This window comes from Paenibacillus sp. PL91 (assembly GCF_012935325.2).
In the GTDB taxonomy this organism is placed as follows: domain Bacteria; phylum Bacillota; class Bacilli; order Paenibacillales; family Paenibacillaceae; genus Pristimantibacillus.
The window spans coordinates 57,672-115,342 of the sequence record NZ_JABBYG020000020.1; the positions used below are offsets into that span (position 1 = coordinate 57,672).

Consider the following 57,671-nt stretch of genomic DNA (forward strand, 5'->3'; position numbering starts at 1 on the left):
ACGTACCAAATTGCCATTCACCCATACCCGGGCAAAGTTGTAAGCAGCTTCAAACCGTAGAAATATTCGTTTCCCTGCAAATTCGGACGGGATGGCTATTTGCTTCTTGTATGGAAACTCTTTATCTTTATCTGTTAGACAGTTATCTTTTCCACAGTGTGTCCAAAACCCTTTGATCGACAAATCGCTTGGAATTTGAACGTCGTTAACATTTGGCCACGTCGCTGGATCGGACGAGTTATCCCAGAAATTGGTCGGCGGCGTTTTTGTAAATTTCCAGGTGCCATTCAAACTAACCTTAGGCGTCGTAACATTCGTAACGCTATCTGGCAACGGCGGGACAATCGGTCTCGGCCAAACAGAGTTAGCACTTACAACGCTGCTTATCATGAGCAACGAGGCAAATAGAACAATGGTCAAGAAAGGTACAGAGATTATCATTTTTTTCATTGTTACCTCCGTTAAAAGTAATTAGAATCTGGGAATTAATATATTAAATATAAACAAATACATCTACATGAGTTATGATTCCAGTACTATACAACCTCCTAACCTCCCTATGAATTTAAGACCAATGAATTCATTCATGTTTCCTTTTTCTTCATTCAATCCCCCCTTTCACCTAGGTTTTGCAATGTTGTCAAGCCACAACAAAGAAAACGCTTACAAAACTTTTCGCCCCGTATGTTGCCTCAAATCTGAATTTAGCGTAATCGGTTCCTCGACCGGCTTTAGATTATAATCAAACGCCCCCAGCTTGACCGCCTTCTGAGCGTAGGTGAAATCGCCGAAGCCGCTAATAAAAATAACCTTCTTATCGATTCTGCGCTTCTTTATTTCGTCAATTAATTCAATACCGTCCATAGTGGGCATCTTGATATCTGAAATAATGATTTCCGGAACATGGGATTCGATTAACTCCAACGCCTTATAACCGTCCTCGGCAACACCAATGAATTGGGTTCCGTACGGGCTCCAATCAATGGTCCGTTTCAATTCCTCCCGAATCCAATGCTCGTCATCAACTACCATAGGTTTTATCATTGAGTATTCCATCCTTATTCAATAGTTAAATCATTAACCAGACTGTGTTACACCCATGTTACAGAAATGGCGGAAGTTATATAAATCTTTATAGATTCGCGGTTGCCCTTTGTGGTTTGACATGCGGACCTGACAACGAGTGTGGAAGATCCGACAATTGCTTCAGCTGCTTTTCATTCACGAGGAACGCATCCGGAATTTCTATGCTCGCGATGGATACATAAGCAATACTGCAGTCCTGAACTTCATTTCGTATCCCCATTGAATCGAATTTTCTTTACACTTCGAGTATATAGCACTTTTTCCCAAGAGTGAGAGTGAAAATGGTCGGCAGCAGGCTGAGTTTGATCCGCTGTTTTCAATAGCTTGTCCGGCCTCCGACTGATTTCATACCGTCGCCGACGGAATTCCCGCCGAGGCATCGCCGTCCGGCTCCCCAGTCGGAATCTTCATCATCATCGAGGTCCCTTCTCCGATTCGACTTTCAATCCGGAACCGTTAAGGTCTCCGTAGTGAACGCGGATCATTCGCAACACGTAACTAAGCTCGATGTCAAGCCCCATCCAGTACCGCGCAGGTACCGGGTTTGTTGTATACTAAGCGCTCAAGACCGCTGCCGTTCAGAACATGAAAAAGATTGCCCTTCACATAGAAAGGAGGGCAATCTAGGAGAAATCCCTTTAAGCTCTCTTCAAACCATGTCTCAGAACAAAAAGAGAAACCCATCGCTTCGGAAAAAGCGTGGGTTTCTCTACAATCTGAGGGACAAACGGTTAGTTTATTACTTTTTATATCAAATCTCTTGTAAGACAAAGAGGATACTTCTGAAATCCCCCTCTAACTGTGGAATAGCGAGTCCGAAGTACATCAATTCATCGCCTCTGTACTCCTTGCCGTTATGCTGCAGACGATACGACTTATTCGGATCGAGTCCTGTCAGACGTAATCTACAGAGTGGTGCATTCGGCTCGGCAAGAACCTTAAAGTAAGCAGCAAAGGCTTCTTTTCTATCCTCCGATACAAACATCCACGCTGTCTCATTCCCTTCAAAAGGACTGAGCAGCCGATAGAAGTCTCCATACTGGATTAGCTTTCGAAGTTCTTTGTACTGGCCAACCTGCTGCCGGATATCTTCGCACTCCGATTCGCTTAACTTGGTCAGATCCAGCTCGTATCCAAAATTCCCGGACATTGCGACATGCCCGCGTGTTTCCAAAGGTGTATTGCGTTGTACCTGGTGATTTGGAATGGCTGAAACATGGGCCCCCATGGAACTTGCAGGATACACCATACTTGTTCCATATTGAATCTTCAATCTTTCAACCGCATCGGTGTCGTCGCTAGTCCAGGTCTGAGGCATATAGTACAGCATTCCTGGATCAAATCGTCCGCCACCTCCGGAACAACTCTCGAATAAAATATGTGGGAAACTAGAGACGATTCGCTCCATCACCTCATAAAGTCCAAGGATGTAACGGTGCCCTGTTTCGCGTTGACGTTCTGGAGGGAGCTGGGCGGAACCAATCTCCGTCATATTCCGGTTCATATCCCATTTTACATAAGTGATTGGCGCCGATGAGAGCACGGAACTGAGCGAATCCACAATATAATCCTGTACATCCTGGCGCGATAAATCGAGAATCAACTGATTCCTAGCTAATGTTCGTGTATGTCTTGGCACATGCAAACACCAGTCCGGATGCACCCGGTACAGATTACTGTTTGGAGATACCATTTCCGGCTCGAACCATAGACCAAATTGCATCCCCATTGCCGTGATATCTTCTCCCAGCTTACCGAGTCCTTCTGGAAGCTTGCGCCGATCCTCAACCCAATCTCCCAATGAGCTGTCGTCATTGTCACGCTTCCCAAACCAGCCATCATCCAGGACAAATAACTCCAAACCAAGTTCTTTGCCTGCATGAGCAATTTCTTTTATTCTATCTGCGTCGAAATTAAAGTAAGTCGCTTCCCAGTTATTAATGAGAATCGGTCTTTGCTGATCACGGAATTTACCTCTGCATAAACGGGTTTGATAGAGCTTGTGATAGGTTCGTGACATTCCACCTAATCCTTCAGCCGACCGTACAAGTACGGCTTCAGGAGCCTGAAATGTATCTCCAGGCTCTAACAACCACTGAAAATTAAATGGCTGAATACCCATGCCAACTCTGGTCATCCCATATTGATCCACTTCCGCCTGCGCTAGAAAACTACCACTGTATACAAGACTAAACCCGTATACTTCACCATGATTCTCCGTCGCATCTTTAGCCAGCAAGGCAATAAACGGATTTTGCTGATGACTGCTGGAGCCGCGTTTACTGTCAATCCGATGAATTCCAGGTACTAGCGGCCTCTTGTGCACATGGCGTTCTCTGGTCCATGTACCGGACAATTGCAACATATCAAAGTTGGAATGATGGAAATCAACATTAGCGCTTAATACTCGGTTCAGTACAATCTTGCCCTGTCCTAAGTTCTCGATACGTACGGAACGTGTAATTGCGTCAATATGGTTAAATACGGTGTACACAAGAGTCGCCTTTAGTCCACTTTTTGCATCTCGCAGAACCATTTCCAGCGTATCTGCTTCATCATCACTCTCAACATATGTGGAGGGTAGGCCCTGCAAACGCGGCTTACCTTTGCTTAACGTATAACCTTCATAACGGAAATCAGTAACTGTTGTACCATCCTGCAAGTGGACCTCGAGCGCTGGCTCCCTGAAATCACCATTGCCGTACGACGGAAATTCGTTTGGTAGAGTATCTAGAGAGTAGGCTTTATCCTCTAGCAGAAAACTTGGATTGAATGAGCATCTTTCTACTAAATCTAATGAAGGCTGGAATTGGATTGCTCCCAGTTTTGGACCCCAATAGAGATGGGCTGGAACTTCACCCTTAACGATTTGAATAATATAGCTGGAGTTATTGGATCGTAAATGAAACACTCGATTGCTGTTATCATAATAAATGGACATGATATTCTCCTAATCTATTACTTTATTATTTGTTAGACCTGAACTGTAATCGGAAACGATATTTCATATCTTCCTCGAACCACATCCGGAAATTCGTTCCCCAAGAATTATTGTGCAGATTAAAATGAAAGCCACCCGCGAGTGGAGCAAACGTATTGTCAAATTGCAGCAATCGTCTTTCACCCGGACAAACTACAGGAGCATCCAGTGTCTCAATCACGACACGTCCATCCGCACCTTCATAATAAAGTCCTGTATTCACAGCGTGCATATTCCGGTTGCCATTCTTTACTACCGATAACGGCGATATCCGTGTACCCAATTTGTCCATCGTCCACATGTTCGGACTGTCAACGCAAGGGACAAACGAGAACCAGCTCGCTTCCGGCAAACGGCATGCCGATTTATCCGTCCAGTTTAACTCCACATCGATGTTAAAATCGTTATGATAGAACGTGTATACGATCTCGAGCTGATGAGGTGCGCCATAATGCATGCAAGCATCGAAAGGCATCTCTAAATGAGCCCATACTTTGTCGGCGTCCGCTCGCCTTTCCAATTGAAGATTTCTTAGAATCGGACGGTACTGCTTATGTTCCGGAGCAGGCTCTGCATATTCAATTCCGGGCTTTCCGTGATCGGGTATCGCCCAAATATAATTCTTTTTCATGTCAACCGTATATTCCTTGAAATAGCGGTCGTAGTTTTCTTGGCCAAACGTTTCATATCGGTAGGCAGCCAACCTATTTCCATCATTTGCCCATACTTTCCTATTTGTATCAACCAGTTGATTGATAGAACCGTCAGAAGCGAAGCTAACTAGAAATTCTCCTAACGTATAGCATCGGTTCATTTCAAGATTTTCAATGTTTTCAGCGTCATTTGTATGATATGAACTGACAGGGTTCAGGCTGTCTAACCCTTTCTTTGCTTCGATTTGCAATTCCGAACTTAGCGCTGACACCGCCTGATCCAGATATGCGCGCTGCTCCTCCCACGAGCTTTCAAAGTGTCGATAGCTGCGCTCCTCCTTTCGTCCAAGTCGATTAAACGTATCATAATACGGACCTTGAACCACTTCATCCCTAAACTGATCCTTCGATCTCGCCGCCGAAAAATCAGCTGCAGAGTAATTTACGTAATCTGCCAAATATGTTTTCTCATCCAACCCCCAAGTATGCTCTGTGATCAACATGAGACGATTGCAAAACCTGCTGTAACTTTCGCCATTTGGATCTAGAGAACCCGTACTCACCCATTTGTCCCTTAATCGAAGCAGTTCCCGGTAGCGTGCCACTTTGAGCGGATCGGAAGCCGTGCCCTGGATCCACGAATCACCTATTTCCTCGCTAACGACCGGAAGCACATGCTTACATTCCAGCAGCTTTTCGGCGAATGCGTCCAGTGTTGACGCGGCAATTTCCGCACCGGGGTATTCCGTTTGCAATCGACTGTACAGCCACTCTATATCTTCTAAGGAAGAAGGACCGTTATTATCGCCTGTGTGGGCAAAATAGAGCGCATCCTCAAGTCCCTCCACTTCCAGAGCTTGACCATAATCACCGGCATAGTTAACGATCAGCTCGGAGCCATCGCTCGCCCTCCAAACAAACGCTTGCGGGACACACGGAGGCTTGCTGGAAGGATTTACTCCTATATGCAAATAACGAATTCCGTAACTAGCCAATATAGGTACGATGCCGATCGTATGTCCCGGAACATCCGTCATTTTCGCGGCAATGGTATTTTTCCCGAAACGTTGATCCAACTTCTTGGAAATCGACAAGCCATATTCAAGCAGTGTTTTATCCATCAATTCCGTATGGGTCGTAAAAGGAAGACCGTGCCATGCAATTTCGCCTCTGCTAATCGCATTCTCCATTTGGATCCGCTGCTCCTCAGGCGCAGATTGCAAATATTCGTCGATCAGCCAAGACCCAACTGTCCAAATAAATTTCGACCGTCCGTCATCGTTTTGCATACGTTCAGACAATGATAAGGCTTGCGGAATAAACGTATTCATGTACTTGTCAACCACATTAGCCGCAAGATCGGTAAACCCAATATCCAAATGCGTTTTAAAAATAACATGTACTTTTTTAACTGTTGTCATACATTTGGCCTTCTTTCCTTGATTTTCCTCTTAATTCTTCCCTTAATTCCTTCATTAACGATCCTATGACTCCGCTATTCTTTAACCGATCCCAGTACGATGCCATGAACGAAATAGCGCTGCAAGAACGGATAAATTAACAAAATCGGAATCATGGCGACCATCAGCTTTGCCGCGTTTAAAGTTTTGTCCGATGCTTTCATCAGTTGGATCAGCTGATCTGAGGTTAAGTTACTCATCGCTTCCGGCGATATAGAGACGACCAGCTGCTGGATATACGTCTGAAGCGGATAGTTTTCTGGCTTGCTCATATAAATCAGTCCGTCGAAGAACGAATTCCAATGCCCGACAATACTGAACAGCGTCACCGTTGCCATCGCTGGTAATGAAAGCGGAATATAGATGCGCATCAGCGTATACCATGGTCCCGCTCCATCGACGACCGCCGCTTCGTTCAATTCCTTCGGTAAACTTCGAAAAAAATTCATAATCAGAATGACATTGAAAATGGGAACCGCCCCTGGAATGACCAATGACCAAATCGTATTTTGCATGCCGAGTGTCGTTATGGTCATGTATAGGGGAATCATTCCTCCGGAAAACAGCATACAAAAGACGAGATACCACATGTACAGATTTCTTCCGCGGAACTGCTTGTTTTCCAGGGACAAAGGATACGCCATAATAACTGTCAGGATGAAATTAAGCGCTCCTCCCAAAACCACTCGTTTGACAGAGACGCCAAACGCCCTGAAAAACTTATCATCTTCAAGAATAATTTGATACGACGTCAGGTTGAACCCGACCGGCCATACAGTCACCTTTCCGGCGTTCGCGGCTGCTTGGTCACTGACGGAGAGAGCGATTGTGTACCAGAGTGGGTAAAGCGAAATCAGCGCCGTAAGGACTAACGCCAGTAAAATAACTAGATCAACGGTACGATTGGATAACGATTGCGATCTAACCATGATGTCCTCCTTTCTTACTTAAAAAATCCTATAGTTTGCGAATTTATAAGCCAATCGATACGAAATCGCAATCAGAACAATCGCTACGACCGATTTCAACAAACCGACGGCCGTGGCCAATCCATACTGCATTTGCACTATGCCAATCCGGTATACGTAAGTGTCGATAATATCCCCGGAAGAGTAGACGAGCGGATTATACAGGTTGAATATTTGATCGAATCCCGCGTTAAGCACGTTACCGAGACTCAGGGTGGTCAAGAGCACAATCGTCGGCATAATGCCGGGAAGCGTAATGTACTTCAGCTTATGAAAGCGGCTCGCACCATCTATTTCCGCCGCCTCGTATAACGCAGGATTGATGCCAGTCAAAGCAGCCAAGTACACGATAGCGCCGAATCCGAATTCCTTCCATACGTCGCTCCACACGATGATATGTCGAAACCAGGAATTGCTGGCTAAAAACATGATCGGATCAACACCAAAAAGAGAAAGTAATTGATTTAGAATACCTTCCAGCGACAAAATATTAATCATGATGCCCGCCAAAATGACCCACGACATGAAGTGCGGCAAATAAACGATCGTTTGTACCAAGCGTTTGAACTTTTGCAATCGGACTTCATTCAAAAGAAGCGCGAACGTGACCGGTACAATAATGCCTGCAATGATTTTCATCGAGGCGATGATGATTGTATTGAACAGCACTTGCTTACTATCTGGAATTTGCAGCATGAAGGTAAAGTTCTCAAGGCCGTTCCATTCCTGTTTCCAAATCTGCTTGCCCGGCACAAACCGCTGAAACGCCATGATGATTCCTAACATCGGAATGATGCTGAACACGAATAACAGCAAGGCGCCGGGAAACATCATAAGATGATAGTGAAATAACGTTTTTTTGTCCCTCATTCTCGCTCACCTTCCCAGAAGCATGGAAGGCGCTAAGTCGACAACTCAGCGCCCTCCGCTTCTTTCCTATCCTTTTATTTTTTTTTGACTTCCTCTTCCACTTCTTTGGTGATTTGATCGCCGCCAAGTCGCTTCCATTCCGCAACGAACGAATCGAACTTGTCGACAGGCTCTTCACCCATTACGATTTTCAAAAACGTTTCATTTTCCAACTTCTGTAAAATAGCCCATTTCTGATCCATCGTTTTCGTCTGTCCGAAAAAGACGTTGCGCGCGATAACGTAATTGGCTGGATTGACTTCCTTCGAGCCCTCCAATCTCGCCAGCGTTTCAGCCCATGCAACTAAATCCTTTTTCGGATTCTCATCATTTTTCACAAAGGATTCATACCAAATTTTTTCTTGCGAGTTAAGTTTGGACGGATCTTTCGCATCCCATGCGCTCTTCAGATTGAGATAGGTATTGTATACGGCAGGTTCATCACCGATTAGGAGGGCAAACGGCCATATCCACCAGCCGACGTTTAGCCCCTTGTAAATGTCTTTCGATTCCGGATCGTAACTACTGTTGAACTGGACATTCAGCACTTTCATAACCGCATCGGGATGTTCGTACCCCTTCCTGACAACCAGGTACGCACCGGCCGGATCCTTATCAAACGTATTGAATTTTCCGTCTTCATCGACAGGAACGGAATAGGCCTTCCACTCCGCTTTCGGATCGTTCTTGACAGAATCGGGTATCGGACTGCCATACGGACTCCACCATGGTTCGAGTACGATGCCTAATTTCCCTGCCGCACCAAGCTCGTTAATATCTTTGCGGATGGCAAATTGCTTGTCGATGATACCGGCCGCATACAAGTCGTGAAGCTTGGCTAACGCCGTTTTCATTTCCGGCAAGATGGAGCTGTAGGAGACGTTGCCCGACTTGTCTCTCATCCACTGGCCTTTATATGCATGAAGCGAACCGAATATCGGACTAAAGTTATTCTTCCCTTCATACGCGGACAAGTCCGGTATTGACGTTAAGCCGACCGTATCCTTCTGACCGTTGCCATCCGGATCGTTCTCGATAAACGCTTTCGCCACAGCAATCAGATCATCGAGCGTCTTCGGCACTTCCATCCCGACTTTCTCGAGCCAATCCTGCCTGATCCAGGTCAAGCTATGCTGTCCCCCCATGTTCGTACTCGGAAGACCCATCAGTTTGCCGTTTATAGTGGCCCTTTTCAAGACACGATCCCCAAAGGAATCGTAAGTTTTTTTAAGCCGCGGGTCTCCCAGCTTCTGATAAACGTCCGTCAGATCGGCAATCAGATCGGCTTCCGCCAATTGCTTCAGTTGCTTTTCATTCACGATGAATGCATCCGGAATATCTCTGCTCGCGATGGCAACAGACAGTTTTTGCTGGTAAGCTTCATCCGTTTCCGTCTGGAAAGCAAACTTTACTTTGACATTCAGTTTTTTCTCGACGAACCGGAAGTACTCGTTGTTATCGACCGTGTCCCCATTTGGCAGATTCGTGTCTTTCGTGCTGATGCCTTTCCCGATGGTTAGCGTAATCGGCTGACTAAACTTACCATATGGATCATTTGTGGCGGCTTCTTGCGTTTCATTCGTTTGGCTCGGCTCGGTACTTGGCGCCGCTTCTTTGTTACCCGTAGTACAAGCCGCCATCAGGATCGTAAGTGACATGAGCATTGCTGCGGTTGTCTTGAACTTCACTCTGTACCTCCCCTTAGATCGTATGTTTAGCTTACAAAGCGATTGTACTATGCTTCTTGTCCTAGACAGGAGCGAAAACAGTCGATAGCAGGTAGAATTTGATCCTCCGTTTCTTATGTTTGTGTGTTCGCCGACCATTTTCATACCTCCTCCGACTGAATTCCTACTCTAGCGTACCTCTCCGCTTCGTCAACGGAATATTCATCGTCATTGTAGTACCATACCCAATGCGACTTTCAACCTGAAATCGGCCGTTATCTATGTAATGGACGTTGATCATCCGAATAAGTGAGAACTATTATCATTTTTATTCACCGTGAAAGAATAATCTAACTTTCAGTTACTATCCTAATGTCTGCTCCCATCATTTAAACGTGAATAATATACTTCTATCCATGCATTTCCCAACAACGGTCCGAGTCTGAGATAAAAGTGCAGCAGTAACACCAAAGATTTCGTCCACATTTCCGTCCCCAAGATTATCAATGTGGGATCGTAAGTTATTGAAATCTAAATACAGCAAACAAAAAAGCCTTGCTACGCAAGGGCTTGAGTCGTTTTATGGTTGGTGGAGCCTAGGGAACCACTGACCTCATAGCTGCCAGTAATGAGGAAATTATTTCATGTCATCTTTTACTCATGTTTAAGGAATTAATGTGAGTTTCCCTCCTAAATTGCAACGAAATGAGCATGCTAGATTGCTATACCAATAATAAAACCTATTAAACAAATTCATCCTTTGTTATGATTTGCTATTTCTTTCAACCAAAATATTTGAAAAAAATCACATAAAAAAGCCACGCTGCTGGCCATTAAGTCTATGACAATATTAACAATGACACGTCATCTCTTCGCCTTATGCTGAAGTGCTTTTTAGTTTTGAACTTTGGCCAACTAGCCCACCATTTCTTTCATATACTGCTTTTATAATGTTTATATAATCACTTACTTTAACTAATGTTGCTTGAGATTCACTCAAACTTTTATTTTTTGCAGTTGCTGAATAACACCACCTTTGTATATTTCGCTCATTGGATGTTCAGGCCCAAACAAGCTGATTAACATTTCCTCCTATAACTATGTTGAGATCAAACCTTATCTTTAGCGTATCAAAAACTACACCTTATACATCTCAACCATAGAACTTAGCCCATGGCATGATTTACCTGTAGTTTAATTGTATATTTAGTGTAGATTTGTATTATTCATAAGTAAACCACCACCACCGACAATCCCTCGTAGGGATAGTTTGTGGTGGTTTTTTTTTCAAAATTTTATACGACAAAAACATTTGTAGTTCCAATGGAAGCCCTTTATAAAGATACGCGAATGCATTTTTAGCAATACATCCTTTAACCATAAGTTCAATTGAAATCGCCAGGTTTGCTATTACAGCTTGAAATTTAGTATTTGGATAATCTCTCTCTTCTGAAAAAAACAAATCTAATCCTACTATGAGAAAATCATGAGCACTCTTTTCAAGACCTGAAGCTATCTCGTTTTTTAAAGCTATGACTACATCGGCTCTTCTTTCGGTGGTGGTGCAAGAATTAAAAAAGAGAGCAATTTCCTAATAAATTGAAATTACCTATGCCATAATACCAAATATTTTATTAAGCCATTCAACTGCAGAGAGGACAGACGAATTATTTTCGGCCTGCCCTTTCCTAATCATATGCATAGCCTCGATTCCCTTTAACGTCTGTTCTGCAGTTAGAAATGATTTGAAACCAAGCATCGGTTTTGTGATTTTCTTAATAAATCGGTGATCTTGCTCCACAATGTTGTTTAGATATTTTGTCTGTCTAATCAAGATTTCTTTTGATAGGGAATTCCGCTTTATTATTTCTTGTATTGCTGGTGGATATGCTGGATTTTTATCCAAGGTGATTACACGTGGGATTTGATTATGTGGAGAGGACAAGGCCTTTGTAAAGAAACGCTTAGCTGCCCGCATGTCCCGATTTTCAGATAACATGAAATCAATAGTTTTCCCCACAGAATCAACTGCCCGATATAGATACTTCCACTGACCTTTGACTTTGATATAGGTTTCGTCAGTCCTCCAAGAATCGTTTGTAGGTTTTAAAAAGGGACGGATTCGTTTGTCAATTTCAGGTCCAAATTCATGGACCCATCTCATAATCGTCGTATGGGAAATTTTTAATCCTCGCTCGCTCATCATTTCGACTAAATCTCGATAGCTTAAATTATATTTCAAATACCATCTCACCGTTAGTAAAATGATCGCTGATTCATATTGCTTCCATTTAAATAAATCCATTTTCGTTTCCAAAATAAGCTGCTCCATCCCATGACTTCATTATCAATTACGTTATCATGAATTAGAGCTTTGCACCACAACCATGGCGGTAACGTTCAGCTGTTTAATGAACTTCCTCCACAAACCGATTCGTGAGCGAACCAAGCTTCTCGATTTCGATCGTAACCGTATCGCCTGGCTTCAGCCACACCCGCTTCTCCTCCGGGTAACCGAGTACGACTCCCTCGGGCGTTCCAGTAAGAATGATATCGCCGGGGTATAAGGTCATATGCTGTGACACGTAGCTAACGATTTCATCGCAGCGGAATACCATATCCGATGTATTCGACTGCTGGCGTACTTCACCATTGAGCGTGGTGCTAATTGACAGATTGTTAGGATCATCAATCTCGTCCCCAGTGACCAGATAAGGGCCGAGCGGACTGAACTTGTCCAGGGATTTGCCGAGCAGCCACTGCGGCGTGCGCATCTGCAGGTCCCGCGCAGACAAGTCGTTGACGCAGCAATAACCGAACACATGCTCAAGCGCCCGCTCTCTCTCTACGTACTTTGTTTCCTTGCCTATGACGATAACCAACTCGGCCTCGTAATCGACTTGGCCCGTTACCTTTGCCGGGAGAGGTATAGCTTCTCCATGGGCAGCTAGGGTGTTATCAAATTTGTTGAACAGAATGGGATACTCTGGAATTGGTGCATTCGTTTCTAGCGCATGCTTGCGGTAGTTCAGCCCGACACAAATGATTTTTCGCGGAGCGGCAACGCACGGACCGAATGAAATATCTTCTTCACGATACAGGGCAGCGGAGAACTTTTCCGGCGAAGCAGCAGCTTCCTCAACGAACCGTCTCAACGCGAGCAATGCATTCGCTCCTCCCTCGATGACTTCCATGACCTGTGTCGGTACGCGGGGCTCATCCTTAATTTTCAGAGCCTCTAGGACATCCAGCACGCCTGTATCCAATTTGATTCCTAAACGATCGCCATCTTCTCTTTGAATCACCAAAAGCTTCATATATAACTTCCTTTCGTATATGGATTATCCAAACGGCCGGCGGGCTAGGCGTTCTTGCCGAAAACGACGCCTCCGTCGACATAAAGCGGTGAGCCCATCATGAAGCTCGACTCTTCCGATGCAAGGAACAGCGCCGCCTTTGCCACATCTTCGGGTCGGCCCAATTCATTGCTGAGCTGCCGTGTTTTTAGAGACGCGATTGCAGCCTCAGGATCTCCATACGATGTGCGGAGATAGTTTTCTACGAACGGCGTCAGAATGGTTCCAGGCAGAAGTGCGTTTACGCGGATATTGTACGGCGCATAATCGACCTGCATCGATTTGGTAAGCGCCAATACCGCTCCCTTTGTAGCCGAGTAGGAAGCACGTTTCGCAAGTCCAATTTCCGCAATGCAGGAAGACATGTTAATAATCGATCCGCTCGTGTGTTCCATCATGTGGGGAAGCACATATTTGCTAGTCAGATATACCCCGCGAATATTGACCCGAATGACACGGTCCCAGTCTTCCGGCTCCACCTCGTGGAGCGCCCCCACGCCGCTGATGCCGGCATTATTGAATAGTACGTCGATACGGCTGTATGCCGCCAAAGTCTCGTTCACCATGGAGCGCACGGAATCCGGATCTGTAACGTCCGCATGCACAAACCAGGCCCGCCCCCCTTGCGACATGATTTCTTCGACCGTTTCCCGGCCTTTGTCCGCATCCAGATCGTTGACGACGACAAACGCGCCTTCCCGCGCGAACAGCAGTGCCGAGCTCCTACCGATGCCCGATCCGGAACCGGTTATGAGCGCCACTTTATTCGCTAACCTCATGTTTAAACGTCCTTTCTCCGATTGGATTCTATACTCCCAGCTGCCGTGAAGACGAATCGGCCATTTCTAAAGGCTGGGGCCGATACGATTAATACTGAATTCTTGATGACCCAACGTTTCCGATTTCGTCCATTTCCCATCCGCTACTTCCACAATCTCGCGCCATATCCGTTCGCCCGCAGTCTCCAAGCTTATCGTGCCGTCCAGCATCGCGCTGACGTCGACGTCCATGTTGTCTTCCATACGTTCGAACATCCGCTTGTTGCCCGTTATTTTGATGACCGGCACGACAGCCGCTCCCGTAGGCGTTCCCCTGCCTGTCGTGAAGCAAACGATGTGGACGCCTCCCGCCGCCATTCCCGAAACGCATTCGATATCGTTGCCCGGCGAGTCCATGAAGTAAAGACCTCCCTCCGGTATCTGTTCCGCGTATTCGATAACTCCTTTGATTGGGGCTTTACCGCATTTGCTGATGCAACCGAGCGATTTCTCTTCGATGGTGGATAGTCCGCCTTGGATATTGCCGGGACTCGGATTGCCGCCTCGCATGTCAGTGCCCATCCTCTCCACCTCTCGTTCGAAACGGCTGACAATGTGGTAAAGCATCTCTGCTGTATCCGGTGTTGCACAGCGCTGTGCAAGCACATGCTCGGCACCGATGATCTCCGTCGTCTCGCCGATGACGACCGTTCCACCCGTTGCGATTAGCGAGTCAGCAGCTGCGCCAAGCGCCGGATTCGACGCCAAGCCGGAAGTCGCGTCAGAGCCGCCGCATTTCACGGCTACTTTCAGTTTGGAGAGCGGAATTGGTACTTTTGGTTGGCGTTCAAGCTCCCCCATCATTCGTTTTGCTATTTCAGTTCCTTGCTGAATCGCTTTAACCGAGCCGCCGACCGATTGAATATCAATCACTTCTACGGGCTTGCCGGTCTTTCGGATCTCGTCCGCAAGCGCATAAGGATCAACTACTTCGCAGCCCAGACTGATGACGATAACCCCGCCTACGTTCGGGTTTTTGCCCGTCCCTGCAAGCACCTCGAAAGTACGTTCTTTATCTGCACCGATTTGGCTGCATCCATGCTGATGCGGAATCGCCACGGTACCAGGAACAAGCTGCATGATCCGGCTGCAAACCTGATTGGAACAAATGACCGTTGGAATGATGAGCAAATGATTGCGGATCCCGATATCCCCGTTCAGCCTTTCATACCCCATAAATGTATTCATGCCCCCGCCTTTCCGGCCTTATCGCCTCTGCCCCGTATTCCTTCAATATTATGGACATGAACATGCTGCCCGACCATGATTGCGGAGCTGGAACGACCAATGATTTCCCCGTATTTCCGCACGTCCTGTCCTGCGTCAATCGCATCAATCGCCAGCTTATGGCCAAACGGGATCGCATCAATCGCCGTTATTTCATGAATGCCTTGATCATCTCTGTAGCGGACCGTTTCTCCTGACGTGATATCACGCAGCAGCGTAGCAACATGATCCCGCTTATCCATGATCAATGCGTCGACGCCTTTTGCTATTTCTTGCATCATACAGCATCCCCTTTGCTTTTATGATCGTTGACGATAAATCGCCTTATAAACAAGGTTTACAACAGTTAGGTTCATAATAATCGAGCTTCGAGGATATGAAAATAGCGAAAATACGCTTATGTGTACCTTATTTTGACTATTACTCTCCTAGCATTTACACTATAACCAAACACGATATGTTTTCTCAGCTTGTCAATCAGGGAGGGCCGCCATTTGAAACCTATTCGTAAGCAATTCGATGCTTCCGCTCCTTTCCCGCTCGAATTCAACTACCTTGCATTAAAGGATTCGCAAAACGAGCTACCCAATCACTTACACGATTGGCATGAAATCGTCTATGTCCATGCGGGAAAGGGGGTTTTTTTTATTGACGGGTCTTTCTATGCCATGGAGCGCGGCGATTTATTCCTTCTGCCCGGCAACACCGTCCATCGCGCATTGCCGGAGGAAGAAGCTCCTTTGACGGTGAGCGCCATTTATTTTCATGGTCGTATCGCGCAGTGGAACTCGTTCGGCGATACCTTTTCTTACGTCCAATGCTTCGAGCAGGCAAACAAATGGAAGTGTCATAAACTGAGTGTGGACACTGCCGACCGTGACTTTATTGAGACCATTCTGGTTAATATCAACAGAGAGCTGTCAGTCGATAGACCGGGGCATCGACATGCCGTCGTGCTCCACCTGCTCCAGTTGCTGCTTCTGCTTAATCGGCAAATCCCCGTTCCAACGGCAGAAGGGAAAAATACGGGAGCTCCGGAGTGGATGAGGACGACATTGCGTACAATCGACGAGCACCCATTCGACGACATCGGCTTGTCCACTCTGTCCGCCAAAGCGGCAGTGAATCCTTCCCATTTTACACGTGTCTTCAAATTACTTACGGGAATGACATTAACCGAATATGTCACGGCCAAACGGATTAGCCGCGCCAAGGAGCTTCTCCTATCTTCGGATGCACCAGTCTACGCAATCGCGAATGAGTGCGGCTTCGAGAGTCTGCCGCATTTTCATCGCACATTCAAAAAACTAACAGGCAAGACGCCTGCCGGCTATAAACGAAGAAGCCAGGCGCCTGACATTCCTCTCTTGTAATAAAAAGTTTTTTCAGCGCGAGCCCACGTATGTTAGTTTTATGCAAGTTTCGCTTAGTTTCGTGTATGTCGTATTGGCTACGCATCTCCTATAATCGGTGTAGAAATTCAAATCACCATTTTCCAGGAGGTTACCGATTATATGAGCAGCTCACCCATTTTACTGAATGACGAACAAATGAGACGATTTATTACGGAAGGTTTTCTAATTTTAAACACTGATTTCCCAGAAGCCTTTCACCGTGAATTGACCGATGAGCTCAATCGCGTATACAAGGAAGAGGGAAACCCGGGCAACAATTTACTGCCGCGCTTCCGCGAAATTCAACAAGTATTCGATCATCCCGTTATTACGGGCGCATTGACTAGCGTTCTTGGCCCGGACTATATGCTGCATGCTCACCGTCATGGTCATTACAATGCCCTGCCCTCTGCCGGCGGTTGGCATAAGGACAGCTACTGGGGCTATTCGAAAATGCGCAATCATCATCCATGGTGGGCGATGGTCATGTATTTTCCGCAGGATACCCCGCTTGAGCTAGGACCGACGGGCTTGATGCCTGGCACGCAAAATTATCAAACACGCACCTTTGCTGCAGACGAAACGCCAGGAGAAGCTTACGCTAGCGGGAAAGCCGGCACGTTCGCGCTCATCCATTACGATATTTGGCATCGCTCCACGCCTAATGTACTCGGGAGTGCCCGCTACATGCTGAAATTCGAGTTTATGCGTACTGCAGCTCCCACCGCGCCTTCTTGGAATAATCAAACTGCGGAATGGACGGAGCCAGCCGGTCTCAAGCTTCCTATCGGCCGTCACGAGACGATGTGGGAGGAAACGTGGAACTGGCTCTCCGGCAGCATCGGCAGCCTGGCCCATACGGCAGCTTCGGATGAAGAGCAAATCAGTCAGCTTGCCAAGGCATTAGAGGATACGTACGAGCCTAACGCGCTGAATGCGGTCTATGAACTAGCGAGGTATGGCGAGAAAGGGATCGAAGTGCTGTTGAAAGGACTCCATCATGAGCGTGTAGACGTATCAAGCTTGTCCGCTTACGGCCTGGCTGCTGCGGGTGCCTCAGCAATTGATGGATTAAATGATGCGCTATTAAGCGAACGCGAGGAAACCGTCAAACATGCGGCGTTTGCGATCGGGGAGCTGCGCCACTTGGCTGAAAATTCGCTTCCGGCGCTTGGCCGTCTCTTATCTCACCCCTCCGCTTCGGTGCGAAGCACGGTGGCTGAAGCGTTTGGTATGATTGGCGGTTCCAGCCAAGCAAGCGTCGATGGGTTGATTCGATGCTTGCAGGATGAGGATACTCAGGTTCGTTTTACAGCAGGCCTTTCATTATCACTCTTACGCTCCGCTGCCGCATCGGCCGTTCCCGCTCTAGCAGCTGCGCTTGATGATGAGAATCGCTATGTTAGGGCGCATGCGCTCGAAGCCCTCCGTTACATTGGCACGGAAGAAGCCAAGGACATTTTGATCAAGTCGTTGTTTAATGCCCGCTGGTGTACGACCACCACGCCGGCTAACGCTTTCTATCCTTAAAGCTAAGAGGTAATAGGCTATCCCACTTTTGGGATAGCCTATATTTTGTTAACGGCTGCTTCTTTTATAAGTTTAGGAGAGCCGCTTTTTCCGTGTATAATGTCGTTCATAGGCGGCGAGGGTATTCGTTCAAATACGCTTGCTCACCTCTTTCGCTGACTTTTGGCCGCTCATGAATGATTCGAATTCCTCACTGGCGATCGAGACGACCTTGAAATCGCTGTTCAGCTTTTTTCCAGCCCCGTCCAGAAGCTTTTGAATAGCCTGGGGGCTTTCTTCCACTGACTTAGCATCCGTCTTTCCTTTCGGCACCGGAAGCAAACCTTCGTTATTTTTTGACCGACTTCCTTGAGATTTTTCTCTGTGATGCCTTTGTTTATTGGGAAGCATAGCAATTCCGGGGAACTTTGCATGTCCACGGACAACAAAAACTTAACGAACTCCCAAGCTTCCCGCTGTGCCTTGGACTTGCTGTTTATTCCGAGTATGAAAGGGGATATGAACTGGCCGCCAAGAAGATATCCACTGACTCAACTCAACCCCAAAGAGCTCCTGTAAGAAATCACCAATTACAACCTCCTTCTCACGGTCAACACATATATCTAGGTATAAATTTTCGATTTTCTCAATCTTTAGCTTCAATTTATCGACGTAATGATCTATGAACTTTGCATAAATCACCTAACTAGGAATAACATCAAGTCTACTCATTCAGCATTGTATCTAATAACCATCTGGAACTGTTCCCAACTGGACCAAGGAGCACCATGGGTCGTTGAAACGAGCACAATAGATTGAATTCTAGTCGTTAGCCAGCCCCGTACCCCAGGTTTACGGATGCATCGAGAGTTCCCCACTCCCCCCTCATGGTCGTTCCCCTAAAAAATTAAATAGGACAATGAAAATCCCAATTTTCGTTGTCCTAAGATATTTCCAAACTCATGAACCAGTCTAATTTCTCAACCTCTCACTTACTAATACTACTTTTCTAAAAGTCTTTGTCCTTTCTTATCAAACGTTCCTTCAAGTGTCCAATATAAATCTGATCTGGATCATCTGGATTGTATTTCTTGAGGACGGCCTTATTAACCGAATCAATTTCTCTAGCAAAATCATAAGCATTTAAATAAAATCCAAAAGTACGTTTCACAGCCGGTAATATCGCAGCAATATTCCTTTAGCATCGGCATAGCCTAAAGACTCCAATTCCTTTAATACTTCCTGAATATATGGCTTATCCATCATATGTTTAACCATTTAGCTACCTCTATCTCAAAAGTGAATGTCCCAATAAAAACAAATCAAACAGCTTATCTCTTCGCCTTATAAAACTCATGATACAGCTTCATTAGTGCCCGCTTCTCTATCCGCGACACATAACTCCGCGAGATCCCTAATTCCTTAGCAATCTCCCGCTGCGTCCGCTCATCCCCGCCATGCTCCAACCCAAATCGACCGATAACGACTTACTTCTCCCGATCATCGAGTATATCCAGATTCTTATAAATTTTCGATTTTTCAATCTTCAACTGAACCTTATCCACGATATCATCAGCCTCAGTACCGAGGATATCAATCAACGTAATCTCGTTGCCTTCCTTGTCCGTGCCAATCGGATCATGCAAAGAAACGTCCTTCCGCGTCTTCCTTAAAGACCGAAGGTGCATAAGTATTTCATTCTCAATACAACGAGCCGCAAATGTCGCTAGCTTCGTTCCTTTTCCGGTTTGGAACTTTCGATAGCCTTGATGAGTCCAATCGTGCCGATCGAAATTAGATCCTCAAGATCCTCACCTGTATTGTCGAATTTTTTGACGTTGTGGACACAACCCGATGTAGAAGTCCTTATTCGGTCCATATTTGGAAAAGTTGCGGGATGAAACTCATTTCACCGTACATCTATGCACCTATGATAATGGGGAGTCGATCTGCCTTGAAAAGATCGAAGGTTTTGGCTCCGTCCGGTTTCTATCCTATGTTGGCGAACGGAAACCTCTGAATGTGTCGGCCTGCGGCAAAGCAATCGCAGCCTTCTTGCCTGAACATGAATTGCAAAAGTTGTTTGCCAAGGGACTGGTCTCCTTGACAGACAACTCGATTTCCTCGGAATCCGCGTTCCGTGAACATCTGAAGCAAATTCGGGAATACGGGTACTCTATTGACGACGAAGAGGGAGAATTGGGCGTCAGATGCGTGGGCACTCCTATCTTCAGAGATAACCAGCAAATATTCGGGGCTATCAGCATATCTACCCTGAAAGGAAATTTGCCAATGCAGAAAGTGGCTGAATATGGCGATAAATTGATGGGAACGGCCAAAATTTTATCCGGTTTTCTCGGATCGAAAACCTGATTAATCCGTTTTAGGCGCACAAAAAAGCTCTAAATCCACATCAAAAATGGATTTAGAGCTTCTTTCATGTTCATGCAAGCGGTCATTAACTATTTACTGCACTGGCAACTTGACTATTCTCACTTTGATGACCAAGATTCCAGCAACTGGTTTGCCAAGGATTCCAGCTTCTGCTTCGCTTCCTCCGTCACATGCCTCTGCATCGACCGATTATTCAAGTGCTTCAGGAAGTCTGCCAGATGTTTAGCTGCCTGTGAGTGTCGTCCACCTGACAAGTGATGTTCCACCTGATTCAGCCGGTTCGTCAATTGCTTAACTAGCGGTCCGCTCACATCGCCTGAGATGACGTACGCTTGCAACTGATTGCTCAACGTATCTACAGTGGGTGTTGGAATCGGCGAGTCGGATACTGTAATGATGCTAGTCGCCTGGTAACCGCTATCGACTGTTGTTACTGTAATTATAGCGGTACCTTGAGCAATCGCCGTAACAACCCCATTCTCATCCACCGCAGCTACATCGGGATTTGAACTGCTCCACTTCACGCTCTTGTCAGTCGCATCGGCAGGTTCCACGGTTGCGATAAGCTGGACGGTAGAGCTTTCGGAATCGGTATACAACTGCACACTGGTCTTGTCCAGACTCACGCCAGTGACTTGACGCTGCGGTTGGTAGCCCGCAACAGTCAGCTCCACATGAGGACTCGCCTTATGCGTATCCGTCGCGGAGTATCGGACCCAATACGTGCCAGGCGCCAAATTCGCAATGTCATCGCCCTCTACGCGAGACCATAAGCCCCCATTATCGGAAGACCATTCCATGGCGGCGTTCACGCCGGTGATCCGACCGTCATTGGCACCTTCGGCTGTTTCATCGACTGTTCCAAGCCCCTCAGGTGCAATCTTCGCTCCTCCGATAACCATGACTTTGAAATCATCGAAATCAATGGAAGCGTTGGCGTAACCGTCGACGCCAAAGAGCTGTCCGGTCAGCTTATTGCCGCCTGTATGACGGAAGACGTAGTTCTCGGCTATCGGAGTAGGATCATCGTTTAAATAGACGGTATACGTTTTGGCATCCCAGTTGGCTTCCATCCTGAACTTATACCATGTGCCATTGTAATTAAAGTCTTTGACTTTATGCTTGGTAGGTCCGGATTGCACGATAATTTTCCCCAGATCAAAGGCCGTGACCATAGAATAATTATCCGTTCCGCTGTCGTTTCTCACCATTGCGCCATTCGCGTACTGGAAGCTGCTGTTCAATCTGGCGCGATATTCGATGATGATGCGCTGATCTCCTGTAGCCGTCACCTCGTCCAGATAAAGAAGGAACAAGTTGGCTTTGCCCGGAGTAGCAGCGGTGGTCAATCGAAGGAATTTATTCCCGTCTTCCTCTAACACAGTGGCGGTAGCGCCATTCGTCAGCTCTCTGACCATAATCCCGAAAGGAAACTTGCCCGTCTCATCGCCGGAGAAATCCCGGTAAGCGTTGTAGAACACGCCATCCTGCGTACTGTTGAGCGAACCTAACAAAGCGGCTTCCGCTTCGGCAAGTGAAGTTCGCATCTGGTTAAATTGCTCTTCCGTCAGATTGCCGTCTGCAGACAACGCCTCTGCCTGAAGCAGCGCAGCCAAGAGCGTATTGTATGCGGCAAGACTATAAGTACCGAGGCTTTCGCCCAGAGGGTATGAGAAACTGTCCAGCCTACCGCGAATTTCATTCACAATACCATCAAGACCCCAGTCTGGAACAACTTCTACGGAAGCGCTCGCAGGAAAATCCTCGCCATTCAGAGTCAATAGGACTGGTATCTGTACGATGCCAAGCGAGTTGAAATGAATACCTTCCAGCTTCCAGCTGATCCCGGCTGTGTACTCCTCCCCATTATAGATGACGTTAACAACGCCGGGCAGTCTAGGTATCACTCCCGAAGGGGTCTTGACTTGAGAAACAACTTGCGGAACCTGGGATGGTTCAGGCGTTACCGTCAAGTTGAATGCGGATTCCTTGCCGCCGTATACAGCTTTAATCACCGTATCCCCGGGCTTGGTGTCATATACCTGACCGGTGGTCGTAACCTTAGCCACGTCGGGGTTGCTGCTGAAGTACTCAACGACAGCATCAGCCGTCACATCCTGTTCCTCATAGGTGTTGTAACGTGCCGTGATCTGCAGTTGTCCTGTCAGTCCGCTGGTCAGGACGTCGTTCAATCCGCTAATCGCAACGGACTGCACGGACCTGGGTTCAGCGGCAACATAAACAGCGGCCGTAGCCATTTGCCCGTTATAGGTTGCGGTTATCGTGGCACTGCCCGCCTTAAGCCCCTTGATCACCGTTCCCTCAATCGTTTCTTCAACAATGGCGACCTCTGTATTGGAGGAACTGAAGGAAACTCCACTGCCTGCAAGAGAATGGGTCGTACCTGTGATCGTATACACGGGCAAGCTGCGACTCTCCCCCAGTCCCAGCGTGTACCCCGGAGAATCGAATAATAGTTCGGAGCCTGCTTCAAGCCTGAACAGATCCAGACTGTCCATCTCGACAAGACCGCCGCCGCCCGAGAAGCGGATCGTATTGTCATCTTGTTCAAGATAGATTTTCGCCGTAGAGACTCCCCAGCGATTCCAGCCGGAATAGACGGTGTTCAGTCTAGCTCCGGGACTGCCGTTGACCGACATGATTTGGGAAGCGTCCCCCCCGCTCGATGAACCATTGGCACTGCGAACGGACATCATATAGAATCCTGCATCCGGCACGTTAACCGTATACTGGATATGATCGCCGGCATTTTGGATATTAGCGATCTTCATCCCGCCCGATGCGCTGCTTTCCCGCCGTACGGCAGGGCCGATTGCACTGGCGGGTTCTTTCCCCAGCACGGCAGTCTCCGCCTCATAGCGTTGACGTACCGGCTCTCCCGAAGGTATCGCAATCGGTATGTTCGGGTCGACGGGTTCTCCCAAGTTCGGTGTTCCGTCAGCGTTCCAGGAAAATTTCTGTGCGCGAACATTGCGAGTCCACCCTGATCCCGGCCAGCGGGCGGCATGGTAGATAATCCAGTCCTCGCTGCCGTCGGGCGAGGTCACCAGACTGTGGTGACCCGGACCATAAACGCCGTTAGCGCTAGAGAAGATTGGCTCGTCATGCTTAACCCAAGACTCGGGATCCATCAGATCGGCGCCAATATGTGCCGTAATCAACCCGAGACAATAACTGTCTGTCCAGCTTCCGTTGGCGGAATAGACCAGATTGATGATGTCGCCCTTTATCGTCACTTGCGGTCCCTCATTGATCCTGCCCGGGGACGATTCCCAATCATATTCAGGCGTCGAGAGCAATACCCGTTCCGAGCTGATCGTCCATGGATTGCTCATCTTCGCAATATATAAATTTTGAAAGCTTCCGTCCGTATCCTCCCAACCTGACCAGATGAAATAGTGTTCATCATTTACAGTCAGCACAGTTCCGTCAATAGCCCAGCGGTCGCTGGAATCGGTAATTTTACCTTTGAACTCCCAAGTTCCGGTCATCGGGTTCTCATTGGCGTTTTCCAGCACGTACATGCGGTGGTTAGCATTGGTTCCGTTATCGGCCGCGAAGTAAATATACCATTTGTAAGCGCCATCTGTATCTTTGAGATAATGCATCTCCGGCGCCCAGATATTAGAGCTGTACATGGTATCCTTGACCGGCGACCAGGTCAGTCTCCTCTCGCCCGCTTCAAGGCCGCTGATGGTCTTCGCTCTGCGGATCATGACACCACTGGCGTTGACAAAGGAGTTGTAGTAATAGCCGTCCGTGTGCTTGTACACCCAAGGGTCGGCGCCTACCTGCATAATAACATTGTAGAAATTAGACACTTCCAATCCCCCTTCGGTCGATGCCGGTATCGACACTGGCGAATCCGGCATGGATGCCTCAGCCGCAACCGCTCCAATTCCTTGTGGCAGCATCAATAACACCGCAAGGCAAAGCAAAAGATGCCTGAAACTGTTTTTGAACATTTATAATCCTCCTCGCACTATAATAGATTTGGACACTATAATAGATTTGGAGTCCATATAAGAGTCACGGGCCAACCATCTGCTTGCGGTATTCTTTGGGGGAGACTCCTGCTATCCTGTTGAACATATGCGTGAAGTAATTGGAGTCGTTGAAGCCGGTAGCCTCGGCAATTTCGAATATTTTCATATCTGTGCTTTTCAATAGAAGCTTCGCCTTCTGTACGCGCAGCTTCTGAATATAGCCGATTACACCTTCCCCGGTTTCCTTTTTAAACAGTTTGCTGAAGTAGCTGGGGTTGAGATGGACATGAGCCGCCACCTCAGCCAAGCCGCATACCCCCATGTATGATTCTTCAATAAACCGGATGGCCTGCTTGACCGGATTATCATTCTTGCTGGCAAGCCAGGTATTGTGAGACTGCAGAAATTCATCGATATATCCCTGCAGCCATGTCGCTATATCCTCCGACGTCACACATTGGTAGACAACATCCCACTCTATGGAACGCACGGTCATTTGCCATTCGGGGAACTGAACCTGCACCAGCCGGAGAATAGCGGCAACCAGCAGCAGCGCTTCGATCTTGGCGGCTTGCGGGGGCAACCGGCTGATCCGAACGGCTTGTTCCTGCAGTTCCTGACCCAGGCGGCTGTTATCCTCCGACATCAGCCAGGTTATAATTTCCCTCTCCTTCTCGTAAAGCGCCGTCTGGTTGAGCAATGATTCACCGGCGGAACTGTGATCACGCCTCCCCTCGTTGCAATATCGTCTGTAGCCCTGGTACAATTCCTTCGTGGTAGCACATAGCCCTTGTTCGCTGCATTCAAGAGTCAGTCCCAAATAATGATGAACCGAATCGGCGAGTATCTGCTGCCATGAGGGGAACATATCCGATCGGGAAGAACTCCGATCCACCAATAAGGCCCACTCCGATGCGTTCAAGGGAAACAGGCGAAAACTGCCGGGAAACCATCTAATCAAGTGCTCACCGGCAATATTGGCGAAAGCGAACTGCAACAGCGGTACATCTTGGTCGGAATAATGCTTCTCCGTGGGGAAAAAGGTAGGAATACGGAGAATGTGCAGTTCGCATTGCTTCATCCGCTTCAGCAAAGCCTCCACCTCTTCGCCGTTGCAGGGCAAGCCCATAATAGCCGAGCGCAGCTCGCTGTCTTCATGCTGACTTCTCCAGCCTTCCACCGAGAGCTGGGTCTGGCTTTCTTGAATCAACTGTACATAAATCCGATCAAGTACGCTTAATATATCCGATTCTACACAAGGCTTGGTGATAAAGTCCTGCACGCCGAACTTGACGGCGGACTGGGCATACGAGAAATCCTTGAATCCGGTTACAATTACAATCTTCGTCATCCAGCCGCGGCTTCTGATTTCTTCTGTCAGCTGCAATCCATCTATATGGGGCATCCGAATATCGGTCAGCAAGAGATCCGGGACACTTTGCTCCATCATGTACAAGGCGTCCCGACCATTAGTCGCTTCTCCCGTCACTACCCAGTCGGCAGGTCGCTTCCCCGCCAGCTTCAGCAGTCCCTTGCGGAAGTTGGGCTGATCCTCGGCAATAAACAGCTTGCCCTTCATCTATCCCCCTCCTCATGACTCCCCGGTGTCCCGGATTTAATAGGAAGCGTCATGTGAATAACTGTTCCGTTCCCTTTACTGCTGGTAATCTTCACTCCATATGCGGAGCCGTATACCAGCTGAATGCGCCGAAGCACGCTTTTGTAGCCGATCCCTAGTTTATTGCCGTCCTGCAGCACATCCTCCACCTCTGTCAAGGTTCTCAAGGTTTCTTTATCCATACCGCATCCGTTATCAGCCACCTCGATATGAAGCGCCTCATCTAATAGAAACGCTTTGATCCGCAGCACCCGGTCTTGATCCATATCACGGAAAGCGTGTACAAACACATTCTCCACCACCGGCAGCAGAAGGGATCGCATCATCCTCAGATTCAGCAAGGACTCATCAGCTTGAATAATCGTTTCAATCTCGCCGGTGAATAGTTCCGTCTGGATCTTGATGTAATTGCGGATCTGATTCAACTCTTCGCCAAGAGTCGTATCCGTCTGGACAGGTTTAAGGGAATACTTCAACATCTCCGAGATGGCGTGGATCAGAAGCGCCGTCTCCTCCTGATCGTTGCTGTACAGCTTCCAATACAGCTCATTGAACAGGTTGTGCAGATAATGAGGGTTCAGCTGTGCCTGGATGGCCTTCAGTTCCGATTCCGTCTGGCTGATCTGAGCCAGATATACCTTGTTGATCAGTTCGCTCACTTGCTCCGCCATGTTGTTGAAGCTATCTCCGATGTACCCCAGCTCGTCGCCGGAATTCACCTTGACACGAACCGTGAAATCGCCGGAACGCAACATCCGCAACCCCTGCATCAGATGGCCTAGAGGAGACAGAAACGTCCGGGTCGAAATCGTAATCAGCAGTGCACTGAGCAGGATGATACCGATTCCAGCGAATACCAATATTCGGATAATGTCTTTATTTCTCCTCTGTATCTCCTGCAAGGAAGCTCCTCCGTATAAGGTAAAGCCTGCCGGTATCAACTCGTGTCGGACGAACAGATAGGTGATGCCATCCATTTCGACATGCTGGGGATAACTTTCCTGTGACAGTTGCAAGAGCTGCTCCGCCTCGCTCTGGTCGGTATTGGAGTAGAGCATGCCGCCCATAGGTTCCAGCAGCAATAACTTGCCTCTGCCGTTATGCATAAGTTCCCGCAGCACCTTGGATACCAGATTTTCCTCTATCACCATCACCATAGTGCCGTACGGGATCAGCTTCTCATTGAGCATCCGTCTGGCAGCAATCAGAACGGTTCTGCGTCCGTTCGGATCAATGGCGCTGACCGCCTCGGCCCGGCTCCAAACCATATTCCCTCTATGAGGCTCAAGCTTTTCCATCAGTCTGGTCAAGTCATTCGTTCCCGGTTCTCCCGACGCACCGGTTTTGGAGAGAACCGTCAGTTCCCCCTTCTCATTGTACAGAAACACGGAACTGATGGACGGGGCATCCACCAGCAGCATATTCAACTGTTCTTCCACGTATTTGCGGTTCTTGAATTGAGTGTAGGAATCGCTTTCATAAACAATGTTCTCTTTAAGAAAGCGTTCAATGGACGGATTCAGGGTAATAGATAGGGATACCCGGTTGATTTCCTGGAAGGACATCTCCAGTCTGTTCAATGCCTGTTCGGTGGCGATGGAGAACTGCTTGCTAATTTCGTCCTCCATTAATTGGATATTCGATTGATAAACCATCCAACCTGCCAAGGCAAAGGAAAGTGTTACCATACACGAGAGCAGGACGATCAGCTTGATCTTGAAGCTGCCCTTTATTTTTCCGGCTATATACCCCAGACAGCTCTTCGGATGCAGTCGGCTCCCTCCTCGAGTTTCATATTATATTTATATTATTTTAAAGCCTCATACAAGGCAATAAGAGCAAGGGATTGTCCGTATGCCATCGGCATGATCGTGATGTTCTTATAATGGTCGCTATCCATTCCCATACCGGTTCCAGCCGACACATTCAGCACGGTTCCATCCTCGCTAATATTTTGACATACCGCCTGGATAGCCTTGTTCGCAACAGCCTCATAGGAGGAATCCAGAATACCGATTTTCATGCCTTTCAGGATACCCGCGCCAATGGCAGCCGACCCGGATACCTCTTCATAGCTGGCGGGGTCGCGCAGTACGGTGTGCCAGAGACCGGAAGCCGCTTGAAGCGGAACCATGGCATTGACCTGCGCCTTGTACGTATCAATCAGAAATTCCCGAACGCCCGGATTAATCGTATTCTGGCAAGTTTCCAGGTAATCGACGAGACCGTAGGTGAACCAAGAATTGCCACGACACCAGAAGATGCTGCCGAAATTATCATTACGCTCGAAACTCCAGCCGTGGAAGAACAGTCCGCTATGTTTGTCGTACAAGTACTTGATATGAAGCAGAATCTGATGAACGGCTTCCTGTTCCCATTCCGGTCGATTGAATTTGCGCCCGGCTTGGTTCAGGAACAGAACCGCCATAAAGAGCGTATCAATCCATAACTGCCCATTGTGCAAGTGAACTCCATCCCGATTGCCAATGGCCGTGACTGTATGCTGAAAGCCGCCTTCTTTCGTTTTGGGCAGCTCATGAATAAGCCAGTTCGCATGATCTTGGCATAACTGTTCCAGTTGGTTGGATGTCTCCAGTCGATCCAGAAGATGAACCAAAGCCAGATAGGGAGCTGTCGTATTAATATTTTTGGACGGCAGACCCACCTCCAGATTGCGGGAATACCATCCTTGAAAAAACTCTATATAACGGCTATCACGGTAATATTCTTGCAGCTTGTATAAACCATAAAGACCGACACCCTGAGGCCAGTCCCATTCTTCTATTCCGAAATCTCGTTGGACGATCCCTTTTCTTGTATCGGCTTGATCCACGGTTTTATCCTTTTCATAATCGCTGCCGCCCAGATTCATAAGCCTGTCCACTACCCGCGATATTTTTTGAAGCAGTATTTCATTGGTCACTATTCATCTACTCCTTCTCATATACAACGTGCCGAAAGCAAACCTAGCTCGATCATGTCCGAACTAGGCTCGCATTCATCCTATATTCCAGATCCCGCACCCCTTGCTAGTGCTGGGAGCGAACCAGCTCCAGGATATCCTTGCCAAGGAAAGCGATCTCCATGTTTTCCTTATACCAATTGTTCATAAATTCCTCAATCTGCTTGCCGCCGCCTTTCTCCCAGGCAGCTTTCGCATCTGCAATCGCCTGCTCAGCTGTATATTGAGCACCTCCAATAATGCCTTTGGTATAGATGTCCTGGATTTCTTTGTCGATATTGGTGTTGATCACCACCAGCTCGCTCGGCAGAGAAGGCATATGCTCATAGTGGCTTAACGCAGGATATTGAGCTTCGGGATTAAGCAGAAACTCGTCTGCTTTATTCAACATCTCCAGTCCGGCCTTCTGGTCAGGATCGTTCACGTCGAACGCAGTGGTGGAAATCAGAAGCGGATTCTCAGGGATCGAATAGAACATGGAATAGTCCATGGCCCAGTCCAGTTCCTTGACGTTCTTCTCAGGATCGATAACCTTTGGAAAACCGTCCTCGCCTTCTCTCCAATGCTCTCCCTCAATTCCTTTCTTCAGAATCAGAGCGTTCTCCGGCTTGATGATGAAATTAATATATTCCATGGCGGCCTTGGGGTCTTTGGCCGCAGCATTGATCACCGTGGTCATTTGAACCGGATTAACCACATGATGAACGAATTGCCCCATGGAAGATCTGGGCTGCTCCATCGGCGCTATCTCCGCCTCCGGAACAACCTTGCGGAGCGTTTGAATGTCCGTTACCGTATTCTCAAACCAGTTAGTGATAGCAGGGGGAAGGAACACGCCTATTTTACCGTTCAGATAATCCTGCTTGGCTTTAGCTCCATTCTTATCCGCGAGATAATCCTTATCGATAAGTCCTTCTTCAAATAATGTCTTCTTAAATTTAAGGGACTCCAGTGTGTTATCCCAGGTTCTAACAATTTTATCATCATCGGAGATTTTCCATCCATACGAGCCAAACATCGAATCCACCATGCCGCCCGAGGTGTAGCTCATATTGGTTCCATAAGTATCCTTCTTCCCATTACCGTCAGGATCCTGCTCCACGAATGCTCTCAGAACATCAAGCAATTCGTCGGTCGTTCTCGGAACCTCCAGATTGAGCTTTTTCAGCCAATCCATTCGGATAAAGGCTACACTCTGCAGATGAGGCTCATTAATTTTACCGATTTCGTACAGCTTGCCGTCCGGCTTAGTGCCTACTTTGCGAAGCTGGGGGTACTTCTCCAACAACTTCTGGTATTCAGGCGCATATTGCAAATAATCGTCCAGAGGCAATAATTGCTTCTGCTGATACAGGGAATTCCGGAACCCCGTATCGAAATCATTGACAATATCCGGCGCACTGCCCGATGCGAACATCACATTCAGCTTTCTAACCGACTCTGCCCGTGCCACCGGCACAAACTTGACCGTAACAGGAGAACGCTCATTAATCCACTTGGTCCAACGGTTCTCCTCAACCGTTCCCTCCGCTGCGGGAATATTTCCCCTGTCATAGTTGGAGACGGTAATTGTAGCTTTTTTTTCGCTCTTCCCCTTTGAACCTGTTTCCGCTTGGCTGCAACCGACTGCCCCTGCTGCCATAACTGCGGACAGCCCCAGTGCCAACGCGAACTTCATTCTTGGTGTGAATGTTTGTCCAAACATGTGGAATCCCCCTCAATTTATAATGAATTTCCTTGTTGCCGCTAACCCTTAATAGAGCCAAGCATAATGCCTTTGACAAAATATTTTTGCAGGAAGGGGTATACCGCCAGCATGGGCACGACCATCACCACAACCCCTACCGCTTTCAGTTTTTCGGATACCATTTCCTGCTGCTGCATCATATCCATGGCCGCCATGTTGAAGTTTCCCTGAATTTGCAGCATCCCCTGAACGACAACGGTTAGATTCTGCAAACTCGTCTCATTAATGTAAAGAATGACGCTCATAAACATATTCCAGTAGCCAACCCCGTAAAATAACGTCAGCGTAGCCAGCATAGGAAGAGACAAGGGGAGTATAATGCGCATGAGCAGTCGAACCTCGCCGCAGCCATCAATCTGGGCGGATTCGGCCACTTCTCCCGGAACGCTCTCAAAATAGCTTTTCATAATTAACATATTATAGGTGCTGACTAGCCCGGCAAACCAAAGGGCCCAATACGTATTGATTAAATGCAGGCTATTCATGACCAGGTATGTCGGGATCATGCCTCCGCCGAAGAGCATGGTGAATAATGCAGCCATTGTGATCGGCTTGCGGGCGTAGAGGTACCGTCGGGATAAAGGATAGGCCGTCAGCACCGTGGCCAACATGCTCAAGATCGTTCCTCCCAAGGTAATGATCACGCTGTTGGTAAAGGCGCGCAAGGCTGGCGTATTCTCGAAAAAGTAGTTGTAAACGGTGAAATCAAGTCCCACCGGCCAGAACAAGACCTGTCCCAGATCAACCGCATGCCCTGAGCTTACGGACAACGCAAGCAGATGCAAAAAAGGCAAGATGCAGGTGAGCGATATGAGAATCAAAATGATATGAATAAAGGTTACAAATGATTTACCGCCTATGGATTCCCTCAAGCGCAGCCTCCTTTCTTCAGAATAATCCCTGATCGAATTTACGGGCCAATACATTGGCCGACAAAACTAGCACCAGTCCAACAAAAGACTCAAACAACCCCATAGCTGTGGTCAGACTAAATTGAGCCTGTTGCAGCCCCACCTTATATACATAGGTGCTGATAACCTCCGCCTTCTCCAATACAGTAGGATTTTGTAAATTGTAAACTTGATCGAATCCTACTTCCATCAGACGACCTACTCCCAGAATCAGCAGAAGAATAATCGTAGGGCGGATGCCCGGCAGGGTAATATGCCAAATCTGTCTCAGCTTCCCTGCTCCATCCATCCCCGCGGATTCGTACAAACTGGGGTCAATGCTGGAGAGAGCGGCGAGGTAAATAATAGCACTGAAGCCCATCTCCTTCCACATGCCGGAGCCGATAAAGATGGCGATCCATGAGTCCGCTCGGTACAGGAAAGGCACCGGCTCCCATCCCCATTGACCCAGCAGCTTGTTAACGGTACCGCCTTCGATGGAGAACAGGGTCAGGACAATGCCTGCAACGATAACCCAGGACAAAAAATGAGGCAAATAAATAACCGTTTGAATCCAGCGCTTTAGCCAAGTCTTCCGCACCTCATTCAAGGCAATCGCGATAATAATCGGCGCAGGAAACCCGAACACCAGATTCAGAACACTTAAGGTAAGGGTGTTCCAGATAATCTGCAATGTAACGTTAGACTGAAATAAAACCTCAAAATATTTCCACCCCACCCACGGACTTGACCATATGCCATCGTGAAAATTGTAGTCCTTGAAGGCAATCACAAGACCGCCCATAGGCGCATAGCGGAAGATCAGATAATAAAGCACCCCCGGTATAAGCATGGCAAACAACGGAATATTTTGCCGAAACCGCTTTGTCTGGTAGAAAGCCTCTTTGGCTGCAGGCGCTTGATCCGTTCCTACGGCAGCAGGCGTTACTTTCATGGCTCCCCCTCTTTCTTACTGAACATTTTGTTTAAAATATAAGAATGTATAAGTTTCACTCTTATACCGCTTATATTTTTCGAAGATGCGATAGTTATAATATACTGCTTGTTCGCCAGTGCCAGCCTTAAATATCTTGAGGTCTTTCTGTGCGATTTTTGTTTCTCCTTAGGCATGTAATGATTACTCAGAGGCTGTCTGCTGCTTATCGAGAGGTTGAGCAATGCCGGGAATGGCTGACAGCCACGAGTTATGAAAGCGCATTCATAATTTCCCGCCCCTAAGAAGCCTACGATTGTTATTATCGTAAGCCTCGCTGTTTTCCCATTGTCTCATTCTTCCCCTTTTGCGTTATTGTCGTTATGCTGGATCATCATTTGAAAGAACTTCAGGACGGCCTGAAGCTCCGATTCCGAAAAGTCGTCCATCGAATCGATAAACCGGTTCTCGATGATGACATGCATCATCGCATGAACTTCGAAGATCTGTCGGCCTTAGTATGATTCGAGAGAACGTCCATATTTCAAATACCTTAGCAGGCCTGATTACTACAGTTCCACTGATAGCATTTGCATTGTTATCACCCTTTATACCAAAACTAGGACGTAGATACGGTGTAGAACGTATTATCCTCATTTCCCTTATTGTTTTGACTATAGGCATTGCTGTCCGCTCGTTATCTGGGGTGGTGACCTTGTATGTTGGAACCGCAGTTCTGGGGTTCGCTATTGCCATATGTAATGTATTATTACCGAGCCTGATTAAACGGGAATTTCCGCAGCAAATGGGTACTATGACAGGGGTTTATTCTGTTTCCATGAATCTATGCGGGGCGATCGCTTCGGGTATTAGGGTTCCCTTAGCCGTGGGAGTATGGGGGATACTTAGCGTTATCTCCATTCTCGTATGGTTACCGCAACTCAAGGCTCCAGCGAAACCAGCCGCTATTGCCAGCAGCGCAGGGAACAACCATCAAATTAATATATGGCGCTCTCCACTAGCATGGCAGGTAACTCTTTTTATGGGAATACAATCAACCATTTTTTATGTGCTGGTGGCATGGCTACCAGAAATACTAAAAGATCAGGGCATCAGTTCAAATCAATCAGGCTGGTTTCTCTCGATTCTGATTATAGCTTCGCTCCCTTTTGCATTTATCGTTCCTGTTATAGCCGGGCGCATGTCTAACCAACGGTTGTTAGTGATAATTACAACGATTCTGCTTTTGGTTGGAACCCTTGGACTTCTTTATAGCAGTATCCATCTGTTTTCAATTTGGGTTATTGTTCTAGGTATTGGCGCGGGCTTTGCCTTTGGCCTATCTATGATGTTTTTCGGCTTGCGTACCCAAAGTGCCCATCAGGCTGCTGAATTATCGGGGATGGCCCAATCCATCGGATATCTGCTGGCCGCAATTGGCCCAGCCCTAATTGGATATTTGCATGATGCCACTCATAGTTGGAGCACTCCACTCTTAACGTTGGTTGGCGCTTCTGCTTTGCTCGGTATGGTTGGTTTGGGTGCGGCCAGGAATCAATTTGTTGATTCTGCAAAGTTGTAATTGTGTACTACGATATTTTGAACCTTTATCCATCGCCTTATGCGAATGATAAGCTCACGCTGACGGATCTCGCCATTCACCCTTCTCGAAAATGCGGGAACAAGGCCATCCAAATAGTGAAGCCTGATGAAAAGATTACGATCACAAGTCCCACGATCGCTTGCAGTGCACTGACCGTCCATCTTCTTGAACCCGCGTCGACCACTTTCTTGCCAGCCAGGAACAAGACTATTCCGGTCACCAGGCTGCCGATCCACATGATCTGAGTCAACAAAGCCGGCGCATTGCCCGACGCATTGTTCACCCCCGGTGAATGCATGGCTTCCTCCTGAACGTTCATTGGTGCCACAAAAGCCTTCGCCGTCTCAACCGGAATATGCTCCTTTTGCTGCCCAATCTGCCCAAGCAGCTGTTGCGACAGTTCTTCGTTGATCATTTTCAGCGCTTGCCCCAATGCCTGTGTTACGTCCGTCGAGGCTTGAGTGCTCATCCCCTCGTTGGTGATAAGCTTCACAATAGGATGAATCGGCGAAGAAGTTGTGAACGAGAGCAATCCGGTACTCAGATCAACCGGAAGCACTACCGCTCCGTAAAAATCGCGATTATCCATCCCTTTCCGAGCTTTTCCCTCGGAATCCACAACATGCCATACGAATGGTAGCGCCGGGTTCGAAACTAGTGTCTCCTGAATTTTCTCCCCTACCGCAAACGTTTCGCCAGTCGCCAGCTCCGCCGGCTGGTCAAGGACAACGAGGGCCACCGGAAGCTCCTTTGGCTTCGATCCGAGCACCGAACCCATCATCGCCAACACCCGAATACGATCAACACGACCAGGACGATTGCCACTCCCAGCCACGTCATTTTTTGTTTCAGTATTCTCATGATCCGCTACTCCTCGTCTATTTATAATGAACATCTTGTTGATGATCAACTTTGCAATGTTCATCTGTAAAAGGCTCACCTTTTAATATAGCTGCCTCACAAGTGCACTTAATCGCAATGGATATAAAAGCGTTGCTGCAGCAACGCTTTTATATCCATTTGAAGAAAGATTTATCGCTCAAGTACATTCGCGATGCGAAAGACATCACCGTTATTAATTTCGGTGATGTCTTTTTTTCGATTCAGCTGCACCAAACTCAAAATCTGCTGTTCAAATTCTTTCGTTTTTCTGCCGGCAGTATGGCCTCTATGACGTCCCAATGTTCGGCGATCTTTCCATTCTCAACACGGAACATGTCGTAAAAAGCCGTGGGCTGACCATTAAAGAGACCTTCACTCACTGTAAGAACAAAATTCCCTTCTCCTAACACTTGATGGACATGAGTATATTCGAATTTAATGTTTTTCTCCTTGAGCGCCTGCAATGCAGCATGGAGACCAGAAAGGCCATCTGCTATATGAGGACTATGCTGAATGTAGTTATCACCATCAAAGTAGGAGGTAAGAAGGCCGGGGTTATTCCCAAGCAATATGTTCTCAACATAGCTTTTGACAAATTCTTTGTTGGCATCTGTTTTGTCGATATCCTTTATCGTGACCGGTCCGTCAATCATCGTATGGTTGCTTGGTGTCTTTTCTACCATCCCTTGCATATTGTCCCAATGTTCAACAATCAGTCCATCCTCAAAACGGAAAATATCAATGATGATTTTGGGGCCAAAAAACTCATATATGGAATGAAGTACCACATAATCTCCGTCGACCAAAGCACGCTTATTACTTACCTTCGTACCAATTTCCTTTAAATGGTCAAGTGCACCAAGCATGGCCGCACGACCATCGGATAAGCCTTGGTTGTGCTGAATATATTGATTTGGATGAACGTAAGCCGTAATCGCTTCGGAGTTGCCGCTCTCAAAACTTTCCAACACAGCGATTGCCTTATGGACAAACTTATTTTGGTTTTTTGATCTCATTTGTATATCCTCCTAGAAGTTTATAGTCATTAGATAAATAATGAACGTTATGTTGTTTATTTATCTATCGCTCATTATAATAGAGGGTAATATCACGCTCAATATTCAATATTTTTAGTTTTGAAGGATAACAGACATCTCAACAAACTTTGTCGCTTAACGCTTCTAAATAAATTGAGGGGACAGAAAATAATGAATAAGAAAACCGACCTAAGAATACTTCGCACGAAACAATCGATTCGAAAGGCGTTTTACGAGCTTATTCAGGAAAAAGGATATGAAGTGATAACTATTCAGGATATTGCCGATCGGGCAATGATCAATCGAAATACATTTTATCTTCACTACCAAAATAAACCCGATTTATTAGATACATGTATGAATGAATTATTGAGCGAATTAAAGGATGCGGTCGTCCTTTGTCCCATCAACATGAATCCATTCAGCATTTCTATACTCGAGACCGTCATGCAACTGGTACTGGAGCATATTTCTCTCAACACTACCTTTTACTACGCCATGCTAATTGAAGAGAACAGAATCTATCAGTTTCGAGACAAAATGGAGAATATCATTAAAGAAAAATTAAACGAGGGGTGGAATCCTGCTCAGGGAAACGCTCCTTTAGCGATATCCAAGGAATTACTGCTCGAATATCTCGTATCGGCTTTCATGGGGATTGTCATTTGGTGGATTAAAAACGATCAGCCTCTTCCTGCGAATGAAGCCTCATCTCAGTTTAGTAAAATTGTTACCTATGGACATTTGAAAGCTGCCGGCATCCCCGTCGAGGAATAAAATTTGCGAGGGTCGCTATTCTGCCTGTTAGTGAGGGAACTGAACCATTTCGAGGGAGCTTAATGAAGCACCCGCCAGTCTAATACTATATTTTCTCAGTCTACAACTTAATTTTCCGAGTCTAACACTTTGTTTTTCAGTCTAACACTTTATTTTCTATGCACACCAGGTTCTTATAAATCTTGCTCTTCTCGATCTTGAGCTGCACTTTATCCGCGACATCGTCGGACTCCGTCCCAAGGATGTCGATCAACGTGATTTTGTTCCACTCTTTATCCGTGCCGATGGGATCATGCAAGGATACGTCCTTGCGCGTCTTCTTCAAGCTGCGAAGATGCATAAGTATTTCGTTCTCGATACAGCGAGCGGCGAAGGTCGCGAGCTTGGTGCCTTTGCCCGTTTGAAAACTCTCAATCGCCTTAATTAACCCAATCGTGCCAATCGAGATCAAGTCCTCGAGATCCTCGCCCGTGTTATCGAATTTTTTGACGTTGTGGACACAACCCGTTCAGCAGACTTACCCGTAACCGCGCTCTTGCATAGTCCCAGCACGTATTCCAATGCGTCGGCGTCGGGCGGCGAACGCTGTTGAATTGGATATCGACCGTCGCTTCGTCAGCATGGAAGTCCTCCGAAAAAGCAACCTTGAGCAGCTGGCGGCGCTCGTGCCAATCAACCTGCGTCTCGAAATCGATGTGACGGCAGCCAGCGTAAAACAGCATCCGCTGATTGATGATCGAGCCACCGTATGTCCATTCGAAGCCGATTACGGTCCGGAGAGGGCACTTCTCCAAGACCAACACAGTAGCTAAAGTAATGATGAGTCTCATTTTCTCTTGATAGTAAATATCAATGTCCCACGCTTCGTGCCGACCTTTCGACTTGTCATCGAACACCTGCAGTAGTTGCCCAGCTTACCTTGCTTAAGCACGTGCCGGATTGGCGCCCCTATCGAACAGCTTGACGAGCTGGTCCTAACGATTCCACTCCACCTCGTAATGGCATCGTTATTCCGTTTTCATGAAAATATGTCGTCTTGAACGATGCCTCGTGAAACCAGGACGAGATCGCGGAGATTACCGTTTTTCCCGGCAAGACACATGGTATCTTGTCGAATGATGCAGGACGGCCGCTTCACCCTAGTTGAGCGGAGGCCAGTGGCTGGTCTACGTTAAAGATGTGCCTACTTAACTCCCTTCAGTGTGGCAATACCCCCATCTATGTGACTATTGATACCCTTTTATTTGGCACTAGCAGTTAATGGGGTTAATGGTCATTTCTTGATAAAAACGAATATAAACCTGCAACGCAGTAGAGACGGTGGCGAACTGAAGACGAACATATTAAAGTAGCTCAATTAGAACATTATTGTTTTTTACTGGTTTTAGGCATAAATAATTTCCTCTTTCATAGAATAGTAAATGGGTTGTAAGTGAGCAAAAAAAACAACCATTAACAATATTAATTTCCTCATAGAAAGAGAATTTTATCCTTTTAATTGAGGAATTTAGCTGATGCTAACTTAGGATGATTTCACTGCTGGGTAAGTTCTATTGAATTATTTGAGTTATAAATGTACTTTGATTTTTTCGTTAAGAGAAATGATAGGAAAGAGATGACTAAGTGTTGATGTATATATCTATTAATTAATAGTATCTATTAAAACAAAATCTTATAGATAGGTTATTAACAGGCCTGAGGCCTTGATATATATAAGGAAACAACTGAGGCATGATTAATAAATTAGACACGATTCTGCTAATTGCTAATAAATAAGACTTAATTATAAACATGTTAATAAATTAGAATAACAACAGATTTTTTCTTGTGGATTAACAATTGAGCTATAAATCATTCATTTATCCACAACCTTGAAATAATATCATCATATTGTTGTCTAATTTTATAACCGATTAACGCAAATCAGCGATCATTTTCTAAATTTATAACAATGTATAAATTAAAATAACAGTTGCTTGTACCAAGTCATCTGCTAATTCACTTTTTTATGATTCAATTAACATACCTTCTAGAAGAAAATAAAGAATGAAGACAGCAAAAACAGCCCTCCCTTCGGAGGGCCAAAATTTGGTATGGCGAATTTGTCATTCATGCGAGGCTTATAAGATAATCCTCTATGTAGAAATCCTCAGCTACACCATTATTCAGAATACTGACTGTGTTTAGTTCTTTACCAAATCTACTCTCCAACGCTGGAATGGCCATTAGGCAGACCCTCTTTAGTGACTTAAGAGATAATCTAGCTGATAAAAAGCGATATATTTGGTATGGTCTTGAGTCATCCGTTAATGGATCATTTCCGATGCCGAAGTAACGATTCACGCCTGTATCATTGACTATTTTATTAAACGAAATGAATGATTGATCGCGTAGTTCAAACTCAATTGCTGAAACCAAGTCTTTGCTCCAGTTACCGGGGTGTTTTAAAAGATCATATATTCTTTGAACTGCAAAGCGTAATGTTTTCATACTTGCATTTTTTAGTAACTTAACTAAACGTAAAAATGAAAGACCGTTCTCAATGTTCTCGAACTCTCGAATCTTAAACATTGAGAGCAATAATCGGAGCTTGGAAACTGTTTTAGAATAAGGAATTTTGGCTTTTGGGACAAGTTTATAATGATTGCCTTGCTGGTGTCTTACAGTATATGCTGCATTCAATTTACAACTCATCATCCATCTGCCGGTTGCGTCCTTCTCTACTGAGAAGGATCCAATGAGGGGAGTATCTTTAAGTGGAGCAGCTTTAGATAGAATATTAAGAAGTTTCTTAATCTGAGACGGTCTCGTTTTATGAGTAAGCGTATAGATCCAGCAATTTTCATAAAGCGATTCTTTAAAGTCACGTTGTTTTGAGCTGCCGGTACGTGATAATACATATATCAATAGTTTTTGAGCTGCTAACTCTAGTTTCGTAAAGGCTGCAGAAAACACGAAAGGATGAACGAGAATAAACCGTTCAGTATTCCTCTTGAACGGTTCAATCTTCATCATAGTGACAACACCATCATGGGTCATACTCAATAAACCACACGCTCTAAATTTAGCAATTTCAGCGTAAAATTGCTCTTTTGAACAAGAGGATTCATACTCCTCCTTCATTAGAGAATAAAGCGCGTGAATAGAGACGCCCGATAGCGTTCCTTCAGTATTGAAACGTCTGCTTAAAGTCATCAGCAAGCGCAATGATGTTTCAGTCACGTGATTTTTACGAATAGGGTGACTATTTTTTCTGAAATTTTTTGGTTCTTCGTTATGGTAAGCCTTTTCTAAATTCAAGAGAGCAGTGAGAAAGGAGTAATCGACAGAAACAGGATAAGATGGTGAAGGCATTTTGTTATTAAGCGTCATATAATTGGATTGAGTAACCTTACCCTGCTTCATGTCAAACCTCCTTTCAATATGCTAGACGTAGCTGGAATTGCTTGTTATAATTGATAGATAATAAAAAGGCAACAAAAAGCAGACCTTCTACAAGACATTTTTCTTGAAGGAAGTCTAATGGGCCATTACTTTGTTCCAGCAAAGTGCATGGCGCGATATGTTGTTTATCAGTGTGGAACTGAGAGCGGTGAAGTCAGTTTGGCGACTGAACTTCCTATAGAATAAACCTTCGATATTTCGAGGGTTTATTTTATTTTATCTCCTTTTTAGACATTACCATCATAAGGAAAGTGAAGCAATTCGGATATAACGTATGAAAATTCGTCTTCTATCGTATCTTTCGTCTTCTATCGTATATAAATTCGTATTACAACGTATAGAATGTATTTCATTGTATTAATTATTCGTATTACAAAGTATTTTTCGTATTCTATTGTATACATCACCGTCTTATAACGTATTTTTTTAAAACCGAATTATTTCATATTTTCTCTTTATTTTTGTCTGCAGATCACTTTCTCGTCTTATAACGTATTTTTCGTATTACAACGTATAAAAAATCGTATTTTGATGTATTATTCGTACTTTAATGTATATGAAATCGTCTTACAACGTATTTTTCGTCTTCTGATGTACACCAATTCGTCTTCTATTGTATTTTTCGTCTTACAACGTATAAAAATATGTCTTCTGATGTATTTTTTCTAAAAAAAAGAGCCCCCATACAAACGGAGGCTACTACATTCTAAATTCAGATAATTGTTTGTAATTGATTTTCGCGTTCGCTTTTAGCTGCATACCTTAGTTGAACTGCATTGGCTTGTACATAGTAAACCCAATTCCCGACGCCTACTTTTACATCCTCTACGCTGTCTATAATTCCGATCTCGAGAAGTTCTTGGAACCCCTTCTTAATGGTTTGACGAGCCCGGTTTGTATTATTTCTATCAATGTCAATGTGATTTCTCAATGTAGTAAAATCGAACTCATATAAATCTTTTTCCTCTTTACTGTATTCGGTTAAAATGAATTTATACAAGCTCTTAGCAATGTTTAGAGTAAGGTCATTCATAAGGTAAATGTTGATATTTACAAATTCCCCGCGTTGTAGCGCTTCATAAATATAGTCCTGAAACAATACTGTGAAACTGGCAAACTTATTTCCTCTTGCAGCGAATTTCTGAAAAATTCGATGATACTCATATTCAATATCTTCTTCGGAATCTTGACCATTTGATTCTTGAAAAATGATCGATGTGCTATATATATCCATGAGGCTGTTCCGAATGTTCTGGTAGTCGCCTCCACCTGGATTTGGGATCTTTAACTCACTTACGATATCACCAATTTCAACACGTAACTCTTTTGGCATGCCTTTATCCAAACAGATTTTGCACACAGCTGCAAAAACACGATGATCGTAATCAGTCAGCAAAGTTCCACGCTCATTTTGAAAGAGAAGCGTTCGATAACCACCACCTCTTTTTTCAACAAGAAGACCGTTATTACCTTGCTGGAGTTTTGCTAAAGTAACATTTCCAGGGCGATCCACACTAAAGATCGGATAATCAATATGTTTTTGAAGTACGGGATGGTCTCCCTTTTTTGAACGTACCTCTTTCCTAGTTACAATTGCGGCCTCAAGTATGTTCATTTTCAGATCCATGAACTCGAGTTCATAAAGTTCATCTTCTTCAAGATTCGATCCTTGCTGTTTGGCTATCAACTGTTTTTCTTTTAACGAATTGACATCACGGCCAATAGAAATAAAGGACTTATCGAGTTCGGTCGTATTGAAGTTAATAAATTTATTGAGTCGCACATCAACCATTCTCTTAATAATATCTTCTTTGCTGCCCGAAGGAACCTTACCACCGTTTACGGAAGATAGAATTTCATTCGAGCAATCTTCAAGTGCATTCATAAGTTTTTTGCTCATTTTTTAGAGTTCCCCTCCATTATCCGGGTTTCCTCCTTCCATTCTAAAGGTGAATCGTCAAATACACAATATAAGATGTGTCCGTGCTCGATATTCATTCCAGATAATAAAAATATTTCTAAAAAAGTGCCGGGTTGATTTTGTGAAGGAAATTGAATTTCTTTAATATTGAAAAAAGACATAAATAAAGAGCCGGATACAAGATGCGACTCAATTCATTTATTCTTATTCTTTTTCTTTTTCTTTTTTTGAGTGGTATGCCTGCCTCTTTCGCATACGCAATCGTATCCTTCGCGAAATATCTTTTTATCTTGTACGATCCATTTTCGAATGGCTGTAAAGTTTTTATAGTCAGATTCCTTTTACCCCAAACTCCCCTCTTCCCCCTTCTAATAACAAAACTATAGGTAAATCCCAGGGACGCAGGAACTCCGTTCCTAGGATAATAACTAAGGGGGGCTATGAATGAAGCAGGATAGAAGGAGGCAAATGTAAATATGAAGATCCGATCGGACAATAAAGTAAAAAGTATCTGTTGTACCAAGGGTGGTTAATCCCCAAAATAAAAGTTTCCCTAACTTCACAATCTAATGGACTACTCTTTCAAGAAGGGGTGGCAGACTAAGTTGCAATTCCAAGCTGTGTTAGATCAGGTTTTCCCTGCTTACAAAAGGTGTCTATGGAGCTATATGTATAGCATTCACGCCGCAGATCGATGTCAGGGCAGAAATCTGTATACAAAAACAGGAAGGCTGAATTTTAGGTGTAACTTTTAAAGACGGAACCGAGTAACAGCTAAGAAATACAGTCCCCAATCGTTGCCGGTCCGAGTACAAGTGTTGCTGACACAATACATCAAAGAGAATCGACCGTATAATCTTATTCATATCTATTCGGAGTAACCAATTTGATAAGATAAGTTTCTTAGGTTATAAAGGAATTAGATAAGACGTTTAATCGCAAGTACTGCGAACCCTTTTGGGTTCAGAAATTATGATTACAGCTTTTTCATTTACTTTCCTCAGGGAAACACACATTCAGCAATTCCTTTTTAATCCCAAGTATGTGGATTAAACCAAACCAACTACCAGTTAGAGTTTAAGTACGAGGATACAATTGATTATGTTTAGAGTTATTGTCCAGCGAAAACTAGATTCCGACGATTTTATGTCTAATAGGCGCAACCCGCCACGAACTTCACCTGAACAAAAAAAGGCCCCGAGGTTGTTTTCCACCGGACCTTTTTATCGACGTTTTCGGATGTCTAAAATTTCATATATAACCTACAGCTTCGACACTTACCCCCATTGGTTAAATACCACCTAAACTATTGGTTAGGCTGATTAGTAAAGTGACTTTTATAAAATTCCGCAGATTTAATGGTTTGACTTGCTTCTTGTGAATTTCCATCGTGGACATCCTGTCCAACGATGACTTTCCATTGCCCATTTATGTTTAATACAGGTACCACCATTTGTGTTTCTTTCAAGGATTCGGTCTCAGCCAGCACAGTTGCTTTGTAAAGATCCTTTTCAACCCTCTCAAGAGAGATCGTTTCAAATTTATAAACCTTCTCATCGAGTTGCACCACGTTTGCTTTGAATTGTTCTTGCTTAGGCCAACTAAGATCCAATGAGAATTGAACTATGCTATCCACATCATGTTTCTGCGCTGCAGCCTCGTACTTCTTGAGTACTGAACGTACCAAGTCCTCCTCGGTTTCCCCTGCATTTGCTGTTAGTGAGCTGACAATAAAAAAAATGCATATTGCGAGAACAAGAACACCAAGAATGCCTGGAGAATTTCTTTTTAATTTCAAACTAAACTCCTCCTTAGTGGTTTGTTATAGAGTGATAAAACGTTATTGTTCATGGCCTCTTGATTCGGAAAAGCGGAAGCTCATTTTACATGTTTCACTCATTGATCGTTCTAACAAACGCGATAAGTTGACTTCAAATTTATCCGGTAGACCAGCATTACGAATACTTGGTACTTGCGTACTTTACAGCTTTATAATCTGCTAGCACATCGAAGCATGGAAATTTGGACGGAAACAGATGTGGGATCAGTTGAAAACCACAATCTGCCCTCTTTGAACTTTTTCATTTCCCCAAATTACCTGCGAGTAATCCGTTTTTTTAATTCATTCCCCGAATTTCTCCATTTTTTCGCTCCACGGCTTTAAACGTTGGCTTAGTAAAAGAATAAAATCTTCTAGACTAGCACCATGCTATTTTGTCAGATAGCGTAACAAAGGCTAGTACGCGGCAATCTATCTGGTACTAGACCGTACGTACTTTGCGCTGAGATACATAGTAGTCGAACAACCTGATTACAATGAAGAGCAACAGACATACGGAGAGCTTCAGGGCTATGTCGACAATCCGAGCTGGGTCACCATTAGCAAACCGTTCATATCCGTAATAGACAGGGGAGCGAATAGACGAACCGATTAAAGCATAAAGCCTGAACGTCACCATATGCATCAGCGTTAAAGTGATGGACAATCCGAACGGCAACAACGCGATATACCGATTATGACATATTGCATATAGAACTAACGATTGAATAGCCAAACATATACTCCCAATTCCCATTAATTCAAATGAGAATATGGAAAGGCCTCCAGTGGTATCAAAAACGCCGCTGAAGAACAGATTTTGAAACAGGGTGAACTCTTGGCCTCTAAATGTATGTACGAGAACCTGAAAATAAGCTTGAAGGTACCCGGCAAAGAAAAATAATGGAACCGACACTAAACAAACCCGATCAACGTTCTTGCGTGTTAAGAGAAGCGACAAGCATAAAAATAACACCACGACACAGGTTATAGGCAGAAGTTCGATATAACGGTTATGGACCCCAAATCTGCTTAAAAATAGTCCTCCTGCAGTAGAGCATAAAAACAGTAGAACTAAGCCTCTTCCGACCTCACGAATGGATTTTCCGGAATACCCGTAAGTCTCTTTTGTCAATCGGTAGTTCAACTCTTCCGGGGAACCAAACTGCCTAATTGATCTGTCGATCGCCTCTTCAGGGTTGAAGCCTTGATCGAGCAATTCTTGTATAGAGCAATGGAGATGAGCTTCCATCTCTTCAGCACATTGACTTTTCTCCCGCTTTTTCAAATAACTACGTTCTAATATACTATCAATGTAATGCCGAACCCTTTCCATGTGCCTCCCCACCCAAAAAAAGATTTATAATTCGTAAATTGCCCACCCAGGATTGCTTACTCTCCTCCAGCTTTTTCAGCCCCTGTTTTGTGATTCGGTAGTATCGCCGACGTGGGCCTGATGGACGTTCATCCCAGTAGCCTTCGATGTAATTGTTCGCTTCCATCCGTTTCAGGGCGGGATACAACGTTCCTTCCTTCATCTCTAAAAGCCCCGCAGTCTCCTCGTTTACGATCTTCGAGATTTCATACCCATATGCATCCTCGCGGCCCAGTACTGACAGCACGATCGCATCTATGTATCCTTTAATCATTTCATTACGCAATGACTGCCCCACCTTACCTAGTTATTCTATGTATAAAGAATAACTAAATATGAAGGAAGACGCAACCTCGTTTTTTAAAAAAGTCTCAAGTCGCACTCTTTGAGCCAGCAACCTTTCGTTTGGAGGGTTGCGAAACAAACTTATGGTTTATAAGATCGCAGCAAATGTGCTGCACAACTGATAATGCTGCCGGCAGCTATTGACGAGATAATTATTGTTCAAAGCCTCTGTTTATCTATCATTACCCGTCTCTCGGTTTTAAGGGTTTATCTCACATATACTCACTCATTCGAAGGATTTCATCACCTTGAATGAGGTCAATTATAAGAAGCTGCACAGATGATACCAGTTGTAGTGGTGGGCAGGGTATGAGGAAATAGAAGGAACTATTAGGAATATTCCCAAGGTGGTTTCTAGCACGCATACTCCACAATCCCTTGGAGGTTCACCATCACAAATTGTTTCTGCTCTTACATTCATTCGTTATACCTGTCCAAGGTGTGGAGACTGATAGTGTTAAGCGGATAGGACTCAGAAAGCAGAGCTTTGATGTCCTTTTCAATCTGTTCAAGCATGGTGGTAACTCTTTCATATTTTTCAATGAGCGGAATTAAATCTACCTTTGATTCTTCTACGGCGGTTCGATCTCCGACACTGCATTTAGCATGTGCGAACGATGGAGGTAATGAAAGACTACGGGGACAGGAAGGGTTACATCGAATCTGGTCTACAAGATTTTAGGGAAATTCATTGGCTCTCCGAGGATCGGAAAGTGAGTTTCGAGTACGACGGGATTAAACATCTCAATACTTCGGTCACTAATGCTGCAGGAATATAATCAGCTGCAAACATGAGGGGATCTCCCCTCCCTTTTTATCATCGTTTACCTGTAGTTCCCAGACTTCATAAGTGTTTTAGCGTTCGGCAAGGCGAATATCCCGGTCATTATCATAGTTTAGGCAGTTTACTATTATTTTTGTATCCTGAATCGTATGCGCTCTTGATAGCGTAAGCTAATTCCGGTGTATATTTCCGGATTTTCAGTCTTCCTCGCTCTATGGCCTCTTTAGCGTATTCATCAGAGTAATACAGGGTATCATCCGTTACATGCACTAAATAGTATTGTCGTTCCGAACCAACTTTACGGCTTTTTACCTTTGTATTCAAGATCTTTTTAGCCCTACCCAATTTGGCACCTTCATGGATGTCAATTCCCCAGATTTCCTGATTACTATTATCTAAAACTTCATAGCCGACAACTACTTTGCGTTCTAAACTTTCGGACAAAGTAAGTAATTTAAGTAATGTACAATCCGTTTGCGGTTTGAATTTCCCCATTGTTTTTTTAGTGGATGACTTTCCTGTAGTCACATCTTTGGAGACTTTTTTCATTTTCGTTTTCTTTAATTCTGATGAAAAATCCCCATCACTATTCGTTGTATCTTTTTTGCTTGTCAATTTTTTCAAGAGTTCTTGTTCCATTTCAATCTTAATCTTTTGCATATCCTGCGACATTTTCAAGGTCAAATCCCGCTCCAATTTCTTCTGCAATGTTATGCTGCTCTCGTCCTTAGTTTTAGTCGTCGTCTTTGTAGGGGTGGTTTTCCGACTCTTAGTTTTCTTACGTTGGTTTTTTGGTTTCGTGAGAGTATGAATGGTTTTCTTTATCTTTTGCATCAACGACTTTTTCACCTTTCGTTGTCTAGACATTTTATTCCTCCTTTGCAGGCCGTAGGAGGCACACAGATATGTGTGCCCGTGATTTATCTTTTAATCTTGTAATGTTTTAACTATTTGTTTTTTCTAAATCATGTTCCTGCGAGTTAGTTTAATATCGTTGTTGCTATCATTTTACCATACGCTCCTTTCCAGCTGGTTAAGTAATCGGGTCGACATGGTTGATCACGGCTAACGATATATGTTCTTGTCCATTTTGGCTATGGTTATAGGATCATGTCCTACTACAATAGATACGTCTACTACTACTTTTCACCTTTAGGTGGTTTACGTAAATGAACGTATGTATAAAACCATAAGTACATTTCACTTCTAATTCCTTTAGTAGATGTATAAAAAGCAAAAAAATCCACAAAATAACTTCACATCCAGTTAAGGAGAGAACATACATGAGCAGAAAAAGTCTAGTCGTTCCACAAGCACAACCAGCACTTGACCAAATGAAATATGAGGTAGCACAGCAGTTTGGAATTCAATGGTCTTCAGATGGTTACAATGGGAATATGACTACTCGTGATGCAGGTATTATTGGTGGAAACATCACAAGAACATTAATTCAAATTGCAGAACAATCACTTGGTTCAGGGACAAGAAGATTCTAATATAAAATTAAAAAATAGCCCTCCTCAATCTCATATAGAGACTAGGAGGGCTATTTAAAGTTCAGTTACTGTTCAACTTGTTTAATGAGCTATAGATGATAAATTACAACACGCTACGCTGTATTTACTCACGCTTCAGGAAATCTTTGAGAAAACGAAGATAAGGTATTAGGAGCAAAACATTCGTATAGCCAAGGTACTTAGGTTTCGAGGGACAAAAAAATAACCGGTCGAGAGTGTATCTCGCCGGCTGATTGTGTTTGTTATTATAAACTGAACAGTGTGTTCATAGGCACTTGTAAATCTTTAAAGACAATGGATTGGATCGTTTCCTGCTCCGTATATAAATGACGTACCTGGTAACTGCCATCCTGCAGCGCATATACATGTACTGTTCGATTCCCAGGATCGACAATCCAATATTCCTGCACTCCATGCTCTTGATATAAGTTGAACTTCTCATTAAAGTCCTTCAATGCAGTCGAAGGTGACAGCACTTCAATGATTATAGTTGGCGCACCGTGACAACCGTTCTTGGATATTTGGTCCTTCGAGCAAACAACCGAGAGATCCGGTTGAGTGACTTGATCGGGTGATTGATACTCTTCACTTTCACTGAAAAACACATCAAACGGAGCCACAAACACATAGCAACTCCGATTCTGGAAGAACGTCCGTAGGGCGAAATGAAGCTCACCTACAATAAATTGATGCAATGAGGTCGGAGCTGGAGACATATTATAGGCTTTGCCGTTAATTAACTCCCACGATCCGTCCCATGTCAACCAATCTTGATAGGTATGAATTTTCTTCTCATCTGGATTTGACACAATGTTCGACCTCCTTATGATTTTTCGTGTGAACTTTTACTAATTGTACCATGATCAAACGGATCGTTGCTAATTTTCACTCGTTTATTATCAACAGTATTACCCGATTATTAGCAGTGTTTCACCTATCTCACAATTTCTGATCCTTGCTGTGCCTTCCTACTCGATAGCAATTTAGGCGTCTCATTGCTGATCCGGAAACCGTTGACGAGCTGACCAGGAGCCTTCGGCTTGACTTTGACCTTTTTGGCCTTTGAGGCCGCGGCAGCAGCTGGAACCGACTTAACTTCGCAAACAGATTTTATCCATTCAGTTATGCTGTACCCGCCTTCGCCATAAGAATCATAGCCATAGGATTGGTTCAACCTTCTCTCAATTCATGTGCAGTACTTTTGTTCACCCCGTAGCCAATACCCCTCGTTGAGCTTTTCACATTTTTTATTTCCTCCTTTGATAAGTTCTTTGCTAATTGCCACCCATTACGATGCGACTTTCAATGTCCGGCATCCCCGTTTCGCATACCGGAGACCGATTCCTTTTAACTTATAGATGGAGCATTTTAATTGAGCCGAATGAATCGGTTCGTCTCCTGAAAAAAGCAAACTTATGGGAATATCCACGAACACTAGCTCCTTCCCTTTAGCACGCTTTTGGATTCCGTTTTTATTGGAATACCAGGACGGCAGAACCGGTGGTCGGTTTAGTGACACACCTCGATTGCGAATGGCATACAATCGCACCTTTTCGCAGCTTAGCGTGGCTAAAATAGCTATTATCATCTGCAGCATTACGAATCTCTTTACTTGTAACATTCGAAATTTCCCCCTTGAGTAAATTCAATTTCCTGCAATGTTCACCATCCAATATTTTTTCAGACCGGTTGGATGTTTATCTTCTCGTTGCCTTCCTCGACTATTCCAGCTGCCACCAAGACTTTTTCCCAATAACTGAAACCCCGCGGCTCGAACTGATGAACCAGACTCTTCATCGAGCGTATACGTGATCAGTGATCGGTAGCCCATTTCTCTCGATACACGTCGTGCAGCAGCATAAAGCTTGCTGCAGGAGTGAATATACGCGTTGTTGACGCAAAGACGCGTCACTTCGAGCGTTTATCCATTGTCGCGATGCCTGGATACAGGTCTACCCGCCGTGAGAACTCCAATAAGCCGTTCACCGTTTGATAACCCAAGGGCAAACTTCATCCCCTGTGGCGCCACATGGTGCCGATGATGCTTATTGATGAAGTCGCAGGCCTGACGGAAAGATACGGGAGTTAAGACCGTATCGAATTTGTCATACTCCGGATAATAATCGGCCATGTAACGGGTCGCTTGCTTGCGGCTCTGTGCCGAATCCCAAAGTAATTCAAATCCCTCGTTGTGTAGTTCGCATCGGCGATGGTTGAGCTCGTCGTCCGAATAGATCAGGTATTTTTTCATCTCTTCGTGGATGAAAATCCAGTAAAAGCTCACCGGTACAGGAATAGAGAAGCTAAATCCACTGTGCACGATATAATCCAATTTCCAATTCCTCCTCTTTTGGGCACAAAAAAAAGGAGACGCAAAAAAACATACGTGTCCCGTATGTTTAAATGGTCTCCTATATATCGTACCTATGTTTAATCGCTGTAAAGCGGCTCCTTCCCTACCAGAACATGTTGAGCGGCAAGGAAAATTTTGTTTGTTTCGGAATGTCTATATTATAATATGGCACCTGCATGTATGTAAACTTTAAGGAAATGATATAGGGACAAAAAAGACCATTCGTAAATCCGGACAGTCAATTATTTTTATTTTATAGTATCCCGATTGTTTGAAGCACTGAAATACGGTTGACGTGGGTCGAACGTTCAGCCTATTATTGCTGGCCGGATTGGTCACGCTTGGTGTGTTTGCCCTGGTGAATTCATTCAAGGATTGGGAAGAAGTGCGCATCCAGTTCAAGCACCGTTGCTCGGAATGGGAGTGCTTTGCCTTTTGCTTGCGGTTGTGCTGGCTGTAACGCAATTTTAGAAATCGATAATCTAGGAGCTGATTATGGAAAACGTAATACAATTCAAACCACGAAAACCGGCTCTAACGCCTGAAGAACAGGCTGTGAAGCTTTCTCTGTAGGAACGTGATTTGCACTATACATCATGGCTGTTGGGCTTAAAACGATAGCGGAACAGTCCAAAAGCGTATCTGATGCTGGTGCTGATGACCAGATGTACAAAGGTATACGCTTTATGGCTGAAGCCAATTATCTGAAGATGATGGAAGTTGTCATAAGTGATGCGCTGATTTTAAAGGCGTTTGAAGGTCATGAAGAGTTGCATAAACAGCTACAGGATCTTCTCAATATATAAATATTTACGTCGTCTTTTTTGGAAGAGCAAGAATTGGAAGTGTAGCCACACTTCCGAAAAAACGCTTGTTAGGGGGTTCCCCTAATACCCCTGGCTGTCACGTTTGTCGAACTATCGTTGCCCGTTAGCTTAATGCCCTTGCTGGGCCGTAATGACCCCTATTTATTTTCTTGTTCCTGTTTTGTTGTACTTTCATGCAAATAAGGAATCGTAATTGCGCACAGAATGGAGTTCCCAATGATGAAAAGCGTGTTCAAACGCATGTTGAATGCGTCTACATAGATCTGTCCAGTCAGGGCGAAACGAAATGCAAAGAATAGGGCGGCAATCCAGCAACAACATAAGTGTGTTCTTATTGCGAAGTTCCTTAACATGGTTAGTCTCATTCACCTTCTTACATTGAAATTTATGTTAGTATTACCCAGATCATTTTTGTATAACCAGCGCAGAGAGCATAATGTGTCTTAAAACAGACGGGGTGCGCAGGCGCTTCATTTCATATTGAGCAAATGTTTTCCGTTATGATCGTCGGCTCTCCATTCGTGGAGAGCCGACGCCATGCCGGCACGGAGTATGTAAAAAGCCCAGCCGCTAGGACTGAGCTTGCAATGCACGGTATAGAACGGACTTGGTAACTCCGGTCATATCTCGGATTTCATTGATCGTGTACTGCTTGGAGACGTGGAGCTTTAGCGCCTGAGCGAGCTTGTCACAGTTCTGTGACGGTCGTCCTCCGACGTGTCCGCGTGCTCTAGCGGCCTCCAGTCCGTCTCTCGTCCGTTCCCTTATGAGATCGCTAACTGTACGAACGCACTGAGGATCGTTAACATAGCCTGCCGAGGTGGACGTGTCTATTTTATCTGTGGTGCTTGCAAACGTAATATCCCGTTTATGAAGATCATCGACCAAATTAACGAGCTTTGCTGTGGAGCGTCCTAGGCGATCCAGTTTATAAACGACAAGCGTATCCTCCGGACGAAGATAATCGAAACAAGCAGCCAAAATCGCGGAAAACCCAGTAACGACGCGCATCACGTTAGTGATATAGCGATATCGTGATAGCAAATATTGCCTAAATACGAGCTTGAAAAGCTTGAATCCCTCCTTCTTGCGGTCTTCGCTCAAATACCCAATCCCCAGTCTGACAGCATCCTTGGGGCTATCGATTCTGACCGGCTTCCCTCGAACCTCGATCGTGCCCTCTTCCAGACATAATCATGCTGTTTCTTTCCATAATCTCTCAGCATTAAAAATGGATTAAAGAGCGGGAAGCAAAAAGATTAATGGAAAGATGAAAACAAAAAACCGCTCGGCCGAAGCCGAAGCGGTTTACCTTACTTTATACGAACGAAGGTTTCTTATTGATTACCTTGCCACTATAGACCTTTACATATTCCTTGTCTGTGCCTTCGACGGACTGGCCAATGAATACAACACCAATGCTGCAATCACGATTAATTTAGATTACTCCTGGTCACATCGAGATTATTCTCCTGTGTCTTTACTTCGCAATCGCGGAAGTTCTTTGATCCAGCGCTACGAACAATATATTCTTTTTCAGTACTCTTCATCTCGAATCTCCTTTACATCACTATTGTTCCTTCTGCCTAATTTTTTTTAGCCAGGCGCTTCTTTTCTCTCTTCTTTCCTCTATGATGTCTTTTTGATATTTATCTTTTAGGGGTACTGGTTTCGGTGAGAACGGCACAATCTTTTTAACTTTCATCCTATTCATCCTTATTAAGAGAATAGTAGAAAGTGTTGCCGAAAAATGCCGAATTTATACAAAAAAACCCCCGGTTTCCCAAGGGGCTTGTGTATGTTATCTGGTTAGCTTGGCCAATTGTTCAATATTATGCTCAGTGATGGAAGTTCTTTGGCCTATTTGCTTGAGCATCTGTTCACGTAACTTCCGGCGATTTTGAATAATATTTTGTTGTGAAATATCTTTAATCACCAATACGTTGTCAGATTTGCTAGTTTGCTTTGGCATCAAGGTCAACCTCCTTCTGAGATATCATACGCTTTTGTAAGATTAAGCAAAAGGTATGGATAACTCTACGAATCTGTCTTGTCTCTATAATATCATTTTTTAAAATAAGAGACAAGGCACGCTCATCGTCATCATCGAAGTGAAAACACCAAACCCAGGTTTCCCCCTCCAGCATAGTCATCCTAAAAGCAATAAGATGACGGCCAGGATAAGGATTGTTATAGTATGCCTGTTCTACTTCATCTTTCGCTGCCGAAACGGCAGCAAAGTCAGTATCGCTTTCTAAATCAAGAATCCTATGCTTTCCTGAAGTACCCTTGTCCAAGATGAGCTTGAGCGTATTATCGACCTTCTTGTATAAGGAGAATCCGGTAATGAAATCCATATCGGTGAAGTCGAGTCGGTCATTGACATAACGATATAAATTTTCATTTACTTTTTTAATCACTCCAACAAGGTGGGTTAATACATTCTCGGACTTCACCAATTCGCTTTCCAGCTGAGAAATGGCATCCTCTTGCACATCGATGGTATTCTGCAGATCAGCAATTGTCTTTTGAAGAAAATCATGTTGACTCTGCGTATACGCCACGATATATGCAACACTTGAAGGATCATGTTCATTCTGGCTAAAGACTGTATTTACGATGTCATATAGACCTTCAAAAGTAAAATCATTTTTATTTACAAATTGCGCCCAAATAGCAAACTCGGTTGGACGCTTTGCCTTAAATGCTTCTACGTGAAACTCAGGCTGACCGATCGTAGCCATTTTCGCTATGTACGAACGAACATACATATAGTACGCTCCGAAAGTAAGCAAAGCTGCTAGGATACAACTAAGCCATAAGGGAACAACCCCAATGACTAGAGCTTCAATTATGGCTATGGCTGGCCCAATCACCGGAAGTGATGCCCACTGGATCGTTTTTATGACTTTAATATGTTTTAGATACCCAGCGATATCTTTGATTGGGCCGAGCCACGCCTTTCCACGCCATGGCTGACCGGCCTGAGTTCTCATATTAGTTATAACCGGATCTATCACAACCTTAAGCTCGTTGAGGTAGCTGTGATAGTTAGCCTTGATCTCTTTGACTACCATTCTTGTAATCACCCCACTTTTAATAGTACAACATTATCCGAAATAAATCTCAAATGTAGTTTCCTAATGTTGGAGTTACAAACCTAGCTTGTCCTCCTTCCCCCCACTGAACCAGGGGGATTCTACCAATCCTATTAGAGTCGTCACTCGGCGATAAAAGAAAAAGGCAAGCGTACGGCGTAAACTTGTTCGTGAGATACGATTGGGACGTTTGCTTTTTTCAGTGGTTATGTAAACGATAGTCTGAAGTAACTTTCTTAATGATATTCGGGCGCTTCCCCTTCACAGTAAGAAAGGTATACCCTTCCTTCCTGAATTTCTGGAAGAATGCCCTCTCCTTCTTTTCTGCCTTTGATGTAAAATGGGGATTCATATGAAGCATCATAAATGCGCTCGTGTAACCGGGCGGGAAAGCCCACCATTTGGTTACAGCGAGCTTCCCTACGTGGTTAATGATATAAATTACCTTCTATAGGAACTCTATTTAACGAGAGAATAAAGGAAAGTGAGAGCAGCAGATTCCTCAAAGAGAGGCTTGCATCGGGTCTGGCTGGCAGCACTGCGCTTCTCAATAAGCACCACGACGTCCTGGCCCCCAATCTTAGAGTGAAGATCGCCCCATTTGTGGCTAATCTTATATTGCGTCTCCCAATTCTTCCGGAGCGCATCCGCCTCCCAGATACCCACTTGCTTCGCATGTTCGCATTCATATTTCAGGTAACACCAACCACCATTCTCTCGGCCACCAAAGCCGCGAGTCACGGTGTAGACATTTACCCATATGCCAAGACCGAAAAGGCTTGTCGCAAAATGCCAAAGCCATATTAGAGCATTGACACACCAGTAAAAGAAAGGCTTCTTCATTGAACGTGGTTTACGGACCGCTGGCGTCGATGTAGCCGAGGTCGGCTTAGTGAGTACTAGAGTCACCGCAGCTATCTGTTGTTTGTCTATTTCCTCCAGAACCTCAAACAAGTCGATTTGCTCAACCTTCATCATACGTTCAATCTCCTTTCCTAGAGAGGAAGCGGGACTGAATCGTTCCGACGATCTGGAAGGCGCGTACAACGGCCTTATGCATGCCTGCGAGCTTATCAGCTACTACATCCCCTAGGAGTGGTTTGAGCAGGAAATGAAATAACGTTATTAGCACAAGAACATCTTCAAACACATCTTCAAACACATCTTCAAACATTCGAATTGCCTCCTTGGTGAATAAAAATAGGAGATAGCACCTTGGATGCTATCTCCTATTACCACAGTCTCATTACTACGATTTAACTTTGAATATTAGTCTCTATGACGTCATCAACGATAATCTGCTATCGGAACTAATTAGGCCTCTTTCCCTTAAGCTCGTCCAAGAATCTCCACCGATAATGATGTGGTCGAGCATGCTAATACCAATAAGTTCTCCCGCTTCGACGATTCGATTGGTAATGGAGATATCCTCGTGTGAGGGAGTTGTATCTCCAGATGGATGGTTATGACAGACAATGATAGAAGCTGCACCTTGTCGAATTGCTGCTTTGAACAATTCCCTAGGATGTACCAGCGACGCGTTTAGGTGCCCTATCGAAACGGTTTCCCTTCCAGTGACCACATTCTTCGTATTTAAGAAAAGCACGATGAAATGCTCCTTTTCTTGATACTTGATATCATCGAGTAAAGGAACGGCATCTTGCGGTGATCGGATAATTACCTTTTCGGAATTATTGTTTTTACCGAGGCGCCGTGCAAATTCGAATACGATCATCAGAGTGAAGCTGCTCTTTTCATCGAGCCCGAATATCGTAGAAATCTCGAATTCAGACAGAGATGCCAAATAGGGCAATCCTTTTTGGAGGATATCATCCGCAGTAGTAGATAGGGGACGATCCCGCAGAAGCGGCTCCAAAATCATGATTAGCAGTTCTTTGTTAGATAGCGTTCCGGCGTTGCACGTTAGGTAATAATTCACCAGAACGTCCTTAACTGCCGATTTATTCAAAACAGCGACATTATCATACATAATAATTTCCTCCTAGGCTTTCGAATATGAAAAAGCAACAAATTGCACTCCCCTGTTTCCCGATAACTACTTCCGTGTGCTGAGCTGACCGATGACAGTACAATTCTTTATCGCCTCACGAGCTTTCGTCATCCGAGAACATTTCATTAGCAAAATCATCTGTTGTTTACTCATTCTTATTCGCCCAACCAAGTGCCGGGGAAGCCCCGGCGCAAATGGCAGTGGGCTTCCTCCCTACATTATGGTTTTTGTGAAACCTTCCTATTACCCCAACTTCATGCCTGTATTTCATTCGATCGTAGCCGATGACTAACCGACTGCGCTAATATCGAATTGAATCTGAGCATCTGGCCGAGTAACCCGAGCAGGTTATGTTTTAAGTCCTCAAGCCAAGTCGAAAATCGGTGATGCTGGATCGCATTTTTCCTATACTTAGACCTGATTTCAAAATGAAAGATGTCAGGCTTTAGGGGAAAGAAAGAATAGCGGTTCTGTTTCTCCTCTTTCGTCCAGATTCGTGGCGATGACTCCTGAAATCCATAAAGTGAATGGAATGCCTCAACATGGACGATAGCTTGCATCCAGTAAACGGTTGTCGGTGCGTACTGGCTGACCGTATAGAACCATTTGGCAAGCAATCGTTCAAAACCACCCTTATCCGCATTTCCGCTTGCTTGCTGCCAACGGATCCAAAAGAAAGAACATTCCTTATTGCTGATGCCAGGTCTATATTCCACCTGCAGAGAATGATCGCCGATGGAGCGGGTCCAGTGATTGTGCTTCTTGGCATCCGGTTGAAGCTCGAGTTGTTCAAAAGCTTCCAATATACCGTTAAGCGGTAAATCGAGTCTCCATTTAAAAACAACATATTCCAGCTTCATTGGATCACGCCCCTAACTTCATGCCTTGGGTGATAGTCGTGCCAAGAGGAAGCAAACCTCTATACTTCTTCCCAGCTGCCAAAATGACAGCATCGCTTGTCGCAAAGCCTTTCTTATGTAGCTGTTCGTTTATCTGAGAACCCCATATATACAGTTCAGCAGGTGTAAGGTCGAGGACACTCGTGGGAACAAGATAAGTGCCCTCTTCGACTTTGACCAAACCTTCGCCAGCCAGTGAATACACCGTTTGGCCATAATTCTTCGCGAGCTCTAAGTTCTCACCCATGCGCGCTTCGAATCCACGAAGATTGAGTAGGAGACATACTTTCTTTTGCTCATGTTTCATTCCAATTACCGCCCTTCGTTTCAGTTTTTTATGCCGATACTGCGAAGACCCCAATTTTGAGGAACATCTTGCTTGATAAAGAGCTCGAGCAGC

General features: G+C 45.0%; 47 protein-coding genes and 4 pseudogenes (2 of these 51 cut by a window edge). 7 read left to right on the top strand and 44 right to left on the bottom strand.

Annotated features, from left to right (window positions below; all coding sequences use genetic code 11):
- From HI950_RS29485 to HI950_RS29540, 12 genes are all read right to left on the bottom strand, one after another.
- Window positions 1-450 carry the beginning of a glycoside hydrolase family 2 TIM barrel-domain containing protein gene (locus tag HI950_RS29485; protein WP_169089299.1) on the bottom strand. The gene continues 4,920 nt to the left of window position 1, outside the view, so 450 of the gene's 5,370 nt are visible here — the first part of the coding sequence; its start codon is at window positions 448-450; its stop codon lies beyond the left edge, outside the window.
- Window positions 451-663: 213 nt separating this feature from the next.
- A complete protein-coding gene (locus tag HI950_RS29490; protein ID WP_169089297.1) occupies window positions 664-1,044 on the bottom strand; it encodes a response regulator in 381 nt (126 codons plus the stop codon).
- 793 nt (window positions 1,045-1,837) lie between these two features.
- Window positions 1,838-4,027, bottom strand: coding sequence for an alpha-galactosidase (locus tag HI950_RS29495; protein ID WP_169089295.1), 2,190 nt, complete (start codon window positions 4,025-4,027; stop codon window positions 1,838-1,840).
- Between the two features lie 25 nt (window positions 4,028-4,052).
- The gene (locus tag HI950_RS29500) at window positions 4,053-6,140 is read right to left on the bottom strand and encodes a DUF5054 domain-containing protein (RefSeq protein ID WP_169089293.1); all 2,088 of its coding nucleotides are present in this window, start codon (window positions 6,138-6,140) and stop codon (window positions 4,053-4,055) included.
- A 74-nt stretch (window positions 6,141-6,214) separates the two neighbouring features.
- Window positions 6,215-7,108: a carbohydrate ABC transporter permease gene (locus HI950_RS29505; RefSeq protein ID WP_169089291.1), complete on the bottom strand. Its 894-nt coding sequence runs from the start codon at window positions 7,106-7,108 to the stop codon at window positions 6,215-6,217.
- Between the two features lie 18 nt (window positions 7,109-7,126).
- Window positions 7,127-8,017 (bottom strand): ABC transporter permease, encoded by an 891-nt coding sequence (locus tag HI950_RS29510; protein WP_169089289.1) that lies wholly within the window; start codon window positions 8,015-8,017, stop codon window positions 7,127-7,129.
- Between the two features lie 74 nt (window positions 8,018-8,091).
- Window positions 8,092-9,744, bottom strand: coding sequence for an extracellular solute-binding protein (locus HI950_RS29515; RefSeq protein ID WP_169089287.1), 1,653 nt, complete (start codon window positions 9,742-9,744; stop codon window positions 8,092-8,094).
- Between the two features lie 1,588 nt (window positions 9,745-11,332).
- Window positions 11,333-12,055, bottom strand: coding sequence for an IS6 family transposase (locus HI950_RS29520; RefSeq protein ID WP_411268161.1), 723 nt, complete (start codon window positions 12,053-12,055; stop codon window positions 11,333-11,335).
- Window positions 12,056-12,131: 76 nt separating this feature from the next.
- Window positions 12,132-13,040, bottom strand: coding sequence for a fumarylacetoacetate hydrolase family protein (locus HI950_RS29525; RefSeq protein WP_169089285.1), 909 nt, complete (start codon window positions 13,038-13,040; stop codon window positions 12,132-12,134).
- A 44-nt stretch (window positions 13,041-13,084) separates the two neighbouring features.
- Window positions 13,085-13,858 (bottom strand): SDR family NAD(P)-dependent oxidoreductase, encoded by a 774-nt coding sequence (locus HI950_RS29530; RefSeq protein ID WP_169089283.1) that lies wholly within the window; start codon window positions 13,856-13,858, stop codon window positions 13,085-13,087.
- 66 nt (window positions 13,859-13,924) lie between these two features.
- Window positions 13,925-15,085, bottom strand: coding sequence for a UxaA family hydrolase (locus HI950_RS29535; protein WP_169089280.1), 1,161 nt, complete (start codon window positions 15,083-15,085; stop codon window positions 13,925-13,927).
- Window positions 15,082-15,405 (bottom strand): UxaA family hydrolase, encoded by a 324-nt coding sequence (locus HI950_RS29540; protein WP_169089278.1) that lies wholly within the window; start codon window positions 15,403-15,405, stop codon window positions 15,082-15,084. The genes HI950_RS29535 and HI950_RS29540 overlap by 4 nt, the downstream gene beginning before the upstream one ends.
- 213 nt (window positions 15,406-15,618) lie before the next feature.
- On the opposite strand from HI950_RS29540, the gene HI950_RS29545 reads away from it, so the two are divergent.
- Together HI950_RS29545 and HI950_RS29550 are read left to right on the top strand one after the other, a co-directional pair.
- On the top strand, window positions 15,619-16,497 hold the full coding sequence (locus HI950_RS29545; protein WP_169089277.1) for an AraC family transcriptional regulator: 879 nt from the start codon (window positions 15,619-15,621) through the stop codon (window positions 16,495-16,497).
- A 141-nt stretch (window positions 16,498-16,638) separates the two neighbouring features.
- On the top strand, window positions 16,639-18,048 hold the full coding sequence (locus tag HI950_RS29550) for a HEAT repeat domain-containing protein (RefSeq protein ID WP_169089275.1): 1,410 nt from the start codon (window positions 16,639-16,641) through the stop codon (window positions 18,046-18,048).
- A 129-nt stretch (window positions 18,049-18,177) separates the two neighbouring features.
- Here HI950_RS29550 and HI950_RS29555 read toward each other — a convergent pair whose 3' ends face one another.
- Together HI950_RS29555 and sigK are read right to left on the bottom strand one after the other, a co-directional pair.
- Window positions 18,178-18,360, bottom strand: a complete 183-nt coding sequence (locus tag HI950_RS29555) for a hypothetical protein (RefSeq protein ID WP_169089273.1) — start codon at window positions 18,358-18,360, stop codon at window positions 18,178-18,180.
- Window positions 18,361-19,358: 998 nt separating this feature from the next.
- Window positions 19,359-19,906, bottom strand: a pseudogene (gene sigK, locus HI950_RS29560) (RNA polymerase sporulation sigma factor SigK).
- A 2-nt stretch (window positions 19,907-19,908) separates the two neighbouring features.
- Here sigK and HI950_RS29565 point away from each other — a divergent pair.
- A complete protein-coding gene (locus HI950_RS29565) occupies window positions 19,909-20,400 on the top strand; it encodes an IclR family transcriptional regulator (protein WP_486187810.1) in 492 nt (163 codons plus the stop codon).
- 119 nt (window positions 20,401-20,519) lie between these two features.
- Here HI950_RS29565 and HI950_RS29570 read toward each other — a convergent pair whose 3' ends face one another.
- The 8 genes from HI950_RS29570 to HI950_RS36545 all read right to left on the bottom strand — a co-directional run bounded on the left by HI950_RS29570 (window position 20,520) and on the right by HI950_RS36545 (window position 33,067).
- Window positions 20,520-24,407 carry a family 43 glycosylhydrolase gene (locus tag HI950_RS29570; RefSeq protein WP_187768190.1) on the bottom strand — a complete coding sequence of 1,296 codons (3,888 nt, stop codon included), beginning with the start codon at window positions 24,405-24,407 and terminating at the stop codon, window positions 20,520-20,522.
- 64 nt (window positions 24,408-24,471) lie between these two features.
- The gene (locus HI950_RS29575; protein WP_169089267.1) at window positions 24,472-26,007 is read right to left on the bottom strand and encodes a response regulator transcription factor; all 1,536 of its coding nucleotides are present in this window, start codon (window positions 26,005-26,007) and stop codon (window positions 24,472-24,474) included.
- On the bottom strand, window positions 26,004-27,701 hold the full coding sequence (locus HI950_RS29580; RefSeq protein ID WP_223285586.1) for a cache domain-containing sensor histidine kinase: 1,698 nt from the start codon (window positions 27,699-27,701) through the stop codon (window positions 26,004-26,006). The genes HI950_RS29575 and HI950_RS29580 overlap by 4 nt, the downstream gene beginning before the upstream one ends.
- Before the next feature lie 152 nt (window positions 27,702-27,853).
- Entirely contained in the window at window positions 27,854-28,969 is a 1,116-nt protein-coding gene (locus HI950_RS29585; protein WP_317618472.1) for a glycoside hydrolase family 88/105 protein, read from the bottom strand.
- A 106-nt stretch (window positions 28,970-29,075) separates the two neighbouring features.
- On the bottom strand, window positions 29,076-30,713 hold the full coding sequence (locus HI950_RS29590) for an extracellular solute-binding protein (RefSeq protein ID WP_169089263.1): 1,638 nt from the start codon (window positions 30,711-30,713) through the stop codon (window positions 29,076-29,078).
- 41 nt (window positions 30,714-30,754) lie between these two features.
- Complete coding sequence (locus HI950_RS29595; protein ID WP_223285587.1) at window positions 30,755-31,627, bottom strand: carbohydrate ABC transporter permease; 873 nt, start codon at window positions 31,625-31,627, stop codon at window positions 30,755-30,757.
- 16 nt (window positions 31,628-31,643) lie between these two features.
- On the bottom strand, window positions 31,644-32,600 hold the full coding sequence (locus tag HI950_RS29600; RefSeq protein WP_169089259.1) for an ABC transporter permease: 957 nt from the start codon (window positions 32,598-32,600) through the stop codon (window positions 31,644-31,646).
- Between the two features lie 332 nt (window positions 32,601-32,932).
- The gene (locus HI950_RS36545) at window positions 32,933-33,067 is read right to left on the bottom strand and encodes a hypothetical protein (RefSeq protein WP_262985738.1); all 135 of its coding nucleotides are present in this window, start codon (window positions 33,065-33,067) and stop codon (window positions 32,933-32,935) included.
- Window positions 33,068-33,084: 17 nt separating this feature from the next.
- Here HI950_RS36545 and HI950_RS29605 point away from each other — a divergent pair.
- Window positions 33,085-34,161, top strand: a pseudogene (locus HI950_RS29605) (CynX/NimT family MFS transporter); the annotation flags it as partial.
- A 76-nt stretch (window positions 34,162-34,237) separates the two neighbouring features.
- Here the strand turns inward: HI950_RS29605 and HI950_RS29610 are convergent.
- A complete protein-coding gene (locus HI950_RS29610; RefSeq protein WP_223285588.1) occupies window positions 34,238-35,107 on the bottom strand; it encodes a YhgE/Pip domain-containing protein in 870 nt (289 codons plus the stop codon).
- 193 nt (window positions 35,108-35,300) lie between these two features.
- Entirely contained in the window at window positions 35,301-36,080 is a 780-nt protein-coding gene (locus HI950_RS29615) for a nuclear transport factor 2 family protein (protein ID WP_169089257.1), read from the bottom strand.
- A 192-nt stretch (window positions 36,081-36,272) separates the two neighbouring features.
- Between HI950_RS29615 and HI950_RS29620 the strand changes: the two genes are divergently transcribed.
- Window positions 36,273-36,878, top strand: coding sequence for a TetR/AcrR family transcriptional regulator (locus tag HI950_RS29620; protein WP_169089255.1), 606 nt, complete (start codon window positions 36,273-36,275; stop codon window positions 36,876-36,878).
- A 148-nt stretch (window positions 36,879-37,026) separates the two neighbouring features.
- On the opposite strand, the pseudogene HI950_RS29625 reads toward HI950_RS29620, so the two are convergent.
- The 8 genes and pseudogenes from HI950_RS29625 to HI950_RS29660 form a co-directional block, all read right to left on the bottom strand.
- Window positions 37,027-37,374: pseudogene (locus HI950_RS29625) on the bottom strand (sigma factor); the annotation flags it as partial.
- On the bottom strand, window positions 37,352-37,780 hold the full coding sequence (locus HI950_RS29630; protein WP_169089358.1) for a glycoside hydrolase family 38 C-terminal domain-containing protein: 429 nt from the start codon (window positions 37,778-37,780) through the stop codon (window positions 37,352-37,354). The pseudogene HI950_RS29625 and the gene HI950_RS29630, both read right to left, overlap by 23 nt.
- A gap of 1,207 nt (window positions 37,781-38,987) precedes the next feature.
- A complete protein-coding gene (locus tag HI950_RS29635; RefSeq protein WP_169089253.1) occupies window positions 38,988-40,283 on the bottom strand; it encodes a hypothetical protein in 1,296 nt (431 codons plus the stop codon).
- A gap of 751 nt (window positions 40,284-41,034) precedes the next feature.
- A complete protein-coding gene (locus tag HI950_RS29640) occupies window positions 41,035-42,222 on the bottom strand; it encodes a hypothetical protein (protein WP_169089251.1) in 1,188 nt (395 codons plus the stop codon).
- Between the two features lie 1,327 nt (window positions 42,223-43,549).
- Window positions 43,550-44,041 (bottom strand): hypothetical protein, encoded by a 492-nt coding sequence (locus HI950_RS29645; protein ID WP_169089249.1) that lies wholly within the window; start codon window positions 44,039-44,041, stop codon window positions 43,550-43,552.
- Window positions 44,042-44,504: 463 nt separating this feature from the next.
- Window positions 44,505-45,398: a permease prefix domain 1-containing protein gene (locus HI950_RS29650; RefSeq protein ID WP_169089247.1), complete on the bottom strand. Its 894-nt coding sequence runs from the start codon at window positions 45,396-45,398 to the stop codon at window positions 44,505-44,507.
- Window positions 45,373-45,723, bottom strand: coding sequence for a PadR family transcriptional regulator (locus HI950_RS29655; RefSeq protein WP_169089245.1), 351 nt, complete (start codon window positions 45,721-45,723; stop codon window positions 45,373-45,375). The genes HI950_RS29650 and HI950_RS29655 overlap by 26 nt, the downstream gene beginning before the upstream one ends.
- A gap of 948 nt (window positions 45,724-46,671) precedes the next feature.
- Window positions 46,672-47,433, bottom strand: a complete 762-nt coding sequence (locus tag HI950_RS29660; RefSeq protein WP_169089243.1) for a hypothetical protein — start codon at window positions 47,431-47,433, stop codon at window positions 46,672-46,674.
- Window positions 47,434-47,849: 416 nt separating this feature from the next.
- On the opposite strand from HI950_RS29660, the gene HI950_RS29665 reads away from it, so the two are divergent.
- Complete coding sequence (locus HI950_RS29665; protein WP_169089241.1) at window positions 47,850-48,062, top strand: alpha/beta-type small acid-soluble spore protein; 213 nt, start codon at window positions 47,850-47,852, stop codon at window positions 48,060-48,062.
- Between the two features lie 266 nt (window positions 48,063-48,328).
- Here the strand turns inward: HI950_RS29665 and HI950_RS29670 are convergent, their stop codons facing one another.
- Both HI950_RS29670 and HI950_RS37185 read right to left on the bottom strand, forming a co-directional pair.
- Entirely contained in the window at window positions 48,329-48,892 is a 564-nt protein-coding gene (locus HI950_RS29670; RefSeq protein ID WP_187768191.1) for a Uma2 family endonuclease, read from the bottom strand.
- Between the two features lie 836 nt (window positions 48,893-49,728).
- Window positions 49,729-50,334 (bottom strand): annotated as a pseudogene (locus HI950_RS37185) (XF1762 family protein).
- 698 nt (window positions 50,335-51,032) lie between these two features.
- On the opposite strand from HI950_RS37185, the gene HI950_RS29680 reads away from it, so the two are divergent.
- A complete protein-coding gene (locus tag HI950_RS29680) occupies window positions 51,033-51,242 on the top strand; it encodes a hypothetical protein (protein ID WP_169089237.1) in 210 nt (69 codons plus the stop codon).
- Window positions 51,243-51,833: 591 nt separating this feature from the next.
- Here HI950_RS29680 and HI950_RS29685 read toward each other — a convergent pair.
- The 10 genes from HI950_RS29685 to HI950_RS29725 all read right to left on the bottom strand — a co-directional run.
- Complete coding sequence (locus HI950_RS29685; protein ID WP_169089235.1) at window positions 51,834-52,367, bottom strand: recombinase family protein; 534 nt, start codon at window positions 52,365-52,367, stop codon at window positions 51,834-51,836.
- A gap of 466 nt (window positions 52,368-52,833) precedes the next feature.
- Entirely contained in the window at window positions 52,834-52,968 is a 135-nt protein-coding gene (locus HI950_RS36550) for a hypothetical protein (protein ID WP_262985739.1), read from the bottom strand.
- Between the two features lie 96 nt (window positions 52,969-53,064).
- On the bottom strand, window positions 53,065-53,235 hold the full coding sequence (locus HI950_RS29690) for a hypothetical protein (RefSeq protein ID WP_169089233.1): 171 nt from the start codon (window positions 53,233-53,235) through the stop codon (window positions 53,065-53,067).
- Window positions 53,219-54,340, bottom strand: coding sequence for a hypothetical protein (locus HI950_RS29695; RefSeq protein ID WP_169089231.1), 1,122 nt, complete (start codon window positions 54,338-54,340; stop codon window positions 53,219-53,221). The genes HI950_RS29690 and HI950_RS29695 overlap by 17 nt, the downstream gene beginning before the upstream one ends.
- A gap of 480 nt (window positions 54,341-54,820) precedes the next feature.
- Window positions 54,821-55,339, bottom strand: coding sequence for a hypothetical protein (locus HI950_RS29700; protein WP_169089229.1), 519 nt, complete (start codon window positions 55,337-55,339; stop codon window positions 54,821-54,823).
- Between the two features lie 4 nt (window positions 55,340-55,343).
- Window positions 55,344-55,535, bottom strand: coding sequence for a hypothetical protein (locus HI950_RS29705; protein WP_169089227.1), 192 nt, complete (start codon window positions 55,533-55,535; stop codon window positions 55,344-55,346).
- A 102-nt stretch (window positions 55,536-55,637) separates the two neighbouring features.
- Complete coding sequence (radC, locus tag HI950_RS29710) at window positions 55,638-56,351, bottom strand: RadC family protein (protein ID WP_169089225.1); 714 nt, start codon at window positions 56,349-56,351, stop codon at window positions 55,638-55,640.
- A gap of 275 nt (window positions 56,352-56,626) precedes the next feature.
- Window positions 56,627-57,232 carry a hypothetical protein gene (locus tag HI950_RS29715; RefSeq protein ID WP_169089223.1) on the bottom strand — a complete coding sequence of 202 codons (606 nt, stop codon included), beginning with the start codon at window positions 57,230-57,232 and terminating at the stop codon, window positions 56,627-56,629.
- A 4-nt stretch (window positions 57,233-57,236) separates the two neighbouring features.
- The gene (locus HI950_RS29720) at window positions 57,237-57,578 is read right to left on the bottom strand and encodes a hypothetical protein (RefSeq protein WP_169089221.1); all 342 of its coding nucleotides are present in this window, start codon (window positions 57,576-57,578) and stop codon (window positions 57,237-57,239) included.
- 20 nt (window positions 57,579-57,598) lie between these two features.
- On the bottom strand, window positions 57,599-57,671 hold the end of the coding sequence (locus HI950_RS29725; protein WP_187768192.1) for a hypothetical protein. Its footprint extends 113 nt past the window's final position; only the last 73 of its 186 coding nucleotides appear in the window; its start codon lies beyond the right edge, outside the window; it ends in the stop codon at window positions 57,599-57,601.

Coding starts and splice junctions, on each gene's coding strand:
- HI950_RS29580 (WP_223285586.1), bottom strand. CDS start 27,701: ATGGTTTATCAATCGAATATCCAATTAATGGAGGACGAAATTAGCAAG.
- HI950_RS29635 (WP_169089253.1), bottom strand. CDS start 40,283: ATGAAGCAGGGTAAGGTTACTCAATCCAATTATATGACGCTTAATAAC.
- HI950_RS29510 (WP_169089289.1), bottom strand. CDS start 8,017: ATGAGGGACAAAAAAACGTTATTTCACTATCATCTTATGATGTTTCCC.
- HI950_RS29690 (WP_169089233.1), bottom strand. CDS start 53,235: ATGCCAAAGCAAACTAGCAAATCTGACAACGTATTGGTGATTAAAGAT.
- HI950_RS36550 (WP_262985739.1), bottom strand. CDS start 52,968: ATGAAAGTTAAAAAGATTGTGCCGTTCTCACCGAAACCAGTACCCCTA.
- HI950_RS29700 (WP_169089229.1), bottom strand. CDS start 55,339: ATGATGAAGGTTGAGCAAATCGACTTGTTTGAGGTTCTGGAGGAAATA.
- HI950_RS29535 (WP_169089280.1), bottom strand. CDS start 15,085: ATGAATACATTTATGGGGTATGAAAGGCTGAACGGGGATATCGGGATC.
- HI950_RS29520 (WP_411268161.1), bottom strand. CDS start 12,055: ATGGAGCAGCTTATTTTGGAAACGAAAATGGATTTATTTAAATGGAAG.
- HI950_RS29490 (WP_169089297.1), bottom strand. CDS start 1,044: ATGATAAAACCTATGGTAGTTGATGACGAGCATTGGATTCGGGAGGAA.
- HI950_RS36545 (WP_262985738.1), bottom strand. CDS start 33,067: ATGATGCATGTCATCATCGAGAACCGGTTTATCGATTCGATGGACGAC.
- HI950_RS29650 (WP_169089247.1), bottom strand. CDS start 45,398: ATGGAAAGGGTTCGGCATTACATTGATAGTATATTAGAACGTAGTTAT.
- HI950_RS29715 (WP_169089223.1), bottom strand. CDS start 57,232: ATGAAGCTGGAATATGTTGTTTTTAAATGGAGACTCGATTTACCGCTT.
- HI950_RS29610 (WP_223285588.1), bottom strand. CDS start 35,107: ATGAACATTGCAAAGTTGATCATCAACAAGATGTTCATTATAAATAGA.
- HI950_RS29570 (WP_187768190.1), bottom strand. CDS start 24,407: ATGTTCAAAAACAGTTTCAGGCATCTTTTGCTTTGCCTTGCGGTGTTA.
- HI950_RS29505 (WP_169089291.1), bottom strand. CDS start 7,108: ATGGTTAGATCGCAATCGTTATCCAATCGTACCGTTGATCTAGTTATT.
- HI950_RS29550 (WP_169089275.1), top strand. CDS start 16,639: ATGAGCAGCTCACCCATTTTACTGAATGACGAACAAATGAGACGATTT.
- HI950_RS29530 (WP_169089283.1), bottom strand. CDS start 13,858: ATGAGGTTAGCGAATAAAGTGGCGCTCATAACCGGTTCCGGATCGGGC.
- HI950_RS29500 (WP_169089293.1), bottom strand. CDS start 6,140: ATGACAACAGTTAAAAAAGTACATGTTATTTTTAAAACGCATTTGGAT.
- HI950_RS29680 (WP_169089237.1), top strand. CDS start 51,033: ATGGCTGTTGGGCTTAAAACGATAGCGGAACAGTCCAAAAGCGTATCT.
- HI950_RS29695 (WP_169089231.1), bottom strand. CDS start 54,340: ATGGTAGTCAAAGAGATCAAGGCTAACTATCACAGCTACCTCAACGAG.
- HI950_RS29620 (WP_169089255.1), top strand. CDS start 36,273: ATGAATAAGAAAACCGACCTAAGAATACTTCGCACGAAACAATCGATT.
- HI950_RS29640 (WP_169089251.1), bottom strand. CDS start 42,222: ATGAGCAAAAAACTTATGAATGCACTTGAAGATTGCTCGAATGAAATT.
- HI950_RS29705 (WP_169089227.1), bottom strand. CDS start 55,535: ATGTTTGAAGATGTGTTTGAAGATGTGTTTGAAGATGTTCTTGTGCTA.
- HI950_RS29660 (WP_169089243.1), bottom strand. CDS start 47,433: ATGTCTAGACAACGAAAGGTGAAAAAGTCGTTGATGCAAAAGATAAAG.
- HI950_RS29720 (WP_169089221.1), bottom strand. CDS start 57,578: ATGAAACATGAGCAAAAGAAAGTATGTCTCCTACTCAATCTTCGTGGA.
- HI950_RS29540 (WP_169089278.1), bottom strand. CDS start 15,405: ATGATGCAAGAAATAGCAAAAGGCGTCGACGCATTGATCATGGATAAG.
- HI950_RS29575 (WP_169089267.1), bottom strand. CDS start 26,007: ATGAAGGGCAAGCTGTTTATTGCCGAGGATCAGCCCAACTTCCGCAAG.
- radC (WP_169089225.1), bottom strand. CDS start 56,351: ATGTATGATAATGTCGCTGTTTTGAATAAATCGGCAGTTAAGGACGTT.
- HI950_RS29600 (WP_169089259.1), bottom strand. CDS start 32,600: ATGAAAGTAACGCCTGCTGCCGTAGGAACGGATCAAGCGCCTGCAGCC.
- HI950_RS29495 (WP_169089295.1), bottom strand. CDS start 4,027: ATGTCCATTTATTATGATAACAGCAATCGAGTGTTTCATTTACGATCC.
- HI950_RS29615 (WP_169089257.1), bottom strand. CDS start 36,080: ATGAGATCAAAAAACCAAAATAAGTTTGTCCATAAGGCAATCGCTGTG.
- HI950_RS29590 (WP_169089263.1), bottom strand. CDS start 30,713: ATGTTTGGACAAACATTCACACCAAGAATGAAGTTCGCGTTGGCACTG.
- HI950_RS29665 (WP_169089241.1), top strand. CDS start 47,850: ATGAGCAGAAAAAGTCTAGTCGTTCCACAAGCACAACCAGCACTTGAC.
- HI950_RS29525 (WP_169089285.1), bottom strand. CDS start 13,040: ATGAAGCTTTTGGTGATTCAAAGAGAAGATGGCGATCGTTTAGGAATC.